Source organism: Salmonella sp. 741265050_HSA (assembly GCF_046569445.1).
Classification (GTDB): Bacteria; Pseudomonadota; Gammaproteobacteria; order Enterobacterales; family Enterobacteriaceae; genus Salmonella; species Salmonella enterica.
In genome coordinates this window covers 460639-518309 of sequence record NZ_JBKFSV010000002.1, presented here as the reverse complement: position 1 = coordinate 518309, position 57671 = coordinate 460639, and the positions used below count along the sequence as shown (strand labels likewise).

The 57671-nt window shown below is 54.7% G+C and carries 44 protein-coding genes and 2 pseudogenes (2 of these 46 only partly in view); 35 read left to right on the top strand and 11 right to left on the bottom strand.

Going from position 1 to position 57671, the window contains the following annotated elements; genetic code table 11:
• Positions 1–625, bottom strand: partial view of a lysine decarboxylation/transport transcriptional activator CadC gene (gene cadC / locus ACLD4F_RS08070; RefSeq protein ID WP_061424907.1) — the beginning only. The gene continues 920 nt to the left of window position 1, outside the view; 625 of the gene's 1545 nt are visible here — the first part of the coding sequence; the start codon lies at positions 623–625; its stop codon lies beyond the left edge, outside the window.
• A gap of 181 nt (positions 626–806) precedes the next feature.
• Positions 807–1997: an NO-inducible flavohemoprotein gene (gene hmpA / locus ACLD4F_RS08065; protein ID WP_411010780.1), complete on the bottom strand. Its 1191-nt coding sequence runs from the start codon at positions 1995–1997 to the stop codon at positions 807–809.
• Between the two features lie 324 nt (positions 1998–2321).
• On the opposite strand from hmpA, the gene glyA reads away from it, so the two are divergent.
• Both glyA and ACLD4F_RS08055 read left to right on the top strand, forming a co-directional pair.
• Positions 2322–3575: a serine hydroxymethyltransferase gene (glyA, locus tag ACLD4F_RS08060; protein WP_000919178.1), complete on the top strand. Its 1254-nt coding sequence runs from the start codon at positions 2322–2324 to the stop codon at positions 3573–3575.
• 195 nt (positions 3576–3770) lie between these two features.
• Complete coding sequence (locus tag ACLD4F_RS08055; RefSeq protein ID WP_001173727.1) at positions 3771–4910, top strand: 3-phenylpropionate MFS transporter; 1140 nt, start codon at positions 3771–3773, stop codon at positions 4908–4910.
• On the opposite strand, the gene csiE is transcribed toward ACLD4F_RS08055, so the two are convergent.
• Positions 4905–6182 (bottom strand): stationary phase inducible protein CsiE, encoded by a 1278-nt coding sequence (gene csiE / locus ACLD4F_RS08050; protein WP_183058983.1) that lies wholly within the window; start codon positions 6180–6182, stop codon positions 4905–4907. The genes ACLD4F_RS08055 and csiE overlap by 6 nt on opposite strands.
• A 125-nt stretch (positions 6183–6307) precedes the next feature.
• Here csiE and ACLD4F_RS08045 point away from each other — a divergent pair, with 125 nt between their 5' ends.
• Both ACLD4F_RS08045 and ACLD4F_RS08040 read left to right on the top strand, forming a co-directional pair.
• Positions 6308–6946, top strand: a complete 639-nt coding sequence (locus tag ACLD4F_RS08045; protein WP_000805728.1) for a DUF1007 family protein — start codon at positions 6308–6310, stop codon at positions 6944–6946.
• A complete protein-coding gene (locus ACLD4F_RS08040) occupies positions 6937–7923 on the top strand; it encodes a nickel/cobalt transporter (RefSeq protein WP_079944027.1) in 987 nt (328 codons plus the stop codon). The genes ACLD4F_RS08045 and ACLD4F_RS08040 overlap by 10 nt, the downstream gene beginning before the upstream one ends.
• On the opposite strand, the gene asrC is transcribed toward ACLD4F_RS08040, so the two are convergent.
• The 5 genes from asrC to suhB all read right to left on the bottom strand — a co-directional run bounded on the left by asrC (position 7924) and on the right by suhB (position 12821).
• On the bottom strand, positions 7924–8937 hold the full coding sequence (gene asrC, locus ACLD4F_RS08035) for a sulfite reductase subunit C (RefSeq protein ID WP_000020685.1): 1014 nt from the start codon (positions 8935–8937) through the stop codon (positions 7924–7926).
• Between the two features lie 10 nt (positions 8938–8947).
• On the bottom strand, positions 8948–9766 hold the full coding sequence (asrB, locus tag ACLD4F_RS08030) for an anaerobic sulfite reductase subunit AsrB (protein ID WP_000017587.1): 819 nt from the start codon (positions 9764–9766) through the stop codon (positions 8948–8950).
• A gap of 3 nt (positions 9767–9769) precedes the next feature.
• Positions 9770–10813 carry an anaerobic sulfite reductase subunit AsrA gene (gene asrA, locus ACLD4F_RS08025; protein ID WP_411010779.1) on the bottom strand — a complete coding sequence of 348 codons (1044 nt, stop codon included), beginning with the start codon at positions 10811–10813 and terminating at the stop codon, positions 9770–9772.
• A 181-nt stretch (positions 10814–10994) separates the two neighbouring features.
• Positions 10995–11873 carry an alpha/beta hydrolase gene (locus ACLD4F_RS08020; RefSeq protein ID WP_411010778.1) on the bottom strand — a complete coding sequence of 293 codons (879 nt, stop codon included), beginning with the start codon at positions 11871–11873 and terminating at the stop codon, positions 10995–10997.
• Positions 11874–12017: 144 nt separating this feature from the next.
• Positions 12018–12821, bottom strand: a complete 804-nt coding sequence (gene suhB / locus ACLD4F_RS08015) for an inositol-1-monophosphatase (RefSeq protein WP_000553467.1) — start codon at positions 12819–12821, stop codon at positions 12018–12020.
• 118 nt (positions 12822–12939) lie between these two features.
• Here suhB and trmJ point away from each other — a divergent pair, with 118 nt between their 5' ends.
• The 11 genes from trmJ to sseB all read left to right on the top strand — a co-directional run bounded on the left by trmJ (position 12940) and on the right by sseB (position 21832).
• A complete protein-coding gene (trmJ, locus tag ACLD4F_RS08010) occupies positions 12940–13671 on the top strand; it encodes a tRNA (cytosine(32)/uridine(32)-2'-O)-methyltransferase TrmJ (protein WP_304988646.1) in 732 nt (243 codons plus the stop codon).
• 159 nt (positions 13672–13830) lie between these two features.
• Positions 13831–14325, top strand: coding sequence for a Fe-S cluster assembly transcriptional regulator IscR (iscR, locus tag ACLD4F_RS08005; protein WP_001241346.1), 495 nt, complete (start codon positions 13831–13833; stop codon positions 14323–14325).
• Positions 14326–14505: 180 nt separating this feature from the next.
• Positions 14506–15720: a cysteine desulfurase gene (gene iscS / locus ACLD4F_RS08000; RefSeq protein WP_000775263.1), complete on the top strand. Its 1215-nt coding sequence runs from the start codon at positions 14506–14508 to the stop codon at positions 15718–15720.
• A 27-nt stretch (positions 15721–15747) separates the two neighbouring features.
• Positions 15748–16134 (top strand): Fe-S cluster assembly scaffold IscU, encoded by a 387-nt coding sequence (gene iscU, locus ACLD4F_RS07995; protein ID WP_000331704.1) that lies wholly within the window; start codon positions 15748–15750, stop codon positions 16132–16134.
• A 28-nt stretch (positions 16135–16162) separates the two neighbouring features.
• Complete coding sequence (iscA, locus tag ACLD4F_RS07990) at positions 16163–16486, top strand: iron-sulfur cluster assembly protein IscA (RefSeq protein WP_000028952.1); 324 nt, start codon at positions 16163–16165, stop codon at positions 16484–16486.
• Positions 16487–16681: 195 nt separating this feature from the next.
• Positions 16682–17197 carry a co-chaperone HscB gene (hscB, locus tag ACLD4F_RS07985; protein ID WP_000384398.1) on the top strand — a complete coding sequence of 172 codons (516 nt, stop codon included), beginning with the start codon at positions 16682–16684 and terminating at the stop codon, positions 17195–17197.
• 12 nt (positions 17198–17209) lie between these two features.
• A complete protein-coding gene (gene hscA, locus ACLD4F_RS07980) occupies positions 17210–19060 on the top strand; it encodes a Fe-S protein assembly chaperone HscA (protein WP_001196651.1) in 1851 nt (616 codons plus the stop codon).
• Between the two features lies 1 nt (position 19061).
• Positions 19062–19397: an ISC system 2Fe-2S type ferredoxin gene (gene fdx, locus ACLD4F_RS07975; protein WP_001124466.1), complete on the top strand. Its 336-nt coding sequence runs from the start codon at positions 19062–19064 to the stop codon at positions 19395–19397.
• An 11-nt stretch (positions 19398–19408) separates the two neighbouring features.
• Positions 19409–19609, top strand: coding sequence for a Fe-S cluster assembly protein IscX (gene iscX / locus ACLD4F_RS07970; protein WP_079806637.1), 201 nt, complete (start codon positions 19409–19411; stop codon positions 19607–19609).
• A 53-nt stretch (positions 19610–19662) separates the two neighbouring features.
• On the top strand, positions 19663–20946 hold the full coding sequence (gene pepB / locus ACLD4F_RS07965) for an aminopeptidase PepB (protein WP_000133541.1): 1284 nt from the start codon (positions 19663–19665) through the stop codon (positions 20944–20946).
• A gap of 109 nt (positions 20947–21055) precedes the next feature.
• A complete protein-coding gene (gene sseB / locus ACLD4F_RS07960; protein WP_411010777.1) occupies positions 21056–21832 on the top strand; it encodes an enhanced serine sensitivity protein SseB in 777 nt (258 codons plus the stop codon).
• A 36-nt stretch (positions 21833–21868) separates the two neighbouring features.
• Here sseB and timP read toward each other — a convergent pair whose 3' ends face one another.
• From timP to sseA, 3 genes are all read right to left on the bottom strand, one after another.
• The gene (gene timP / locus ACLD4F_RS07955; protein ID WP_242618368.1) at positions 21869–21985 is read right to left on the bottom strand and encodes a small toxic inner membrane protein TimP; all 117 of its coding nucleotides are present in this window, start codon (positions 21983–21985) and stop codon (positions 21869–21871) included.
• Between the two features lie 415 nt (positions 21986–22400).
• Positions 22401–23069, bottom strand: a complete 669-nt coding sequence (locus ACLD4F_RS07950; protein ID WP_411010776.1) for a DUF5066 family protein — start codon at positions 23067–23069, stop codon at positions 22401–22403.
• A 247-nt stretch (positions 23070–23316) separates the two neighbouring features.
• Positions 23317–24159, bottom strand: coding sequence for a 3-mercaptopyruvate sulfurtransferase (gene sseA, locus ACLD4F_RS07945; RefSeq protein ID WP_411010775.1), 843 nt, complete (start codon positions 24157–24159; stop codon positions 23317–23319).
• A 208-nt stretch (positions 24160–24367) separates the two neighbouring features.
• On the opposite strand from sseA, the gene ACLD4F_RS07940 reads away from it, so the two are divergent.
• From ACLD4F_RS07940 to shdA, 20 genes and pseudogenes are all read left to right on the top strand, one after another.
• Entirely contained in the window at positions 24368–29302 is a 4935-nt protein-coding gene (locus tag ACLD4F_RS07940; protein WP_411010774.1) for an alpha-2-macroglobulin family protein, read from the top strand.
• Positions 29303–31618, top strand: a complete 2316-nt coding sequence (pbpC, locus tag ACLD4F_RS07935; protein WP_411010773.1) for a peptidoglycan glycosyltransferase PbpC — start codon at positions 29303–29305, stop codon at positions 31616–31618.
• A 155-nt stretch (positions 31619–31773) separates the two neighbouring features.
• On the top strand, positions 31774–34152 hold the full coding sequence (locus ACLD4F_RS07930; RefSeq protein WP_023260370.1) for a DMSO/selenate family reductase complex A subunit: 2379 nt from the start codon (positions 31774–31776) through the stop codon (positions 34150–34152).
• Complete coding sequence (locus ACLD4F_RS07925; protein ID WP_000077436.1) at positions 34149–34778, top strand: DMSO/selenate family reductase complex B subunit; 630 nt, start codon at positions 34149–34151, stop codon at positions 34776–34778. The genes ACLD4F_RS07930 and ACLD4F_RS07925 overlap by 4 nt, the downstream gene beginning before the upstream one ends.
• The gene (locus tag ACLD4F_RS07920) at positions 34771–35580 is read left to right on the top strand and encodes a dimethyl sulfoxide reductase anchor subunit family protein (protein ID WP_411010772.1); all 810 of its coding nucleotides are present in this window, start codon (positions 34771–34773) and stop codon (positions 35578–35580) included. The genes ACLD4F_RS07925 and ACLD4F_RS07920 overlap by 8 nt, the downstream gene beginning before the upstream one ends.
• Positions 35580–36443, top strand: a complete 864-nt coding sequence (locus ACLD4F_RS07915) for a 4Fe-4S binding protein (protein WP_411010771.1) — start codon at positions 35580–35582, stop codon at positions 36441–36443. Before ACLD4F_RS07920 ends, ACLD4F_RS07915 begins: the two co-directional genes overlap by 1 nt.
• 120 nt (positions 36444–36563) lie before the next feature.
• Complete coding sequence (gene ndk / locus ACLD4F_RS07910; protein ID WP_000963846.1) at positions 36564–36995, top strand: nucleoside-diphosphate kinase; 432 nt, start codon at positions 36564–36566, stop codon at positions 36993–36995.
• 206 nt (positions 36996–37201) lie between these two features.
• Positions 37202–38368, top strand: coding sequence for a bifunctional tRNA (adenosine(37)-C2)-methyltransferase TrmG/ribosomal RNA large subunit methyltransferase RlmN (locus tag ACLD4F_RS07905; RefSeq protein ID WP_000003206.1), 1167 nt, complete (start codon positions 37202–37204; stop codon positions 38366–38368).
• Between the two features lie 291 nt (positions 38369–38659).
• Positions 38660–39658: a cytoskeleton protein RodZ gene (gene rodZ / locus ACLD4F_RS07900; protein ID WP_023254115.1), complete on the top strand. Its 999-nt coding sequence runs from the start codon at positions 38660–38662 to the stop codon at positions 39656–39658.
• Between the two features lie 26 nt (positions 39659–39684).
• A complete protein-coding gene (gene ispG / locus ACLD4F_RS07895; RefSeq protein ID WP_000551832.1) occupies positions 39685–40803 on the top strand; it encodes a flavodoxin-dependent (E)-4-hydroxy-3-methylbut-2-enyl-diphosphate synthase in 1119 nt (372 codons plus the stop codon).
• A 110-nt stretch (positions 40804–40913) separates the two neighbouring features.
• Positions 40914–42188 (top strand): histidine--tRNA ligase, encoded by a 1275-nt coding sequence (gene hisS, locus ACLD4F_RS07890; protein ID WP_001107139.1) that lies wholly within the window; start codon positions 40914–40916, stop codon positions 42186–42188.
• Between the two features lie 13 nt (positions 42189–42201).
• A complete protein-coding gene (locus ACLD4F_RS07885) occupies positions 42202–42822 on the top strand; it encodes a YfgM family protein (RefSeq protein WP_000409190.1) in 621 nt (206 codons plus the stop codon).
• A 10-nt stretch (positions 42823–42832) separates the two neighbouring features.
• Positions 42833–44011 (top strand): outer membrane protein assembly factor BamB, encoded by a 1179-nt coding sequence (gene bamB / locus ACLD4F_RS07880; protein WP_001177072.1) that lies wholly within the window; start codon positions 42833–42835, stop codon positions 44009–44011.
• A gap of 116 nt (positions 44012–44127) precedes the next feature.
• Entirely contained in the window at positions 44128–45600 is a 1473-nt protein-coding gene (gene der / locus ACLD4F_RS07875; RefSeq protein WP_000249411.1) for a ribosome biogenesis GTPase Der, read from the top strand.
• 87 nt (positions 45601–45687) lie between these two features.
• Positions 45688–45909 carry a zinc ribbon domain-containing protein gene (locus ACLD4F_RS07870; protein ID WP_024797651.1) on the top strand — a complete coding sequence of 74 codons (222 nt, stop codon included), beginning with the start codon at positions 45688–45690 and terminating at the stop codon, positions 45907–45909.
• Positions 45910–46255: 346 nt separating this feature from the next.
• A complete protein-coding gene (gene sinH, locus ACLD4F_RS07865; protein ID WP_172497013.1) occupies positions 46256–48451 on the top strand; it encodes an intimin-like inverse autotransporter SinH in 2196 nt (731 codons plus the stop codon).
• Between the two features lie 57 nt (positions 48452–48508).
• Entirely contained in the window at positions 48509–49474 is a 966-nt protein-coding gene (locus ACLD4F_RS07860) for a SinI family autotransporter-associated protein (protein WP_411010770.1), read from the top strand.
• Between the two features lie 119 nt (positions 49475–49593).
• The gene (locus ACLD4F_RS07855) at positions 49594–56010 is read left to right on the top strand and encodes an adhesion domain-containing protein (RefSeq protein ID WP_411010769.1); all 6417 of its coding nucleotides are present in this window, start codon (positions 49594–49596) and stop codon (positions 56008–56010) included.
• Positions 56011–56111, top strand: a pseudogene (locus tag ACLD4F_RS07850) (IS1 family transposase); the annotation flags it as partial.
• A gap of 500 nt (positions 56112–56611) precedes the next feature.
• Positions 56612–57671, top strand: a pseudogene (gene shdA / locus ACLD4F_RS07845) (fibronectin-binding autotransporter adhesin ShdA) (it continues 4524 nt past the right edge of the window).

Below are 57671 nucleotides of genomic sequence, written 5' to 3'. Positions count from 1 at the left end.
CGCCTTCAAAACGAACATCTATATCTCGTGGGTTAAGTAATAACCGCGTTTTTGTTACCGCGGCATTATGATCTACCACCGACATCACGATAAACACCACCAGCGTCGCCAGCGAGAGTAGGAACATTACCCACGTCCAGAAAGCGGCGATACGCGGCTTTTTCGCCTTTTTAGTCGGCGTTTGCAAAGAGGCGGGCGGCACAGGCGTAGCGGCAGTAGCCCCCTCTGTCGGTTCTGCATTCATTGCTGCGATCGGCGGCGGCGGCGACGTTGATGAATTATCGATCTCATCGCTATTTTCTTCGCACCAGATAACCGGCGCCGTCAGCTTATAGCCGCGTTTAGGTACGGTAACGATGTATTCAGCATTGCTGTCTCCGCCATCTCTTAATGATTTGCGTAGTTCAGAAATGCTTTGGGTGACAACATGGTTGGTCACGATGGTGCGCATCCAGACATGATCAATAATGTTATCCCGGCTTAACACTTCATCCGGATGATGCGCAAAATACATCAGAAGATCGATCAGCCGTGGTTCAAGAGTAATCTGGCGTCCCTGACGACTGATCTGATTAACAGAAGGTGTAACCAGCCACTCTCCAATGCGTACAACAGGTTGCTGCATAAAAAGATGCCCTAACGAGCTAAGTCAAACGTTAATAATAACACGATTTGCACAGACTTTTTTTATTCCCCTTTTTTGTAAAAGAAAGGCATAAAAAGCAGCGCAATAAGCAGGGGAACGGGGAGGAAAACGGGCGTTCGCCTTAACGATAACGCCCGTTTTTTCAGAGGATTTCTTGCAATTACAGCACCTTATGCGGGCCGAAGCATTCGTAATGAATGTTTTCGTTATTCACGCCAAGTGAAACCAGTTGTTTTGCGGCAAACTGCATAAAGCCTACCGGGCCGCAAAGATAGAACTGCATTGCCGGATCGCTGATCGCGGCTTCCAGTTTGCTTAAATCCATCAGCCCTTCGCTGTCAAAGACGCGTTGGGCGCGATCGGCCTCGGTTGGCTCGCGGTACCAGGTATGGGCAGTGAAACGCGGCAGTGTACGGCCCAGCTCGCTCACTTCGTCGGCAAACGCATGAACGTCGCCGTTCTCCGCCGCGTGGAACCAGTTCACCTGCGCGGTATGCTGTCCTTTCGCCAGCGTATCGAGCATCGCCAACATCGGCGTCTGGCCGACGCCAGCGGAAATCAGCGAAACGGGGGTATCAGCGGCGACATTCATAAAGAAGTCACCTGCCGGCGCAGCCAGATGCACCACATCGCCTACGCTGGCGTGATTGTGTAACCAGCTTGATACCTGGCCGCCGTCTTCACGCTTCACGGCAATACGGTACCCTTTGCCATCGGGTTTACGGGTCAGTGAATATTGGCGGATCTCCTGATGCGCAAAACCTTCCGGCTTCAGCCAGACCCCTAGATACTGCCCGGGACGGTATTCCGCCACCGTACCGCCGTCGACTGGTTCAAACTCAAAGCTGGTGATCAGTGCGCTACGCGGGGTTTTTGCAACGATGCGGAAGGGGCGCGTGCCTTCCCAGCCGCCGTCTTTGCTGGCGTTCTCGTGATAAATCTCGGCTTCCCGATGAATAAAGACGTTAGCCAGTACGCCATAGGCTTTGCCCCACGCGTCCAGCACTTCCTGGCCCGGGTTGAACATTTCGTCCAGCGTCGCCAGCAGATGCGTCCCGACGATGTTGTACTGCTCCGGCTTAATCTGGAAGCTGGTGTGCTTCTGCGCGATTTTTTCTACCGCCGGCAGCAACGCCGGTAAATTTTCGATATTGCTGGCGTAGGCCGCGATAGCATTAAACAGGGCTTCGCGCTGATCGCCGTTACGCTGGTTGCTCATATTGAAGATTTCTTTGAGCTCCGGATTATGCGTAAACATACGGTCGTAGAAGTGGGCGGTCAGTTTCGGTCCTGTTTCAACCAGCAAGGGAATGGTGGCCTTTACTGTAGCGATGGTTTGTGCGTCAAGCATACGTGCTTCCTTTATGTGAAAATCTAATGATGTATATCAAATGCATCTTATAAAAATACCCTTGCATTGTAAATGGATCTTCTCTGCTTTACGTTATGGAGGTAACAACGTGAAAAATCTGCATCACAAAGCTGAAAAGAAATCCGTTGAAATTCGTCAGGCTCTCGTTCAGGAAACCCTTATCTGACGCACAGGTAATCGTTTGCGTAAAAACCTTTGTCAAGGCCTGTTATCGAAGAATGATTCGGTTATACTGTTGGCCGAAGTCCCACGGACTGCCTTTTCAGGCACAAATTTTATTGTTAGCTGAGTCAGGAGATGCGGATGTTAAAGCGTGAAATGAACATTGCCGATTATGATGCCGAATTGTGGCAGGCTATGGAGCAGGAAAAAGTACGTCAGGAAGAGCACATCGAACTGATCGCCTCCGAAAACTACACCAGCCCGCGCGTGATGCAGGCGCAGGGGTCTCAGCTGACCAACAAATACGCTGAAGGATATCCGGGCAAGCGCTACTACGGCGGTTGCGAATACGTTGATGTCGTTGAGCAGCTGGCTATCGACCGCGCGAAAGAACTGTTCGGCGCCGACTACGCTAACGTGCAGCCGCACTCCGGTTCTCAGGCTAACTTCGCTGTTTACACCGCGCTGCTGCAGCCGGGCGATACCGTTCTGGGGATGAACCTGGCGCAGGGCGGCCACCTGACTCACGGCTCCCCGGTTAACTTCTCCGGTAAACTGTACAACATCGTACCTTACGGTATCGATGAGTCCGGTAAAATTGACTATGACGAGATGGCGAAGCTGGCCAAAGAGCACAAGCCGAAGATGATTATCGGTGGCTTCTCTGCCTACTCCGGCGTGGTTGACTGGGCAAAAATGCGTGAAATCGCTGACAGCATCGGCGCATACCTGTTTGTCGACATGGCGCACGTGGCGGGCCTGATTGCCGCAGGCGTTTACCCGAACCCGGTTCCGCACGCTCACGTTGTCACCACCACCACCCACAAAACCCTGGCGGGTCCGCGCGGCGGCCTGATCCTGGCGAAGGGCGGCGATGAAGAGCTGTACAAAAAACTGAACTCCGCCGTGTTCCCAAGCGCGCAGGGCGGCCCGCTGATGCACGTGATCGCGGGTAAAGCGGTAGCGCTGAAAGAAGCGATGGAGCCGGAGTTCAAAGTTTACCAGCAGCAGGTGGCGAAAAACGCCAAAGCGATGGTAGAAGTGTTCCTGAACCGCGGCTACAAAGTGGTGTCTGGCGGCACTGAGAACCACCTGTTCCTGCTGGACCTGGTGGATAAAAACCTGACCGGTAAAGAAGCTGACGCCGCGCTGGGCCGTGCTAACATCACCGTGAACAAAAACAGCGTGCCGAACGATCCGAAGAGCCCGTTCGTGACCTCTGGTATCCGTATTGGTTCTCCGGCGGTTACTCGTCGCGGCTTCAAAGAAGCGGAAGTGAAAGAGCTGGCTGGCTGGATGTGTGACGTGCTGGACAACATCAATGATGAAGCCACCATTGAACGCGTGAAAGCGAAAGTGCTGGATATCTGCGCCCGCTTCCCGGTTTACGCGTAAGCGTTTGTGTTGTGTAAATGTCCCGATGGCGTTGCGTCTGTCGGGCATTACTTATGCGCCATAACGTGACGCCGCCGGAAGTCATTATCCGGCGGCGTTGCCGTTTGAACTTCTCCCTCCGCTTGTTAATCTTATGTTACCCTTGCCAGCGCAACCGTTTACCGCCAGACTATCGCCTCCAAACGGGAGGGAATCATGGCATTGCATTCCACGCGCTGGCTGGCGCTCAGTTATTTCACCTACTTCTTTAGTTACGGTATTTTTCTGCCCTTCTGGAGCGTCTGGCTCAAAGGTCTTGGGCTAACGCCGGAAACCATCGGTCTTCTGCTGGGCGTGGGTCTGGTCGCGCGTTTTCTCGGTAGTCTGCTCATTGCGCCTCGCGTAAGCGATCCTTCGCGGTTGATCTCCGCGCTGCGCGTACTGGCATTGCTGACGCTGGTATTTGCGCTGGCATTTTGGGCAGGAACGCATGTCGCGTGGCTAATGGTGGTGATGGTTGGGTTTAACCTCTTCTTTTCACCACTGGTGCCGCTGACCGATGCGCTGGCCAATACCTGGCAAAAGCAAATTACCCTGGACTATGGTCGGGTGCGGCTGTGGGGGTCCATCGCCTTCGTGATAGGGTCGGCGCTGACCGGTAAGCTGGTGAGTTTATACGATTACCAGGCGATTCTGGCGCTACTGACGCTCGGCGTCGCCTCGATGTTGCTGGGTATGTTGTTACGTCCCAGCGTGCCGCCGCAAGGGGAAAGCCGTCAGCAGGAGAGCGCAGGCTGGCCCGCCTGGCGTACGCTGGTGGCACAAAGTTGGCGTTTTCTCGCCTGCGTCTGCTTGCTGCAAGGGGCGCACGCCGCCTACTATGGTTTTAGCGCCATCTACTGGCAGGGGGCTGGCTATTCAGCATCGGCGGTCGGCTATTTATGGTCGTTGGGCGTGGTGGCGGAAGTGATCATTTTCGCCCTGAGTAAAAAGCTATTCCGTCGGTTTAGCGCCCGCGACTTGCTATTGCTTTCCGCTGTGTGTGGGATGGTACGCTGGGGACTGATGGGCTGGAGTACGGCGTTGCCGTGGCTGATTGTGATACAAATCCTGCACTGTGGCACGTTTACCGTTTGCCATCTGGCCGCCATGCGTTATATCGCTGCGCGTCAGGGAAGCGAGGTGATTCGTTTGCAGGCCGTCTATTCCGCTGTGGCGATGGGCGGCAGCATCGCGATTATGACGGTATTTGCCGGTTTTCTGTATCAACATCTGGGCGGCGGCGTGTTCTGGATTATGGCGCTGGTGGCATTGCCTGCTATCTTCCTTCGGCCCAAAGTGGTTGCCGCGTCATGATTCCAGGATCTTGCGGATCTGCTGCTGTTGGTGCGCTGTGAGGGTGCGATCCGCATGAATTAATGGCGGTGAGAAGAGCGGTAGCGGCGTGGCGTAAGGGGTAACAATCAGCGCTACGCCGCGCGGGCATCCCTCTTTTTGAAACGCCTGGAGCGATACCCGTCTGATATTCAGCGGCAACAGGGTCAGTTCACGCAGTTGCTGCTCAATATGCGTCTCCAGCGCATCATTTTTATCCGCTAACAATACGATCTGTCTTTCATGCAAATCGTTATCCTGCATTAGCCAGGCGCCGAAAATCACTGCCACCAGCCCCGTCTCTTCCTCGGAAAAGTGGATACCATATTCGGCTTCAAACCCGGCGAGCGCCTCACGTGTGGTGCGAACCAGACGCGGATAAAGACGGTTGAACTCTTCCGGAAGCGTATTATCGATGCCAATCGTGAATAAACTTCGGTTCAGCGCCTGGGCGAGATGGACATACAACTGATCGTTAAGCCCTTGTTCGTCGCTGAAGCGTACGTTCCCTTTTTCTCGAAAGCGCAGCACCAGCCGCGCCACCTCCAGCCGCAGTTGCTGCGCCCGTTGATGCGTGTCGCGAATCGGGTCGGGGAGGCGAATCATTGAAAACAGTAACGCCATAAACAGCGCTTCATTGAGCGGTGCGGCCTGCATCACGTGGCGCTGCCAGTGACGACCAATTTCCTGGGCGAGTGGATATTCCGCGCACGACTGCGCCCAAATCTGCTGCACAGGGTTGAATTCCGGGGTGATGCCGGCATGGTGTTGTAGCAGACAATACTGTAAAAAGAGACGCAGGAACTGCACGTCGCGATGTTCAAATGGTTTTTGCAACCGGCGGGCGCACAGATTGATGAGCGCGTGCAGATTAATATCGTCATACAGCGGACGCGCGATACCGCGCTGCTTTAGCGCGTTTTTTAAGGCCGGGGTAAACTGTTGCGTGACGAAGGTCGGGCATAAACGCAGGCCGCGCCTGAGCCAGTGTAAAAGGCAAAGGCGCTGATCGAGTGCTGTACCTTCGATCCGATAGCAACCGTTCTGGCATGTTGTGATGGCAAGGCGATGATAGCGCTGGATCTCCAGGCTTGTCTCAGTGATATCCTCACGGGCAGTATCATCATCAACGCCATTAAGCGCGCTGAAGATTTCCACCGTGGCAATTGGCTCCGGCTGGAAAAGCGTCAGCAATACCTGACAGCGGCGCTGGGGAGCGGAAAGTACAGATGGTGGGGCAATTGTCGGCATCATCTGTCAGGTCTCCCGTTAGTTTGTCTGGTAAGGATAGCTAAAGTTTGCGCGTGAAAAATGTGATAAGCGTGCTTTTAGGCCAGGAATGCTGAGGAACGTCACAGAATTTTTATCGCGAGGAACAGATGAAGCCAGTGAAACGCAGCGCCTTAACACTATTTCTTGCCGTTTTATCTTTCGTGGCGGCGGCGCATCCGCACAGCTTCATCCGTCTGCAAACGCAGGTGGTCAGTGAAAATGAGCAATTTGTGGCGTTAAAAATGCGCTGGACAATGGACGCGCTGACGTCCGCAGATCTGCTGTATGACGCCGGAAACGCGGCACCGGGGTCAGAAATATGGAAAAAGTTGGCGGCGGAAGTGATGGCTAACGTACTTGGGCAGCACTACTTTACAGAAGTGTGGCGCAATGGCGCGAAAGTGAAGTTTAAAAACAGGCCAACAGAATACGGTATGACGCGTGACGCGCATCAGGCGGTATTGACCTTTACGCTACCGCTGGCTGAACCGCAGCCGTTAAGCGGACAGACTTATACCTTTTCAACGTTTGATCCCTCTTATTATGTCGATATGCATTATGACCAGGACAGCGATATCACGATGCCGGAACCGCTGCGCGAAAAGTGTCGGATTCAGGTTTATACTCCTGCGCCCGGCGAAGAGACACTACGTTTCGCCCAGTCGCTGGATAAAGAGGACGCGCCGCCGGAGGATATGGATTTAGGTAAACAGTTTGCCCAAACGGTGACCTTGCAATGTCAGTAATTTTTTCTCAACGCGCTCCGGGGCGGCGCTGGCTCTCGCTGTGGCCATTGGCGTTATTCCTGCTACTGATGCTGGTTGGCGGTCTGTGGATGTGGCAGGCCTGGCCGCAGGTGATGTTGAAAAGCGCTCTTTGGCAGCGGGACGTAAATCAGCAGTTGAGCGCGCTGCTTAACGCGGTGGCGACGCATCCCGAGCGGGCGGGCGGATCGTTGCTTCTGCTGAGTTTTATGTATGGCGTGCTTCATGCGCTGGGGCCGGGACACGGCAAAGTGGTGATCGCGACATGGCTGGCGACGCATCCTTCGAAGCTGAAATCAAGTATCGTGTTAACCCTAGCCGCCGCGTTATTACAGGGGTTCGTGGCTATCGGGTTGGTGGTGGGCGTGCTGACCGTATTGCAACTTCCGGCCAGGCAGCTCCATCTGAGCGGTTTCTGGCTGGAAAAGGGGAGCTATGCGTTAGTTGGCGGGCTGGGCATCTTGCTGTGCTGGCGGGCCATAAAAAGGTTAAGCGCGCTGCTACGTAAACCTGCCTTTATCGCTTTTACGCCGCGCCATGTTCACCATGAAAAATGCGGCTGCGGACATCAGCATTTACCGACGCAGGAACAATTGCATAGCGGCGATGACTGGCGCGCGCGACTCATGATCGTACTGTCTATGGGGATGCGGCCCTGTTCCGGCGCGATAATGGTGCTGTTATTCAGTAAAGTGATTGGCGTTTTTAGCTGGGGAATGGCGTCGGTACTGGCAATGGCGGCGGGAACCTCGCTAACGATTACCTCGCTGGCGCTGCTGGTACACACTTTTCGTGCTCTGGCGGTGAAACTCAGTGGAAACAAAGCGCCGGCGTTATGGCGGCAGGTAGGCTGGTCAACGCTGGCGCTGGCCGGAGGGGTCATACTGCTTGTTGCGGCGTTGGTCATGTGGTTTAGCGTGCCGCAGCCTGTGGGCGGGCTGCGGCCATGGCGTGGTTGATTAGTGCCCGGCGGGTTTGAGATGCATCCGCGCGACGGATTCGTCTTCGGCCCAGTAAATGCGTTCGGCGACCATCGCTTCCGGATTGAGCTGAACGCCGCGCAGTACCCGTTCTTTAAAACGCAGGTAGCCGCCTTTGTCGATCAGATGGCCCATATGTAGATAGATCGGTTTTCCGCCGAGCATCTCTTTTTCAAATTCATACAGGTTAACGATCACCTGCTTTATCACATCTTCAGTCACCCAGTTGAGGAAGAGCTTGCCGACGCGCGGCGTCTTTTTACTGGTGCGTCCGCCCAGACGGACTTGCCAGAGCTGATCCGGCTTACGTTGCCAGGCCAGCGTCGGACAGGCCAGCACGCACTCGCCGCAGCCGATACAGGCGGACTCTTCTTTGACCGCTTTGCCGTTCTTCAGCGCCAGGCAGCCTACCGCGTGGTGACTACAGGCCTTCACGCAGGCGCCGCAACCGATACAGCGATCGGCAGTGAAGCGCATTTTCGCCACGCCAATAATTCCCAGATCGGCCATTGACGCCTTCGCGCAATCATTCGGGCAGCCGACGATGACCGTTTTGAGATGATAAGGGCTGGGATAGACCAGTTTTTCAAGACGACGGGACAGACCGGTCGTGTCAGTGTTGGCTTTCTGGCAAATGCGGTTCCCCTGACAGGCGACAATATTTCGCCCGCCAATAGCGAGATAGCCCGCTTTGGTATCCTCAACCTGGACGTCGCACAGTTCTATTTCAATCTCGCGAAGAAACGGCTCCAGCGCGGCGTTCACGTTGTCGATATCTTCGTAACGGATACCCGGCATCGCCAGCTTCTGGCGGGTAGTGAGGTGAATTTGTCCGTTGCCCCAGGTTTCGGCGATGTCACGCGCCACCGTTAGCAAATGCGCGGGCAAAATACCGCCGGGAATGCGGACGCTGATCATGGCTTCGCCGCGCACTTTTGACAGGCGATATTCGTTTTTCGCACGGGCTTTAATGATATCAATATCAATGCTCATGATGTTCTCCTTAATCGGCAAAACGTTGCGCGACGGCGTAGTTAAATATCGGGCCGTCGGTGCAGACATACACTTCGCCCATACGGCAGTGGCCGCACTTCCCGACGGAGCAGGCCATCCGGCGTTCGTAGTCCACCCAGATTTGCTCCGGCTTGAGCCCTTTTTGCAGCAGCATTTTTACGGTAAAGGTAATCATTATTGGCGGCCCAACGACGATGGCCTGCATGGTGTCGATATCGCTAAGCGTCATGTCGGCAAGCCGATCGGTCACCCGGCCAATCTGGTAACGGTCATCAGCCTCGCCTTCATCCAGCGTGAGCACCAGATTATGTTTGCCGCGCCACGTTGCCATTTCTTCTTTGTACAGCACGCAATCGCGATTTTTATAGCCGAGAATCATATCCAGTTGACCAATTTCCTGCGGATTCTCAACGAAATAGCGCATTAAGCCTTTCACCGGCGCGACGCCCGTGCCGCCTGCGACAACCAGTAAGGGTTTATGGCGCAGCGTATCGACCGGATAGCCATTGCCATAGCAGCCGCGTAGCCACACGTTGTCGCCTTCTTTCAGCGTAAAGAGGGCGCTGGTCACTTTTCCGACATTACGAATCAGCAGATCTATCCAGCCGTCGCCGTAGTCGGAAACGGAGATGGGCGCTTCGCCGACGCGCGGCAGCGACACCTCAACAAATTGCCCCCAGTGCGCGGGAAAATCGACGGCCACGCGGAAATTCCACTCCAGCGGCGTGTGGCGAGTAATACTGAGGATGCGGTACGCCGCAGGCAGCAAACTGTGCTGCGGTTTATCATGACAGGAACAATGTGACATGCGTTATGCCTCCTCTGCCAGCGCCTGCCGAACGGCAGCGGTCATTTTATTGATAATAAAAGAAAATTTGATGTATTGCGGGCAGCGATCGTCGCAGCGGCCGCAGCCGACGCACATATGTTCAATGCCGTTGCGCGCTTTGTAGTCATTGACCTTATGCAGGGCGCGGTAGCGCAGACGCTCGCCGGGTTTTTCGCGAAAACCATGACCGCCGGCCATGTCGCTAAAGCCCGGCACCATGCAGCTTGCCCACTGGCGACGGCGTTCGCCGCGCTGCGGATTTTCATCATAGGCGACGTCAAAGACGCTATAGCAGGTACAGGTTGGGCACCCGGTAGTGCAGCGGCCACAACTGATGCAGCGGCTGTCGTAGGCGTCCCATAGCGGATGGCGGGTGAGAATGTCGCGAATTTTTTGCGGATCGCGGCAAACGCTGTCCGGCGTGACGACGGTTTCCCGGTTTTCGCTGACGAAAGAGGGGGTATAGTCAGTCTCCTGCCCCAGCCCTTGTATCGCCGCCTCGATAAAGGGATCGCGGATGCTGACAAGCGCGCCCTCATCGCTAAAACGCATGGCGGCGCTATAACAGTCAGTTTTATTGGTACCCATTGAGACGCAGAAACAATTTTCGAAGCTTTCTTCACACTCAATAAGGACAAAACGAATATGCTCCCGTAGCAGCTGATAACTGTAATCGGAATTATTCCCATTTGATAAATACATATAATCCAGCCGCGACATGGCGTTAATGTCGCAGGCGCGGGCAAAGATGATTATCGGGGAAGTGTCTGTCTCGGCAATTTGAATGGTGTCTTTATCGAAATAAAAGAGCGTTTCGGTGATAGGGGCAATAATGGTATTCGGCGACATGTGCGATTTCTCGTGCCAGATGAGATCGCGCCAGCCGCTAATTCGTTGATAAATAATGTTGTCAGTGTCGGAAAAACGTCCGCCGCGAAACTCTGCGGACGGGGCAAACACGCGCCATTTTTTGTTTAATCGCTGGATAAGCAGACTAAACTCGTCAGGCGTAATTTTGATAGCCATCACATACTCCACAGTAATATTCAGGAAAAACAAATGAAAATAAATTGTTATAAAAATCAGTTGAATATTACTGTTACGCTAGCGCTAATCCACCGCCTTCGCTAACGGGAAAAAATGGTTTTTACTATCGGTATAATAAATATATTCTTAATCATAAAATATGCATATATACAGCGTCGCGCTATTTAGCGGATAGCGCGGTCTGAATAAATTTAATCATTGCATCACGGTAAAGGTTTGCATAACGTCCGGAAAAAGCATCAATGTGATCGCCGCCAGGAATGAAGATTTTTTGTTTGGGCTCTTGGGCGAGGGCATACAATTTCTCACTGTCCTGCCAGGGAATAACATGGTCTGCCGTGCCATGAAGAATCAATACCGGAATGGGGCTGACGCTGGCGATATTGCGATCCGCGCTATAGCGGTCATCAAGCAAATAGCCGCTGCCCGGGATCATCTGGTTGGCGATGGAGGAATAGGATAAAAACGTTGAGTCGAGAATAATCGCACGTATGCCCGCCTGGTCGGCGTAGCGCATATTTGCGCAGCCTACGCAGTGGCCTACGGCGGCCAGTACATTATTACCGCCCAGGCTCTGCCCCAGCAGTACCAGGCGCTCGGGGTTAACGTCGTCGCGATGCCGCACATAATCTATTGCGCTTTTCGTATCATCCAGTAGCCCTTCTTGTGATGGGGTGCCCTCAGATTCGCCAAAACCACGGTAATCAAACATAAACAGGTTTACGTTGCGTTCTGGCAGCCAGCTGACTAACGGCCAGTACGCCGACATATTTCCGGCGTTGCCATGGACATGAATCACCGTCGCGACGGCGTTTTCCGGCCTGCCGAAAGCAGTGGGAATAAACCAGCCGTGCAGATGCGTGCCATCTTTGGCGGTAAAGGTAATGGATTCAGCTTCGGCAGGGGTTGGTCCATAGACTTTATTGTCCGGGTAATAAAAGGCATTGATCGCTACGCGGGGTAGCAGGTAAATACAGACCACAATAATAAACAGAATAAAAAGGGATTTGACGATGCGTCGGGTATGTTGAAGGGTCATGTTCGCTTCCTTGCCGCTTTATGCCAATAGCGGAGCAGGGAGCGATCGTACAAAAACATGCAGGCAAGTAAAGCGATGAGGCTGTGTTTAGGAAAAACGCCTGAAAAGGCACGGCGGATGAGTGGCCCCATCCGCCGAAGAGACTTAGCGCTTCAGCGCATCGCTCAGTTCGTCGCGCATATTCGCCAGCATGGCTTTAACGACGCGCGGATTCCCCGCCACGATATTACCGGTCATCATGTAGTTATGACCGCCGGTGAAATCGCTGACGATACCGCCCGCTTCACGAACCAGCAGTTCGCCCGCGGCGAAATCCCACGGACGAAGGCCAATTTCAAAGAAACCATCGACACGACCTGCAGCCACATAGGCCAGATCCAGCGCGGCGGAACCGGTGCGGCGGAAATCGGCGCATTCGGTGAACAGCTTGCCGATAATATTAATGTAGGTGGTTGCGTATTGTTTGGCTTTGAACGGGAAGCCGGTAGCGAGGATAGTGCCGTCCAGATCGCGAGCGGTACTGCCGCGCAGACGGTAGCCGTTCAGTTGCGCGCCCTGACCGCGGGTGGCGGTGAACAGTTCGTTACGCATCGGATCGTAAACGACAGCCACTTCAGTACGGCCTTTAATGCGTACAGCAATGGAAACAGCGAAGTGTGGCAGACGTTTGATGAAGTTGGTGGTGCCATCCAGCGGATCGATAACCCATTGAACATCCTGATCTGTGCCAACGTGCTCACCGCTTTCTTCGGTGATAATAGTGTGTTGCGGGTAAGATTTGCGAATGGTGTCGATAATTACCGCTTCAGCGGCCTTATCTACGTTGGTCACAAAATCGTTACTGCCTTTTTGGCTCGCTTCTACAGCGTCCGGAGTTTCATAGTTTTTGGCAATTACATTACCCGCCTTGCGCGCTGCGCGCACGGCGATGGTCAGCATCGGATGCATCGGTCTCTCTCACTGGATGTTAAAGAACGGGAAAACGGCGCAGAGTATAGCAGCGAGATCGGAATCTGTCTTGGTTTTATGGTAAGATGTCAGAATAATCTTTAGCTGAAGAAAGACAATGCTGCAAAACATTCGAATTGTGCTGGTGGAAACCTCCCACACCGGCAATATGGGCTCTGTGGCTCGCGCTATGAAAACCATGGGCTTAACTAACCTGTGGCTGGTAAACCCGTTGGTGAAACCGGACTCCCAGGCCATCGCCCTGGCGGCAGGCGCCAGCGATGTGATCGGTAATGCGCAGATCGTCGATACGCTGGATGAAGCGTTGGTTGGCTGTAGCCTGGTGGTCGGCACCAGCGCCCGCTCCCGCACTCTGCCGTGGCCGATGCTTGATCCGCGCGAGTGCGGCTTAAAAAGCGTGGCGGAAGCGGCAAATACGCCGGTTGCGCTGGTTTTTGGTCGTGAGCGTGTCGGGCTGACTAACGATGAATTGCAAAAATGCCATTATCACGTCGCGATTGCCGCTAACCCGGAGTATAGCTCGTTGAATCTGGCGATGGCGGTACAGGTCATCGCGTATGAAGTCCGTATGGCCTGGCTGGCAACGCAGGAAAACGGCGACGCGGCAGATCATGAAGAGACGCCGTATCCGCTGGTGGACGATCTTGAACGTTTCTACGGCCATCTGGAGCAGACGTTGCTCTCCACTGGCTTTATTCGCGAAAACCATCCGGGGCAGGTGATGAATAAATTGCGCCGTCTGTTTACCCGCGCCCGCCCGGAAAGCCAGGAGTTGAATATTCTGCGTGGGATTCTGGCGTCTATTGAGCAGCAGAATAAAGGCAAGTAACCGCGTTAATACCGCACGGAACGCTAAATACCTGACTAATTTACTCAAGTAAATAGTTGACCAAATTACTCGGGAATGTCAGACTTGTCCCTGCTATGCAATACCCCCATTTTACAATAAAAAACCCCGGGCAGGGGCGAGTTTGAGGTTAAGTAAGACATGAGACTGACATCTAAAGGGCGTTATGCCGTGACCGCAATGTTAGACGTTGCGCTCAACTCCGAAGCGGGCCCGGTACCGTTGGCTGATATTTCTGAGCGTCAGGGGATTTCCCTTTCTTATCTGGAACAGCTATTTTCCCGTTTACGTAAAAACGGTCTGGTTTCCAGCGTACGCGGGCCGGGCGGCGGTTATCTGCTGGGTAAAGATGCTGGCAGTATCGCGGTCGGCGAAGTGATCAGCGCAGTGGACGAGTCCGTTGACGCGACCCGCTGCCAGGGGAAAGGTGGCTGCCAGGGCGGCGATAAATGTTTGACCCACGCTCTGTGGCGCGATCTGAGCGACCGTCTGACCGGTTTCCTGAACAACATCACCCTTGGTGAACTGGTAAACAACCAGGAAGTTCTGGATGTGTCTGGTCGCCAGCACACGCATGACGCGCCGCGCGCCAGTGGTCGTGCGCAGGACGCTATCGACGTTAAATTACGTGCTTAATTAAAATATTACGCCATCTCTTCTGGCGGCCTCATGCGGTGAATGCCGCGGTCGTCTGAAGGATGAAGCGTAAAAAAGAATTCAGAATCAGGCCGGGACGCGGACGTCCCGTCAACACGGTCGTACATCCAGCCGGTTGCCTGATTCCTTGCATTGAGTGATGTACGGAGTTTAAGAGCAATGAAATTACCGATTTATCTCGACTACTCCGCAACCACGCCGGTGGACCCGCGTGTTGCCGAGAAAATGATGCAGTTTCTGACCCTGGACGGAACCTTTGGGAACCCGGCGTCTCGTTCACACCGTTTTGGCTGGCAGGCTGAAGAGGCGGTAGATATCGCCCGTAACCAGATTGCTGAACTGGTCGGAGCCGACCCGCGTGAAATCGTCTTTACCTCAGGGGCGACGGAGTCCGATAACCTGGCGATTAAAGGCGCTGCCAACTTTTATCAGAAAAAAGGCAAGCACATCATCACCAGCAAGACCGAGCACAAAGCGGTGCTGGACACCTGCCGTCAGCTTGAGCGCGAAGGGTTTGAAGTGACCTACCTGGCACCGCAGCGCAACGGCATCATCGATCTCAACGAGCTCGAAGCAGCGATGCGTGACGACACCATTCTGGTTTCCATCATGCACGTGAACAACGAAATCGGCGTGGTGCAGGATATCGCGACCATCGGCGAAATGTGCCGCGCGCGCGGTATCATCTACCACGTTGACGCCACCCAGAGCGTGGGCAAACTGCCTATCGACCTGAGCCAACTGAAAGTGGATCTGATGTCCTTCTCCGGTCATAAAATTTATGGTCCGAAAGGCATTGGCGCGCTGTATGTGCGTCGTAAGCCGCGTATTCGCATTGAAGCGCAGATGCATGGCGGCGGGCACGAACGCGGTATGCGCTCTGGTACTCTGCCTGTCCACCAGATCGTCGGCATGGGCGAAGCTTACCGTATCGCGAAAGAAGAGATGGAGACCGAAATGGCCCGTCTGCGCGGTCTGCGTAACCGTCTGTGGAACGGCATCAAAGATATTGAAGAAGTTTACCTGAACGGCGACCTTGAGCAGGGCGCGCCAAACATTCTCAACGTGAGCTTTAACTACGTTGAAGGCGAGTCGCTGATCATGGCGCTGAAAGACCTGGCGGTCTCTTCCGGTTCCGCCTGCACCTCCGCCAGTCTGGAACCGTCCTACGTGCTGCGCGCGTTGGGCATGAATGACGAACTGGCGCATAGCTCTATCCGTTTCTCTTTAGGTCGTTTTACCACTGAAGAAGAGATCGACTACACCATTGATCTGGTTCGTAAATCCATTGGCCGTCTGCGTGACCTTTCTCCACTGTGGGAAATGTACAAGCAGGGTGTGGATCTGAACAGCATCGAATGGGCACATCATTAATCGGTATCGGAATCAGGAGAATTTATAATGGCTTACAGCGAAAAAGTAATCGATCACTATGAGAACCCGCGTAACGTAGGGTCGTTTGACAACAACGACGATAACGTGGGAAGCGGCATGGTTGGCGCGCCGGCCTGCGGCGACGTCATGAAGTTGCAGATTAAAGTTAACGATGAAGGTATCATTGAAGACGCGCGCTTCAAGACTTACGGCTGCGGTTCCGCTATCGCCTCCAGTTCTCTGGTAACGGAGTGGGTGAAAGGGAAATCCCTGGACGAAGCGCAGGCGATTAAAAACACCGACATTGCAGACGAACTGGAGCTGCCGCCGGTGAAAATTCACTGCTCTATTCTGGCGGAAGACGCGATTAAAGCCGCTATTGCGGATTACAAAAGCAAACGCGAAGCGAAATAAAATAGAACGTTAACATTGAGGTTTTGTTATGTCGATTACACTTAGCGACAGTGCAGCAGCGCGAGTTAATACCTTCCTGGCCAACCGTGGTAAAGGGTTTGGTCTGCGTCTGGGCGTGAGAACCTCCGGCTGCTCAGGTATGGCTTATGTACTGGAATTTGTTGACGAGCCAACGGCGGAAGACACCGTGTTTGAAGACAAAGGCGTTAAGGTAGTGGTTGACGGCAAGAGCCTGCAATTTCTGGACGGTACACAGCTGGACTTCGTAAAAGAAGGTCTGAACGAAGGGTTTAAATTCTCCAACCCGAATGTGAAAGATGAGTGTGGTTGCGGCGAAAGCTTCCACGTGTAACCGTGTTCCGCTGTTATACCGAGCATTCGTGCTGCAGAAAAGCGGCAAGCGAGTGAATCCCCAGGCGCTTACTTGAGTCAGTGACTGGGGGAACCCGCGCAGACAACGCATCTGCGGCGCGAAGTAAGAAGGTATAACCCCACCGTGGTCGCCTGCGTGTGGGGTTTGTTCTGACAGGCTATCCCTGAGAATGTTATGGATTACTTCACCCTCTTTGGCTTACCAGCCCGTTATCAGATTGACACCCAGGCGCTGAGCCTTCGTTTTCAGGATCTGCAACGCCAGTATCACCCTGACAAATTTGCCAACGGCACTCAGGCGCAGCAGCTTGCCGCCGTCCAGCAATCCGCCACGATCAACCAGGCCTGGCAAACGCTGCGTCATCCTTTGACGCGCGCGGAGTATCTGCTTTCCTTACACGGGTTCGATCTGGCCAGTGAGCAGCATACGGTACGCGACACCGCGTTTCTGATGGAACAACTCACGCTTCGCGAAGAGCTGGACGATATCGAGCAATCAAAAGACGACGTGCGGCTGGAAAGCTTCATCAAACGCGTACAAAAGATGTTTGATGCTCGTCTTCAGCAAATGGTGGAACAGTTGGACAACGCCGCGTGGGACGCGGCGGCGGATACGGTGCGCAAACTGCGGTTTCTCGATAAACTGCGAAGCAGCGCAGAACAACTCGAAGAAAAGCTGCTCGATTTTTAACTGGAATCTAACATGGCCTTATTACAAATTAGTGAGCCTGGTCTGAGCGCCGCGCCGCATCAGCGTCGTCTGGCGGCGGGCATCGACTTAGGCACTACCAACTCTCTGGTTGCGACGGTTCGCAGCGGCCAGGCGGAAACTCTGCCTGACCACGAAGGGCGCCACCTGTTGCCTTCAGTGGTTCACTATCAGCAGCAGGGCCATACGGTCGGTTACGCTGCGCGCGACAATGCCGCGCAGGATACGGCCAACACTATCAGCTCTGTGAAACGCATGATGGGACGCTCGCTGGCGGATATCCAGGCGCGCTATCCGCATCTGCCTTACCGGTTTAAGGCAAGCGTTAATGGGCTGCCGATGATTGACACGGCGGCTGGATTGCTCAATCCGGTACGCGTATCGGCTGATATTCTCAAAGCGCTGGCCGCGCGGGCTAGCGAATCGCTCTCCGGCGAGCTGGATGGCGTGGTGATTACCGTTCCCGCCTATTTCGATGATGCCCAACGTCAGGGGACGAAAGACGCCGCGCGGCTGGCAGGCCTGCATGTACTGCGCCTGCTCAACGAACCGACGGCGGCGGCGATTGCCTACGGTCTGGACTCAGGCAAAGAAGGCGTTATTGCTGTTTACGATCTCGGCGGCGGTACCTTCGATATCTCTATTTTACGCCTGAGCCGCGGGGTGTTTGAAGTGCTGGCGACGGGCGGTGATTCTGCGCTCGGCGGCGACGACTTTGACCATCTGCTGGCGGACTATATTCGTGAGCAGGCGGGAATTGCCGATCGTAGCGACAATCGCGTTCAGCGCGAACTGCTTGATGCCGCGATTGCGGCGAAAATCGCCTTAAGCGATGCCGATACCGTTCGCGTTAACGTTGCGGGCTGGCAGGGGGAGATCACTCGCGAGCAGTTTAACGATCTCATTTCCGCGCTGGTTAAGCGCACGCTATTGGCCTGCCGTCGCGCATTGAAAGATGCCGGCGTTGATCCCCAGGACGTTCTGGAAGTGGTCATGGTCGGCGGTTCGACCCGTGTACCGCTGGTGCGTGAGCGGGTGGGCGAATTTTTTGGCCGCACGCCGTTAACCGCTATCGACCCGGATAAAGTGGTCGCTATCGGCGCGGCGATTCAGGCCGATATTCTGGTCGGCAACAAGCCGGACAGCGAAATGCTGCTGCTGGACGTGATTCCACTCTCTCTTGGGCTGGAAACGATGGGCGGCCTGGTGGAAAAAGTCATTCCGCGCAACACCACTATCCCGGTGGCGCGCGCGCAGGATTTCACCACCTTCAAAGACGGCCAGACCGCGATGTCTATCCATGTGATGCAGGGCGAACGCGAACTGGTGCAGGACTGCCGCTCGCTGGCGCGCTTTGCGCTGCGCGGGATTCCGCCGCTGCCGGCGGGCGGGGCGCATATTCGCGTGACCTTCCAGGTAGACGCCGATGGCCTGTTGAGCGTCACCGCAATGGAAAAATCCACCGGCGTCGAGGCCTCCATTCAGGTCAAACCTTCCTATGGTCTGACCGATGGTGAAATCGCCTCGATGATCAAGGATTCCATGAGTTTTGCCGAGCAGGACGTGAAAGCGCGTATGCTGGCGGAGCAAAAAGTCGAAGCCGCGCGCGTGCTGGAAAGTTTGACCGGCGCGCTAACTGCCGACGCCGCGCTGTTAAGCGCCGCAGAACGTCAATGCATTGATGATGCCGCCGCACATTTAAGCGCGGTCGCACAAGGCGATGATGTTGACGCCATAGAACAAGCCATTAAAAACGTAGATAAACAAACCCAGGAATTTGCCGCTCGCCGCATGGACCAGTCGGTTCGTCGCGCGTTGAAAGGCCATTCCGTAGACGAGGTTTAACATGCCGAAGATTGTTATTCTGCCTCATCAGGATCTTTGTCCGGATGGCGCAGTTCTGGAAGCTGAGACCGGTGAAACCATTCTTGACGTTGCGCTGCGCAACGGCATCGAGATTGAACACGCCTGTGAGAAATCGTGCGCCTGCACCACCTGTCACTGTATTGTACGTGAAGGCTTCGACTCCTTGCCGGAAAGTTCGGAAGAAGAAGACGATATGCTGGATAAAGCGTGGGGGCTGGAGCCGGAAAGTCGACTGAGCTGCCAGGCCCGCGTTACCGACGACGATCTGGTTATCGAAATTCCACGTTACACAATCAACCATGCGCGTGAGCATTAACAGAGGGTAGTATGGGACTCAAGTGGACCGATAGCCGCGAGATCGGCGAAGCGTTATACGACGTATATCCTGATGTCGATCCTAAAACCGTTCGTTTCACCGATCTTCATCAGTGGATCTGTGAACTGGACGATTTTGACGACGACCCTAACGCATCCAATGAAAAAATTCTGGAGGCGATTCTGCTAGTCTGGTTGGATGAAGCAGAGTAAGTCAAATAACGGGCTGCCCTACGGCGGCCCGTTTGCTAATAAGGAAAATAACAATGACAGAAGCCATGAAAATTACGCTTTCCACGCAGCCTGCCGATGCGCGCTGGGGCGATAAAGCCACTTACAGTATTAATAACGACGGTATTACCTTGCATCTTAACGGTAAAGACGATCTGGGGTTGATCCAGCGTGCGGCGCGTAAAATCGACGGCCTGGGAATAAAACAGGTCGCGCTGACAGGTGAAGGATGGGATACCGAGCGTTGTTGGGCATTCTGGGCGGGTTACAAAGGACCAAAAGGCGTCCGTACCGTAATGTGGCCGGATTTAGACGATGCCCAACGTCAGGAGCTGGATAACCGCCTGACCATTATTGACTGGGTGCGCGACACCATTAATGCTCCGGCGGAAGAGCTTGGGCCGGAGCAACTGGCGCAGCGCGCGGTGGATCTGCTGTGCAGCGTCGCGTGCGATAGCGTCACTTACCGTATCACCAAAGGCGAAGATCTGCGCGAGCAGAACTATATGGGGTTGCATACCGTAGGCCGTGGTTCTGAGCGTCCGCCGGTACTGCTGGCGCTGGATTACAACCCGACGGGAGACAAAGATGCGCCGGTTTATGCTTGCCTGGTCGGTAAAGGTATCACCTTTGACTCCGGCGGCTACAGTATCAAGCAAAGCGCTTTTATGGACTCAATGAAATCCGATATGGGCGGCGCGGCGACAGTAACGGGCGCGCTGGCGTTCGCCATTACCCGTGGGCTGAATAAACGCGTAAAACTGTTCCTGTGCTGCGCCGATAATCTGATCAGCGGTAATGCGTTTAAACTGGGCGACATTATTCGCTACCGTAATGGCAAGAATGTCGAAGTCATGAATACCGATGCGGAAGGGCGACTGGTACTGGCGGATGGTCTGATTGACGCCAGCGCGCAACACCCGCAGCTAATCATTGATATGGCGACGTTAACCGGCGCGGCGAAAACGGCGCTGGGTAACGACTATCATGCGCTATTCAGTTTTGACGATACGCTGGCGGGGCGCTTGCTGACCAGCGCGGCGCAAGAGAATGAACCGTTCTGGCGTCTGCCGCTGGCGGAGTTCCACCGTAACCAACTGCCGTCTAACTTTGCGGAACTGAACAACACCGGCAGCGCGGCGTATCCCGCTGGGGCAAGCACCGCCGCGGGTTTTCTGTCGCACTTTGTTGAAAATTACCGCGAAGGCTGGCTGCACATTGACTGTTCCGCCACTTATCGCAAAGCACCGGTTGAGCAGTGGGCTGCCGGGGCAACCGGTCTGGGTGTGCGCACCATCGCGAATTTGCTGACCGCCTGAACGGTGTTTTTGTAGGCCGGGTAAGCGAAGCGCCACCCGGCATTTTGCCTGATGGCGACGCCGTGCGTCTTATCAGGCCTACAACCCATATACATAATTTGTGATTCCTATGTCCGAAACTAAAAATGAATTAGAAATCTTGCTGGAGAAAGCGGCGACTGAGCCCGCGCATCGTCCGGCATTTTTCCGTACCTTACTGGAGTCCACCGTCTGGGTGCCGGGCAGCGCTGCCGAAGGCGAGGCGATTGTGGAAGACAGCGCTCTGGATTTGCAGCACTGGGAAAAAGAAGACGGCACGACCGTCATTCCCTTCTTTACTTCTCTGGAGGCGCTGCAGCAGGCCGTGGAAGACGAACAGGCGTTTGTGGTGATGCCGGCGCGCACGCTGTTTGAAATGACGCTTGGCGAAACGCTATTCCTCAACGCTAAATTGCCGACCGGCAAAGAGTTTATGCCGCGTGAAATCAGCCTGCTTCTCGCTGAGGAAGGCAGTCCATTAAGTACGCAGGAAGTGCTGGAAGGCGGCGAGTCGCTTATTTTATCCGAAGTGGCCGAGCCACCGTCGCAGATGATTGATTCCCTCACTACGCTGTTTAAAACCATCAAACCGGTGAAACGCGCGTTTCTCTGCGCGATTAAAGAACATGCGGACGCCCAACCCAATCTGCTGATTGGCATTGAGGCTGACGGCGATATTGAAGAGATCATTCACGCAGCGGGCAATGTGGCGACCGACACGTTACCGGGTGACGAACCGATCGATATTTGTCAGGTGAGAAAGGGCGAGCAGGGTATCAGCCACTTTATGACCGAGCATATCGCACCGTTCTACGAGCGCCGCTGGGGCGGGTTCCTGCGCGATTTTAAACAGAATCGCATCATCTGAAGAAAAGAAAGCCGCCCAACAGGGCGGCCTCCTGGCTTACCTGCTCTGGACGTTGAGCGTTACGGGAACAGAGCTACCTGGGTGGCTTCTGTCTGCGTGAAGACACAACGTGCCAGAAACAAGAAGCACGACACAAAAGCATCGTACCTTCATGTTGCGGTCCTTGCGAAGACCGCATCACGGCAGCACCGCTGGCGATAATGCCGTGATAGCAGGCACTACGGTGTGCCTGCGCTTACGGCCATGGGTTATCCTCTCCTGAAGCCAGCGCCCGTTTGCGAGACGGCGGAAAGGGCCGGGAAAGATAATACCTCAAATGTTGAATAGTTTCCCGATAAATCATATTGACATTTGCTCCCTTAAAAGGGAGTATTAATCCCCTACGGTGTGCCTGCGTTGCTATGGCAACAAAGCCTGCTGGAAAGGCCGCGAACCGGACCAGCACAAAAAAACCGCTCAATTGAGCGGTTTTTTTGTGGCCTGCTTAAACCGAATTTATGTAGATTCGTTTTACATCAGCCTGAACGGTAGGCCGGATAAGCGTGAGCGCCATCCGGCATCATGTCGATTAATCGCCGAGCGCGTCCAGTTTTGCCCAAAGCTCCTCATGATAATTCTCCAGGTCAAGTAAAGCGGCATCGCGTTTTTCATTCATTTTTTGCTGTGCCTGCCATTGCGGAAGATGTAAATCCTCTTCGGTAAAGCCAATGTCTTTAGCGCGCGAAATAATATTATAGAGATATTCCACCAGGGAAGACTCCGCCAGCCAGAATTCATTTCGTTCCATGCGGGCAATAGGGTATTCGCCGTTGGCATCCCGTTCTGTGATATAGATAAAAATGGCCTGATCGCCGACATGATCGATACGAATTAATGCCGGAAGACGGGGATCGTTACTCCAGACAGGCATCAGATCTTCAATATCAATACCTGAGTCATCCATGCCAACGCCGTAATACGCCTCTTCATCAGGGGAGTAAGAATGAATTACTCCCTCTTTATCAATAGATCTTTGTAATGTTTCAATCACAGGCATATTATAATTGCTAAGTAGATCGCGGTCGTAGGCCAGTAGCGCCTTCAGGCTTTCAGGTAACTCAGTGGTTTCCGTATTTTGCGGATCGCGATACTTACGCACTCGCAGACGACTTATTTCCTCAGCAGGCATAGGATTAGGCACCTTATTGCGGTTAACCTTTTTAACCAACTCAATTAAATTAGCGAGTGAAATATCCATTTTCCATCCTTAAAAAATTATATTTACAGGAGTTATTTCCCGGTGAAAACCAAAACAGCGGTGATGATACTCCTTATACCCGGCGTAAAGTATTTACCGATAAAAAATAGGATTTTATTAAGAGAAAATAATGCCCGTTTGCAGGACAGCGGAAAAGAGCTGAATAAAAACAATGTCTGTAGATTCGTTTTACATCAGCCTGAACGGTAGGCCGGATAAGCGTGAGCGCCATCCGGCATGGCAGATATTAAGTGGGTTCAACCGGTAAATCGTTACGCGCGCCCCATTCGCTCCACGCGCCGTCGTAAAGCGTGACGTCAGGCACATCCAGCGTGGCGAGTGCCAGCACCACGACCGCGGCCGTCACGCCGGAACCGCAACTGGCGATAATCGGTCTGTCGAAACTCACGCCGTGGCTGAAAAAAACCTCATTCAGTTCGTCAGTGGTCTTTAATTCACCCTCATACACCAGTTCCGTCCACGGGACGTTTAGCGCGCCAGGAATGTGTCCGCGCCTCAGCCCCGGACGCGGTTCATCAGCCTGAGCGTTAAAACGCGCCGCCGGACGCGCGTCAACGATTTGTGCGGTTTTTTCATGGCTTGCCAGCAATACGTCGGTGAGACGCACCACGGCTTGCGGCGCGAATTTCGCCTCAAACTCGCCTCCTTCATGCGCTTCCTCGCCTTCGCGCAATAGCCATTCGTCGCGCTGCCAGCCCGCCAGTCCGCCCGCCAGAATGGACACTTTCTCGGCACCGAACGTGCGCAGCATCCACCATGCCCGCGGAGCGGAGAACAGATTGCCTTCATCGTATATGACCAGGTGTTTATCCTGGCGAACACCCAGTTCACGCATGGCCACCGCAAACGCTTCCGGGCGCGGCATCATATGCGGCAGCGGCGATGCGCGATCGGAAAGCGCTTCAATATCAAAAAACAGCGCGCCGGGAATATGTCCGGCGCGATATTCGCCCGCCATATCACGATGTTCCTGTCCTGGCGGCGCCATACGGGCGTCAAGAATCTGTATTTCCGGATCATCAATATGTTCGGCAAGCCAGTCGGCGGCGACAAAAAAGGCGGTGGTCATGGGCATCTCCATTGTTACCTGATTATGGACAAATTGTCGGACGTTTCCCGAAAAGGGACAAGTAGAAGAGGCTGTTTTGGCTGGCGAAACCACATTTCTGCGTAAAATTTTCGCATCATCACAGTAATACGGACTTACACAATAAAATTTCTCGCGCATAATATCTCATCAACCGTTGCTGACAGGCCGCTAAGGCCAGGGATGAAAGATGAAACATTTACGCGTGGTGGCCTGCATGATCATGCTGGCGCTGGCGGGATGCGATAACAACGATAAAACCGCCCCGACGACTAAAAGCGAAGCGCCAGCCGTAGCGCAGCCCTCGCCCGCGCAAGACCCGGCACAGCTACAAAAGCTGGCGCAGCAAAGCCAGGGTAAAGCGCTCACGCTATTAGACGCCTCCGAAGCGCAGCTCGACGGCGCGGCGACGCTGGTGCTGACGTTTTCAATTCCTTTAGATCCTGAACAGGATTTCTCCCGTGTGGTTCACGTGGTTGATAAGAAAAGCGGCAGCGTTGACGGCGCATGGGAGCTGGCGCCAAATTTAAAAGAGCTAAGGTTACGTCATCTGGAACCTGAACGCGTGCTGGTGGTCACGGTTGATCCCGCCGTTAAAGCGCTGAATAACGCCACCTTCGGCAAGTCTTATGAAAAAACGATTACCACGCGTGATGTCCAGCCCAGCGTCGGCTTTGCCAGCCGGGGATCGCTGCTACCGGGGAAAATAGCGGAAGGACTGCCGGTCATGGCGCTTAACGTCAACCATGTTGATGTGAACTTTTTCCGCGTTAAGCCCGGATCGCTGGCGTCATTTGTCAGCCAGTGGGAGTACCGTAGTTCTCTCTCTAACTGGGAGTCCGACAATCTGCTGAAAATGGCGGATCTGGTTTATACCGGTCGTTTTGATCTTAATCCGGCGCGCAATACGCGTGAGAAACTGCTGCTGCCATTAAGCGATATTAAGCCGCTGCAACAGGCGGGCGTATATGTGGCGGTAATGAATCAGGCTGGACACTACAACTATAGTAATGCCGCTACGTTGTTTACCCTTAGCGATATCGGCGTGTCCGCGCACCGTTACCATAATCGGCTGGATATCTTTACGCAAAGCCTGGAAAACGGCGCGGCGCAGTCGGGAATTGAGATTGTTCTTCTGAATGATAAAGGTCAGACGCTGGCGCAGGCGACGAGCGACGCGCAGGGACATGTGCAACTGGAAGCTGATAAAGCGGCGGCGCTATTACTGGCGCGTAAAGAGGAGCAGACCACGCTGCTCGATCTCACGCTTCCGGCTCTGGATCTGTCGGAATTTAATGTCGCTGGCGCGCCCGGCTACAGCAAGCAGTTCTTTATGTTCGGCCCGCGCGATCTCTACCGACCGGGCGAAACGGTTATCCTCAACGGATTACTGCGCGATAGCGACGGTAAAACGCTGCCCGATCAACCCGTTAAGCTGGAAGTGGTAAAACCAGACGGACAGGTGATGCGTACCGTCGTCAGCCAGCCGGAAAACGGGCTATACCGTTTGAATTATCCGCTGGATATCAACGCGCCGACCGGCTTGTGGCATGTCCGCGCCAACACCGGCGATAATTTGCTGCGGAGTTGGGATTTCCACGTGGAAGACTTTATGCCGGAGCGGATGGCGCTCAACCTGACGGCGCAAAAAACACCTCTGGCGCCTGCGGATGAGGTGAAATTCTCCGTTGTCGGCTATTACTTGTATGGCGCGCCTGCTAACGGCAATACCCTGCAAGGGCAACTTTTCCTGCGTCCGCTGCGCGACGCTGTCGCGGCCTTGCCTGGCTTCCAGTTCGGCAATATTGCTGAAGAGAATCTTTCGCGCAGCCTGGACGAAGTTCAACTGACGTTGGATAAAGGCGGACGTGGTGAAGTGAGTGCTGCCAGCCAGTGGCAAGAAGCGCATTCGCCGCTGCAGGTAATTCTACAGGCCAGCCTGCTGGAGTCTGGCGGTCGTCCGGTCACTCGTCGCGTAGAGCAGGCGATTTGGCCTGCCGATACGTTACCGGGAATTCGTCCACAGTTCGCCGCCAAAGCGGTATACGACTACCGTACGGATACCACCGTTAATCAACCGATTGTCGACGAAGACAGCAACGCCGCATTCGATATTGTTTACGCCAACGCGCAGGGCGAGAAAAAAGCGGTGTCTGGTTTACAGGTGCGGCTCATCCGCGAGCGTCGCGACTATTACTGGAACTGGTCGGAAAGCGAAGGCTGGCAGTCGCAGTTTGATCAAAAAGATCTGGTGGAGGGCGAGCAGACGCTGGATCTTAACGCGGATGAAACCGGAAAAGTCAGCTTCCCGGTGGAATGGGGCGCGTACCGTCTGGAGGTCAAAGCGCCGAATGAGACGGTCAGCAGCGTTCGTTTCTGGGCCGGCTATAGCTGGCAGGATAACAGCGACGGTAGCGGCGCGGCGCGTCCGGATCGCGTCACCCTCAAACTGGATAAAGCGAATTATCGTCCAGGCGACACCATTAAATTGCATATCGCCGCGCCGGTCGCCGGTAAAGGTTATGCCATGGTGGAGTCCAGCGACGGTCCGCTGTGGTGGCAGGCGATCGATGTGCCGGCACAAGGTCTGGAGCTCACGATTCCGGTGGATAAAACCTGGAATCGCCACGATCTCTATCTCAGTACGCTGGTGGTGCGTCCCGGCGATAAATCTCGTTCCGCGACGCCAAAACGCGCCGTGGGGTTACTACACCTACCGCTGGGGGATGAAAACCGTCGCCTCGATCTGGCGCTGGAAAGCCCGGCTAAAATGCGCCCGAATCAGCCGCTCACCGTCAGGGTGAAAGCCAGCGTTAAACACGGCGAAATGCCAAAACAGATCAACGTGCTGGTCTCCGCGGTCGATAGCGGCGTATTGAATATCACCGATTACGCGACGCCGGACCCGTGGCAGGCGTTCTTCGGTCAAAAACGCTACGGTGCGGATATCTACGATATTTACGGCCAGGTCATTGAAGGGCAGGGGCGGCTGGCGGCGTTGCGTTTTGGCGGCGATGGCGACGACCTTAAGCGCGGCGGAAAACCGCCGGTAAACCATGTCAATATCATCGCGCAGCAGGCGCAGCCGATCACGCTCAATGAGCAGGGCGAAGGGGTCGTAACGCTGCCGATTGGCGACTTTAACGGCGAACTGCGGGTTATGGCGCAGGCATGGACAGCGGACGATTTTGGTCGCAGCGAAAGCAAAGTCGTTGTCGCCGCGCCAGTGATTGCCGAGCTGAATATGCCGCGTTTTCTGGCGGGAGGGGATGTTTCGCGACTGGTGCTGGACGTCACCAATCTGACCGACCGCCCGCAGACGCTGAATATTGCGCTCGCCGCCAGTGGGTTACTGGAACTGCTTAGTCAACAGCCGCAACCGGTCAACCTGGCGCCGGGCGTGCGCACCACCTTATTCGTTCCGGTACGCGCGCTGGAAGGTTTTGGCGAAGGCGAAATCCAGGCGACCATTAGCGGTCTGAATCTGCCGGGAGAAACCCTCGGCGCGCAGCATAAGCAGTGGCAAATCGGCGTGCGTCCGGCCTGGCCTGCCCAAACGGTAAATAGCGGCATTGCGCTGGCGCCGGGAGAGAGCTGGCATGTACCAGAGCAGCATCTGGCAAACGTCTCGCCAGCCACGTTACAGGGACAACTGCTATTAAGCGGAAAACCGCCGCTCAATCTGGCGCGCTACATTCGCGAGCTGAAAGCATATCCGTACGGGTGCCTGGAACAAACCACCAGCGGGTTATTCCCGGCGCTGTATACCAATGCCGCTCAATTGCAGTCGCTCGGTATTACCGGCGATAGCGATGAAAAACGGCGCGCCGCGGTGGATATCGGCATCTCCCGCATACTACAGATGCAGCGTGATAACGGCGGTTTTGCGCTATGGGATGAAAATGGGGCGGAAGAGCCCTGGCTAACGGCCTACGCGATGGATTTCCTCATTCGCGCGGGCGAGCAGGGATATAGCGTCCCGCCGGAGGCCATTAACCGGGGCAATGAGCGACTGCTGCGCTATCTGCAGGATCCCGGCACGATGCTGATTCGTTATAGCGATAATACCCAGGCCAGTACTTTTGCCGCTCAGGCTTACGCCGCGCTGGTACTGGCGCGTCAGCAGAAAGCGCCGCTCGGCGCGCTGCGCGAAATCTGGGAGCGCCGTAGTCAGGCGGCTTCAGGACTGCCGCTGATGCAATTGGGCATCGCGTTAAACACGATGGGTGATGCCAGACGCGGCGAAGAGGCCATTACGCTGGCTCTGAATACGCCGCGTCAGGACGAACGGCAATGGATAGCGGATTACGGCAGTTCTCTGCGCGATAACGCTCTGATGTTGTCGTTACTGGAAGAGAACAACCTCAGACCGGACGCGCAAAACGCGCTATTAAGCTCGCTTTCTGAGCAGGCCTTCGGTCAGCGCTGGCTCTCTACCCAGGAGAACAATGCCTTGTTCCTCGCCGCGCATTCGCGACAGGCCAGCGCGGGCGCCTGGCAGGCGCAGACCTCGTTAGAGGCGCAGCCGCTGTCGGGCGACAAGGCGCTGACCCGTAATCTGGATGCTGACCAGTTGGCCGCCCTTGAGGTGACGAACACCGGTAGCCAGCCGCTATGGCTGCGTCTGGATAGCAGCGGCTATCCCTCATCTGCGCCTGAGCCTGCCAGCAACGTTTTGCAGATTGAACGACAAATACTGGGGACCGATGGTCAGCGCAAATCGCTGTCCTCGTTGCGTAGCGGCGAACTGGTGCTGGTCTGGTTAACGGTAGTGGCCGATCGCAATGTGCCGGATGCGCTGGTGGTGGACCTGCTCCCGGCCGGGCTGGAGCTGGAAAACCAGAATCTGGCTGACAGCAGCGCCAGCCTGCCGGAGAGCGGTAGCGAAGTGCAAAATCTGCTTAATCAGATGCAGCAGGCGGATATTCAGTATATGGAATTCCGCGACGATCGGTTTGTGGCTGCCGTCGTTGTCAATGAGGGCCAGCCCGTGACGCTGGTCTACCTGGCGCGCGCGGTAACGCCGGGGACGTACCAGCTTGCGCAACCGCAGGTGGAATCGATGTACGCGCCTCAGTGGCGGGCAACCGGCGCGAGCGAGGGGCTGCTGATTGTGACGCCTTAAATGAACGGTTGGCGTGGTAAACGTGGCCGCTGGCTGTGGCTGGCGGGCGCGCCGCTTTTTATTTTCCTGGCGTTATGGGCGGCGGATAAACTCTGGCCGCTGCCGCTCAATGAGGTCTATCCTGCGCGGGTCGTGGTAGCCCATGACGGTACGCCGCTGTGGCGCTTTGCCGACGCCGGGGGGATCTGGCGTTATCCGGTGACGATTGAAGAGGTCTCTCCCCGTTACCTGGAGGCCCTAATCAATTACGAAGATCGCTGGTTCTGGCAGCACCCTGGCGTTAACCCTTTCTCCGTCGCGCGCGCGGCATGGCAGGATCTTACCGCCGGGCGCGTTATTTCCGGCGGCAGTACGCTGACTATGCAGGTGGCGAGACTGCTGGACCCGCATTCGCGCACGTTCGGCGGTAAAATCCGCCAGCTTTGGCGTGCCCTCCAGCTTGAATGGCATTTGTCCAAGCGCGATATCCTGACGCTGTACCTGAACCGCGCGCCGTTCGGCGGCACGCTACAGGGTATTGGCGCTGCAAGCTGGGCCTACTTCGGCAAGCCGCCCGCGCGCCTGAGCTACGCTGACGCGGCGCTGCTGGCCGTATTGCCGCAGGCGCCGAGCCGGTTACGCCCCGACCGCTGGCCTGCGAGAGCCGAAGCGGCACGAAATAAAGTGCTGGATCGGATGGCGGCGCAGGGCGTCTGGCCTGCCGAAACGGTACGCGAGTCGCGTGAAGAGCCGGTCTGGCTGGCGCCGCGTCAAATGCCGCAACTGGCGCCGCTTTTTGCCCGAATGATGTTGAGTAAAAGCCAGAACGACAAAATTGTGACCACGCTGGACGCCGGATTGCAGCGGCAACTGGAAGATCTGGCGCGGGCATGGAAAGGGCGGCTGCCTGCACGCAGTTCGTTGGCGATGATCGTTGTCGATCATACCGATATGAGCGTGCGCGGCTGGGTCGGATCGGTAGACCTTAATGACGACAGCCGTTTTGGTCATGTCGACATGGTAACGGCGATCCGATCGCCGGGATCGGTACTCAAACCCTTTGTGTATGGTCTGGCGCTGGATGACGGCTTGATCCATCCCGCATCATTATTACAGGACGTTCCGCGCCGCACCGGAGATTACCGCCCGGGAAACTTCGACAGCGGATTTCACGGCCCGGTCAGCATGAGCGACGCGCTGGTACGCTCGCTGAATCTGCCTGCCGTTCAGGTACTTGAAGCCTATGGGCCGAAACGATTTGCGGCAAAACTGCGTAACGTCGGCCTGCCGCTATATTTGCCTGCTGGCGCGGCGCCCAATCTTTCGCTGATTCTGGGCGGCGCGGGCGCGCGGCTTGACGAGATGGCGGCGGCATACAGCGCGTTCGCTCGTCATGGGAAAGCGGCGAAACTACGGTTACAGCCGGACGATCCGCTGTCGGAAAGACCATTAATGTCGCCGGGAGCGGCGTGGATCATTCGACGGATTATGGCGGATGAAGCGCAACCCTTGCCGGATAACGCGCTGCCGCGCATTGTGCCGTTGGCGTGGAAAACCGGCACCAGCTACGGCTATCGCGATGCGTGGGCTATTGGCGTTAACGCGCGCTATATCATCGGCATCTGGACAGGCAGACCCGACGGCACGCCTGTGGTGGGGCAATTTGGTTTTGCCAGCGCGGTGCCATTGCTTAATCAGGTCAATAATCTGTTACTGGCGCATACGGGACGCCTGCCGGAAGATCCGCGTCCGCAGGCGGTAAGCCGCGGCGTCATTTGCTGGCCGGGCGGACAGACTCTGCCTGCCGGAGACAGCAACTGTCGCCGCCGACTGGCGACATGGCTGCTCGATGACAGCCAGCCGCCCACGCTGCTGTTACCTGAGCAGGAAGACATCAACGGTATTCGTTTCCCGGTCTGGCTGGATGATACGGGGCGGCGTGTCGCTGCCGACTGTCCGCAGGCGCGTGCGCATACGTTTATCGTCTGGCCGCGGCCGCTGGAGCCGTGGCTGCCGCCTGCGGAAAGACGTAGCGCTCGCTTGCCCGCGGCGTCCGACCACTGTCCGCCGCTACAGGGCAATGATGCCGCGCCGTTAATGCTGTCAGGAGTGAGGGATGGCGCGGTGATCAGGCAATTGCCAGGCCAGGAAAACGTCACGCTGCCCGTCTCGACTACCGGCGGCAAAGGGCGTCGCTGGTGGTTTTTAAATGGCGAACCTGTTAATGGTGAAAATAATCGCCTTTCTTTATTACTCAATATCGCTGGACGTTATCAACTTGTCGTAATGGATGAGTCCGGTCAGGTTGCAGCGGTTAATTTTGAATTAATACGTTAACAACTCTTCAGAATAAATTATGAATTTCATTTAATTTAAAGTTAATGAGAATTATTAATTTTTCCGGAATTACCCTTAATGAGGGAGCTTGATAAATATCAAGAGATCTAACACTTAAAAACGTGAGAATGGGTTTTTATTTGACGAGTCGGATCATGAAAAATATAAAAAGCCAGGGAAATGGCGAACAGCCCGCTATTTCTCGCCGCCACTTTATCCAGGCCAGCTCCGCGCTTATTGCGTTACCCTTTGTCTCCTCGCCAGCTACCGCTCAGGCGCGCGCTGTGACGGCAACTGAAAACAGGCCTGCGGAAAAAGTCGTTCAGACATGCAGCACTTTTGACTGCGGGGGCAAATGCGATATTCGGGCGCATGTTAGTGACGGTATCGTGACGCGAATTTCAACGCGACCGGATAATGCGCTGGATGCGCAAATGCCGGTGATGCGTGCCTGTGTTCGTGGACGCGCATACCGTAAATTTGTTTATCATCCTGACAGACTTAAATATCCCATGAAGCGCGTAGGAAAACGCGGTGAAGGAAAGTTCGAGCGAATTTCCTGGGATGAAGCGACAACCTTAATCGCCGATAATTTAAAATCGATTACTGAAAAATATGGCCCGGCTTCGCGTTATGTTCATGTTGGTACCGCCGTTTCCGGCGGCACCTTTTCCGGCGATAAAATGGCGCGTCGCCTGTTGAATCTGACCGGCGGCTATCTCGAAAGCTACCATTCTGTGAGTATGGGCAACACGGCGGCCGCGACGCCTTATACTTACGGCATTGCCGCCAGCGGCAGTTCGCTGGATACGCTTTTGGAGACCAAACTGGTGATTCTGTGGGGCCATAACCCGACGGAGACCATTTTTGGCCATACCAACTATTTCTTGCAGAAGATGAAGCAGAACGGTACGCGGTTTATCGTGGTCGATCCGCGCTATTCCGACACCGTTTCGTCGCTGGCGGATCAGTGGATCCCGCTGCTGCCCACCACCGACAATGCGCTGATGGACGCGATGATGTACGTCATCATCAGCGAGAATCTGCACGATCGCGCATTTATTGCGCGCTACGCTATCGGTTTTGATGAAGACTCAATGCCGGAAGGCGTACCGGCTAACGAATCGCTGGTGGCATATCTGACCGGCGCCAAAGACGGTGTCGTTAAGTCTCCCGAGTGGGCGGAAAAGATCACCCATGTGCCGGCGCAAACCATTCGCCAGTTAGCGCGTGATTACGCGAATACCAAACCCGCCGCGTTGATTCAGGGGTGGGGACCACAGCGCCACAACTGCGGCGAGCGCACCGCGCGCGGCTCGACCCTACTGGCGACCATTACCGGTAATGTCGGCATCAAAGGCGGTTGGGCTGCGGGTTACGGCGGCTGCGCTAACCGTAAATTCGCCGCGGGTCCGGAGATGCCGGATAACCCGGTAAAAGCCAAAATTTCGGTGATGAACTGGGTGCAGGCCGCAGACGACGCCAGCAAAGTGACGCCGGATATTGGGCTGAAAGATGCCGATAAGCTGGACAGTAACATCCGTATTCTGTTCTCGCTGGCCGGAAACTATCTGGCGAATCAGAACCCCGATCTGCACCAGGCGGTACGCGTACTGGAGGATGAATCAAAGATCCAGTTTATTGTCGCCAGCGATCTGTTTATGACGCCGAGCGCGAAATACGCTGATCTACTGCTGCCGGAAACCAGCTTCATGGAACGCTGGAACATCGGTGAAACCTGGGGCACGGCAAGCTACCTGATACTCTCTGAAAAACTGATTGAGCCTGAATTTGAGCGTCGCTCCGACTACGACTGGCTACGTGAGGTGGCGGCGAAATTAGGCATTGAGAATGAATTTAGCCAGGGGCGCGATGAGAAAGCGTGGATTGAACACATCTGGGAACAGACGCGCCTGGCGATGCCGGACGAAAATCTACCGGATTTCGCCACGCTGCAAAAGACCCGTCAGCATCTGTTCAAAAGCGCGCCATTTATCGCCTTTGAAGACAATATTCGCGATCCGGAAAATCATCCGTTCCCGACGCCGTCAGGGAAAATAGAGATCTTCTCGAAGCGCCTGTACGACATGCAGCATCCGGAAATCCCGGCGTTATCGCACTACGTTCCTGCGCATGAAGGCCCGGAGGATGCGCTGGCGAAAGATTTTCCGCTCCAGTTAATTACGTGGAAAGGAAAAAACCGCGCCAACTCAACGCAATACGCTAACCCGTGGCTGATTGAAGTGCAGCAGCAGACATTGTGGATCAACCCGCAGGATGCGCAAAAGCGCGGCATTACGCATGGCGACATGGTGCGTATTCATAACTCACGCGGGATTTGCGAAATCCCGGCGGAAGTGACGCCGCGCATTATTCCCGGCGTTGTCGCAATGCAGGCTGGCGCCTGGTGGCAGCCGGATGAAAACGGCGTTGATAAAGGCGGCTGTGCGAACGTCCTCAGCTCGGCCCGTATTACCGCGCTGGCGAAGGGAAATTCACATCAAACCATGCTGGTGGAGGTGGCTAAAGCATGAGTCAGTTTACACATTACCCGCCGGTGAGCGATAAACAACTGGGGTTTTTCATCGACTCCTCACGCTGCTCCGGTTGTAAAGCCTGCCAGGTGGCCTGCAAAGACAAAAACAATCTGGAAGTAGGCCGTCGTTTCCGCCGCGTCTATGAAGTCAAGGGCGGAAGTTTCATCCCGACCGGGCAGGGCGGGGTCAGCAATAACGTATTTGCTTATACGCTTTCCATTTCCTGCAACCACTGTGCGGACCCTGTCTGCACTAAAAATTGCCCGACTACCGCTATGCATAAACGCCCGGGCGACGGCATCGTGCGCGTTGATACCGACAAATGCGTCGGCTGTGGCTATTGCGCCTGGTCCTGCCCTTACGGCGCGCCGCAGCTTAACGAGCAGACCGGCCAAATGTCCAAGTGCGACATGTGCGTTGATTTACTGGCGAAAGGTGAACCGCCCGTCTGTGTTGCGACCTGTCCGCTGGAGGCCATCAAGTTTGGCCCGATTGATGAACTGCGCGCGAAGTACGGTAGCGTATGCGACGTTAACGGGCTGCCAGACTCATCCATAACCAAACCTAATCTGGTTGTCAAAGCGCATCAGGGCGCAGAAAAAGAGGGTAAACGCCATGCATGAGTTACCGCTGCTGATTTTTACGCTCTGTTTGCAAGGGGCTGTGGGTGTGACTCTGTGGCTGGCGTTGGGCCGCCAGTACGCCGTAGAGGGACGCGTGCCTGCACGCGGCGCGCTTCCCGCGATGGCGGGGGCGTTTGTACTGGCCTGCGTAGGGCTGCTTGCTTCAGCGCTGCACATGGGCTATCCCCTGAATGCGCTAAATGCGTTACGTCATGTCGCCAGTTCGTGGCTGAGTCGCGAAATCGTCTTTGCCAGCCTTTATCTGGCGGCGCTGGGGCTAGGGGTTGTGCTGCTGTTTTTCCGAAAGCCAGGCTGGCAGCCGCTACTGGCGCTGGCGGCAGCGTTCGGGCTGGTGGATGTATTCTGCATGGCGCAGGTTTATATCCATGCCTCGGTGGCGACCTGGCAGCATAGCAACACGCTGGCGCTGTTTTTTGGCACGTCAGGCATTATCGGCTCGGTAGTCATTGCGCTGGCTTATCTGCGCAACGCTGGCGCCGCAATGCGCTGCGCTGTGGTGGTGGTCGCACTGATGGTGCTGATTCGCCTGATCATGCAGCCGCTATGGCTGGCGGATATTAATGCGGTGGATACGACGGTCGTCACTTTCCCGCATCATCCGCTACAGGCGCTGGCGCAGTTGCGCGACATCTATCTTCTCGGCTGGTGTGTCTCAGCGGCGGGAATGCTCTGCTTTGCCGCAGGCGGTCTGCGAAACGCCAGAGGGACGCTGGTGGCGGGCAGCGTATTGCTGCTTATCGGCGAGATTATGCTGCGCTACGTCTTCTTTAGTATTGGCTGATGGTTAACCTGACGATCGATCCGGCGGTAGACGTGACGCAGGCTTGCGTCCGTCGTCGCTTTCGTTTTTCTTCCTGCCGCGCTTGCGCCGATGTTTGTCCGGCGCAGGCGTTTTCGCTGGCGCAGGGGCAGGTCAGCATAGATACGACGCGCTGCATAGCCTGTGGCGACTGTCTGTTTGTCTGTCCTGTTGACGCCATTACCGGTATCAAACCGGTTAAACGCTTTGTGCAGGGGGATACGTTGGTGGGGCCGTTTTCGCTACAGGCGCCAACGGTCGATGAACTGCTTCTCTGGCACAGCCAGTATGGTATTCGCTTTATTGATATTGCGGTGGAGCGATCGGCGCAGTGGCTGATGGCGCTGGCGAGGCTAAATTTAGCGCTGCGCCGCTACGGCGAGCCGGGCTGGTCTTTCAAACACGTTGTCGGCGCGGAGATTAACGCCTCGCGGCGCACTCTGTTTCATGTTCCGCGCGACGCCATTACCCCGTGCGCCGTCGAGCCGGGGAAACGGCGTCTCAGACAGGCGTTTTCCGCGTTCAGCGAATGCGTACCCGAAATCAGTCCGCAAGAGTGCAGGATGTGCGGCGCCTGCTGGCGAAGCTGCCCGGAAAACGTTATCCAGTTTGACGACAATACCCTGACGATAGTGGCGGCGCGTTGTACGGGATGCGGCGGCTGTGCGGCGGTATGTCCGCATCAGGCGCTGCGGCTGCGGTTTGACGTGGAACCCGCCTTAACGCGGCATAGTGCGGTGCATACGCTCATCTGCGAAAGCTGCAAACGTACTTTCCATGCTCTCACGCCTGAACACACGCACTGCGTGCTGTGTCAGTCCCCTGAGTTTGCTGTGCGCCTTTAACTTTTGTTGCTAATGCTCATTTTATTTTAAAAAAATGTTACCTGCATCCATAGGCAATTGATGGGATGCTCTTTATAATCCGCGCCTGACATAACAACAGAACATATTTCAGAGGTAAACATGGCTATTGAACGGACTTTTTCCATCATTAAACCCAACGCGGTGGCAAAAAACGTTATTGGCAGCATCTTTGCGCGCTTTGAAGCTGCAGGGTTCAAAATTGTTGGCACTAAAATGCTGCACCTGACCGTTGAGCAGGCGCGCGGCTTCTATGCTGAGCACGACGGCAAGCCGTTCTTTGACGGTCTGGTGGAGTTCATGACCTCTGGCCCTATCGTGGTATCCGTGCTGGAAAGCGAAAATGCGGTGCAGCGTCACCGCGATCTGCTTGGCGCCACCAATCCGGCGAACGCGTTGGCGGGTACGCTGCGTGCCGACTACGCTGATAGCTTAACTGAAAACGGCACCCACGGTTCGGATTCGCTGGAATCCGCGCAGCGCGAAATCGCCTTTTTCTTCGGTGAAGGCGAAGTGTGCCCGCGCACCCGTTAATCTCCTTCGTCTTTCACGCTGTAAATGCGTTGGCGATAAATTATCGGTTCAAATATTATTTTTGCTAATGCCGCGTGCAGACGTGGCATCCTTACGCCAGAATTTGTACAATGCAGCGCCCCCGGACGAGCAGTAAGCTTACCGGGGCGTTTCTTTTTTCAACCCTCCAGGGGCCATAACGTGTAATAACGAGGCCGGAATAGCATATGTCTGAACAAATTGTCACACCTGAAAGCAGTACCCCGGTAGTTCTTAACAACGAAACGAAAATCAACCTGCTGGATCTCAACCGTCAGCAGATGCGCGAGTTTTTTAAAAACTTAGGTGAAAAGCCTTTCCGCGCCGATCAGGTGATGAAATGGATGTATCACTATTGCTGCGATAATTTTGATGAGATGACCGACATCAACAAAGTGTTGCGCGGCAAATTAAAAGAGGTCGCGGAAATCCGCGCGCCGGAGGTCGTTGAAGAGCAGCGTTCCTCAGACGGCACCATTAAGTGGGCGATTGCTGTCGGCGATCAGCGCGTTGAAACGGTCTACATCCCGGAGGACGACCGCGCTACGCTGTGTGTCTCTTCACAGGTAGGATGCGCGCTGGAGTGCAAGTTTTGTTCAACTGCGCAGCAGGGCTTTAACCGCAACCTGCGCGTATCGGAAATTATCGGTCAGGTCTGGCGTGCGGCGAAAATCGTCGGCGCGGCCAAAGTCACCGGCCAGCGTCCGATCACCAATGTGGTCATGATGGGGATGGGCGAGCCATTGCTTAACCTGACCAATGTCGTACCGGCAATGGAAATTATGCTCGATGACTTTGGTTTCGGCCTGTCCAAACGCCGCGTCACGCTCTCAACGTCCGGCGTGGTGCCTGCTCTGGATAAACTGGGCGATATGATAGATGTCGCGCTGGCTATCTCCTTACATGCGCCGAATGACACTATTCGCGACGAAATCGTCCCGATCAACAAAAAATACAATATCGAAACGTTCCTGGGCGCGGTTCGCCGCTATCTGGAGAAATCCAACGCCAATCAGGGGCGCGTGACGATTGAATACGTAATGCTTGACCACGTTAACGACGGCACTGAACACGCGCATCAACTGGCGGAGCTACTAAAAGAGACGCCTTGTAAGATTAATCTGATTCCGTGGAACCCGTTCCCTGGCGCGCCGTATGGCCGCAGCTCTAACAGCCGTATCGATCGCTTTTCTAAAGTTTTGATGAGTTATGGTTTCACGACCATCGTACGCAAGACGCGTGGCGATGACATTGATGCGGCATGCGGACAGTTGGCAGGCGATGTGATTGACCGTACTAAACGTACTCTGCGTAAGCGTATGCAGGGAGAGGTGATTGACATCAAGGCTATTTGATAGCAGTTGCGCCACGGGGCATTCATTATACCGTGGCGCAATGTCAGTTGAATAATGTCTGGCGTTGTACTTGTCTGGTCAATAATAACGGTGCGTTTTTGTCGACTTTAAGGCAGTATGTAATGGTGCAACAAGAGTTTAGCCTTGTGTCTTAGCGGTTTTGTCATCTGCGGCCTGACAGGCTTATACTGTCTGACTAAGGTTAACTAACCTGATGTTTCGCGGTGTGGGCGGGCATTACGGCTCGTCGGCGCCTGAATCCTAATTTACACGTACCTGTAGCTGTAGCGAATGAATACTGAAGCCACGCACGACCAAAATGAAGCACAAACCACCGGCGTTCGTCTGCGCAATGCCCGTGAACAACTCGGACTCAGCCAGCAGGCTGTCGCTGAGCGACTTTGCCTGAAGGTTTCTACGGTACGCGATATTGAAGAAGATAAGGCGCCGTCCGATCTTGCTTCAACCTTCCTGCGCGGATATATCCGCTCATATGCGCGTCTGGTGCATGTTCCAGAAGAGGAACTGCTGCCGGGGCTGGAAAAGCAGGCCCCGCTGCGCGCAGCCAAAGTCGCTCCGATGCAGAGTTTCTCATTAGGAAAGCGTCGCAAAAAACGCGACGGCTGGTTAATGTCTTTTACCTGGCTGGTACTGTTTGTGGTCGTAGGGCTGACCGGCGCCTGGTGGTGGCAGAACCATAAGGCGCAGCAGGAAGAGATCACGACAATGGCCGATCAAAGCACGGCTGAACTGAACGCAGATAAAGACAGCGGCCAAAGCGTACCGCTGGACACCCGTGACGCGACAAGTCAGGATACGACGCCAGCGCAAACGGCTCCGGCTCCTGCGACGCCGGTTGATTCGACAGCGGCGACGCAAACGCCAGCGTCAACGGCAACGCAAAATACGGTAGTCGCGCCTTCGCAGGCGAATGTCGATACGGCTGCGACATCTGCCGCGCCAGCGGCAACGGAAACGCCGTCCGCGCTGCCGACCAGTCAGGCTGGCGTAGCGGCGCCTGCTGCCGATCCGAACGCGCTGGTGATGAATTTTACCGCTGACTGCTGGCTCGAAGTCACTGACGCCACGGGTAAGAAGCTGTTTAGCGGTATGCAGCGTAAAGATGGTAATTTAAACCTAACAGGCCAGGCGCCTTATAAACTTAAAATTGGCGCGCCGGCCGCGGTGCAGATCCAGTATCAAGGAAAACCTGTCGATCTGAGCCGCTTTATCAGAACTAATCAGGTTGCGCGTCTGACCCTTAATGCCGAACCGACACCGGCGCAGTAACAGACGGGTAACGCGGGAGATTTTTCATGCATAACCAGGCTCCGATTCAACGTAGAAAATCGACACGTATTTACGTTGGTAATGTGCCGATTGGCGATGGCGCCCCCATCACCGTCCAGTCGATGACTAACACGCGTACCACTGACGTGGAAGCGACGGTTAATCAGATCAAAGCGCTGGAACGCGTTGGCGCAGATATTGTTCGTGTTTCTGTACCGACCATGGACGCCGCCGAAGCGTTCAAGCTTATCAAACAGCAGGTTAACGTCCCGCTGGTTGCCGATATTCACTTCGACTACCGCATTGCGCTGAAGGTGGCGGAATACGGCGTTGACTGCTTGCGTATCAACCCCGGCAATATCGGTAACGAAGAACGCATTCGCATGGTGGTGGACTGCGCGCGCGACAAAAACATCCCTATTCGTATCGGCGTAAATGCCGGATCGCTGGAAAAAGATCTGCAGGAAAAATACGGTGAGCCGACGCCGCAGGCGCTGCTGGAATCAGCCATGCGCCATGTCGATCATCTCGATCGTCTCAACTTTGATCAGTTCAAAGTGAGCGTAAAAGCGTCCGATGTATTCCTTGCCGTTGAGTCTTATCGTTTGTTGGCTAAACAGATCGATCAGCCGCTGCATCTGGGGATCACCGAAGCGGGCGGCGCGCGTAGCGGGGCGGTTAAGTCGGCGATCGGTTTAGGTCTGCTGTTATCGGAAGGTATCGGCGACACGCTGCGCGTATCGTTGGCGGCCGACCCGGTGGAAGAGATCAAAGTCGGTTTCGATATTCTGAAGTCGCTGCGCATTCGCGCGCGCGGCATCAATTTCATCGCTTGCCCGACCTGTTCTCGCCAGGAGTTCGACGTTATCGGCACGGTGAACGCGCTGGAGCAGCGTCTGGAAGATATCATCACCCCGATGGACGTCTCGATCATCGGTTGCGTAGTGAACGGGCCGGGCGAAGCGCTGGTATCGACGCTGGGCGTGACGGGCGGCAATAAGAAAAGCGGCCTGTATGAAGACGGCGTGCGTAAGGACAGACTCGATAACGACGATATGATCGCGCAGCTTGAATCCCGTATTCGCGCGAAAGCAAGTCAACTTGATGAAGCGCGTCGGATTGACGTGCTGCAGGTTGAAAAATAAGAACGTGATGGGAAGCGGCGCGCTTCCCGTGTATGATTGAACCCGCATGGCTCCCGGTTCGTTCGGGGAAGCGCTGAGGGTTCATTTTTATATTCAGAAAGAGAATAAACGTGGCAAAAAACATTCAAGCCATTCGCGGCATGAACGATTATCTGCCTGGCGAAACCGCCATCTGGCAGCGCATTGAAGGCACACTCAAAAACGTGCTCGGCAGCTACGGTTACAGTGAAATCCGCTTGCCGATTGTAGAGCAGACCCCGTTATTCAAACGCGCGATCGGTGAAGTTACTGACGTGGTTGAAAAAGAGATGTACACCTTTGAGGATCGCAACGGCGATAGCCTGACATTGCGCCCTGAAGGTACGGCGGGCTGTGTACGCGCCGGCATCGAACATGGTCTCCTGTACAATCAGGAACAGCGTTTGTGGTATATCGGCCCGATGTTCCGTCATGAGCGTCCGCAAAAAGGCCGCTACCGTCAGTTCCATCAGCTAGGCGCCGAAGTCTTCGGCTTACAAGGCCCGGATATTGACGCGGAGCTGATTATGCTGACTGCACGCTGGTGGCGCGCGCTGGGCATCGCTGACCACGTTAGCCTGGAGCTGAACTCTATTGGTTCATTAGAGGCGCGTGCGAACTATCGCGATGCGCTGGTCGCGTTCCTCGAACAGCATCAAGAGACGCTGGACGAAGACTGCAAACGCCGTATGTATACCAATCCGCTGCGCGTGCTGGATTCAAAAAATCCGGACGTGCAGGCGCTGCTCAACGACGCGCCCGCTCTCGGCGACTATCTCGATGACGATTCACGCGAGCACTTTGCCGGCCTGTGTAAATTGCTGGACGCGGCGGGGATTGCCTACACCGTCAACCAGCGTCTGGTACGCGGTCTGGATTACTACAACCGCACCGTATTTGAATGGGTAACAAACAGTCTGGGGTCACAAGGCACCGTCTGTGCGGGTGGTCGTTATGACGGTCTGGTGGAACAACTGGGCGGTCGCGCTACCCCGGCAGTGGGCTTTGCGATGGGCCTGGAACGACTTGTTTTGTTAGTTCAGGCAGTTAATCCGGAATTTATTGCCTCTCCTGTTGTCGATATATACCTGGTAGCTGCCGGCGCACAAACGCAGTCTGCGGCAATGACGCTGGCGGAGCGGCTGCGCGATGAAATGCCAGGCGTGAAGCTAATGACAAACCACGGCGGCGGCAACTTTAAGAAACAGTTTGCCCGCGCCGATAAGTGGGGCGCCCGTATTGCACTGGTTCTTGGCGAATCTGAAGTCGCCGATGGGACTGTTGTAGTGAAGGATTTGCGCTCCGGTGAGCAAACGGCAGTGGCGCAGGACAGCGTCGCCGCGCATTTGCGCACTTTATTGGGCTAAGGAGAAGGACAGCGTGGAAATTTACGAGAACGAACACGACCAGGTGGATGCGATTAAACGCTTCTTTGCCGAAAACGGCAAAGCGCTGGCTGTCGGAGTGATTTTAGGGGTTGGCGCGCTGGTTGGCTGGCGTTACTGGAGCAGCCATCAGACGGAGTCCGCGCGTGCTGCTTCTCTGGCGTATCAAAATGCGGTGACGGCGGTAAGCGCCGATAAGCCGGATAGCATTCCCGCCGCAGAAAAATTCGCGGCTGAGAATAAAAATACCTATGGTGCGCTGGCGTCTATGGAACTGGCGCAGCAGTTTGTGGATAAGAATGAACTTAAAAAAGCCGAAGCCCAGTTGCAGCAGGGGTTGGCGGCCACCAGCGATGAAAATCTCAAAGCGGTGATTAATCTGCGTCTCGCTCGCGTTCAGTTACAGCTTAAGCAAGCTGATGCCGCGCTGAAAACTCTGGATGCCGTTAAAGGCGAAGGATGGACGGCCATTGTCGCTGATTTGCGCGGCGAAGCGTTGCTGAGTAAGGGTGATAAAAAAGGCGCGCGCAGCGCATGGGAAGCGGGCGTCAATAGCGATGCTTCTCCGGCGTTGAGCGAAATGATGCAGATGAAAATCAATAATTTGTCCATCTGAGAGGGACCCGATGCAATTGCGTAAATTACTTCTGCCAGGGTTGCTTTCCGTTACCCTGCTCAGCGGCTGTTCACTGTTTAGCGGCGAAGAAGATGTCGTCAAGATGTCTCCATTACCGCAGGTTGAAAACCAGTTTACCCCGACCACTGTCTGGAGTACCTCTGTCGGTAACGGAATTGGCGAATTTTATTCTAACCTTCATCCGGTAATGGCAGATAACGTGGTCTATGCAGCCGATCGCGCGGGCGTGGTAAAAGCGCTCAATGCGGATGATGGCAAAGAGATCTGGTCTGTGAATCTGGGCGAAAAAGACGGCTGGTTCTCTCGTTCGTCCGCGCTGTTGTCCGGCGGCGTCACGGTCGCGGGCGGTCACGTCTATATCGGCAGTGAAAAGGCCGAGGTTTATGCGCTGAATACCAGCGACGGCACTACAGCATGGCAGACGAAGGTCGCAGGCGAAGCGTTGTCTCGCCCGGTTGTCAGTGATGGAATCGTCCTTATCCATACCAGCAACGGTCAGTTGCAGGCGCTAAATCAGGCGGATGGCGCCATTAAATGGACGGTGAACCTGGATATGCCTTCGCTGTCGCTGCGCGGGGAATCTGCGCCGGCAACCGCGTTCGGCGCGGCTATCGTTGGTGGTGATAATGGTCGCGTCAGCGCCGTGTTGATGCAACAAGGCCAGATGATTTGGCAACAGCGTATCTCCCAGGCCACTGGCCCAACGGAAATTGACCGTCTGAGCGACGTTGATACCACGCCGGTTGTGGTAAACGGCGTTGTTTACGCGTTGGCGTATAATGGTAACTTAACGGCGCTGGATCTGCGCAGTGGTCAGATTATGTGGAAACGCGAGCTGGGTTCGGTCAATGACTTTATCGTCGACGGCGACCGTATCTACCTGGTCGATCAGAACGATCGCGTGCTGGCGCTGACCACTGACGGCGGCGTAACGCTGTGGACGCAAAGCGATCTGCTGCACCGTTTGCTGACCTCCCCGGTGCTGTATAATGGTGATTTAGTCGTCGGCGATAGCGAAGGTTATCTGCACTGGATTAATGTTGATGACGGGCGTTTTGTGGCCCAACAAAAAGTAGACAGTTCCGGTTTTCTGACCGAACCGACGGTGGCGGATGGTAAACTGCTTATCCAGGCCAAAGACGGTACGGTCTACGCAATTACGCGTTAATCGTCACGGTTGTGCGTTTTAAAAAACGGCTCCTGGTGTAGGGGCCGTTTTCCTGTTTTTAACAATGGCGCAAAATGCGCGCGTTGTCTGATGATTTTTTTAATGAGGCTTTAAACATGGTACCTGTGGTCGCGCTTGTCGGGCGCCCTAACGTCGGAAAATCCACGCTATTTAACCGTCTGACCCGCACCCGAGATGCGCTGGTTGCGGATTTCCCGGGTCTGACTCGTGACCGTAAGTACGGTCGTGCGGAAGTTGAAGGCCGCGAGTTTATCTGTATCGACACCGGTGGTATTGACGGCACTGAAGATGGCGTCGAAACGCGGATGGCGGAACAGTCGCTGCTGGCGATTGAAGAAGCGGATGTGGTGTTATTCATGGTAGATGCGCGCGCTGGCCTGATGCCGGCGGATGAAGCGATTGCCAAACATCTGCGTTCCCGTGAAAAACCGACCTTCCTGGTGGCGAATAAAACGGATGGTCTCGATCCCGATCAGGCGGTTGTCGATTTTTACTCGCTGGGATTAGGCGAAATTTACCCTATCGCCGCCTCACATGGTCGCGGCGTATTGAGCCTGCTGGAACATGTGCTTCTGCCGTGGATGGATGATGTCGCGCCGCAGGAAGAGGTGGATGAAGACGCGGAATACTGGGCGCAGTTCGAGGCGGAACAAAATGGCGAAGAAGCGCCGGAAGATGATTTTGACCCGCAAAGCCTGCCGATAAAGCTGGCGATTGTTGGTCGCCCGAACGTAGGTAAGTCCACACTCACTAACCGTATTCTCGGCGAAGAGCGCGTGGTGGTATACGACATGCCAGGCACTACTCGCGACAGCATTTATATCCCGATGGAACGCGACGAACGGGAATATGTGCTGATTGACACGGCGGGGGTGCGTAAGCGCGGAAAAATCACCGATGCGGTAGAAAAGTTCTCGGTGATTAAAACGTTGCAGGCGATTGAAGACGCTAACGTCGTACTGTTGGTCATCGATGCGCGCGAGGGGATCTCCGACCAGGATTTGTCTCTGCTGGGCTTTATCCTCAATAGTGGGCGCTCACTCGTTATCGTAGTCAACAAATGGGATGGCCTGAGCCAGGAAGTCAAAGAGCAGGTGAAAGAGACGCTGGATTTCCGTCTGGGCTTTATTGATTTTGCCCGCGTTCATTTTATCTCTGCGTTACACGGCAGCGGCGTCGGCAACCTGTTTGAGTCCGTACGCGAGGCTTACGACAGTTCCACTCGCCGGGTGAGCACTGCGATGCTGACCCGTATCATGACGATGGCGGTTGAAGATCATCAGCCGCCGCTGGTGCGCGGTCGTCGTGTAAAACTGAAATATGCCCACGCTGGCGGCTATAATCCGCCGATTGTGGTCATTCACGGCAACCAGGTAAAAGATCTGCCAGACTCCTATAAGCGCTATCTGATGAACTACTTCCGCAAGTCGTTGGAAGTGATGGGAACGCCGATTCGCATTCAGTTTAAAGAAGGGGAGAACCCGTATGCGAACAAGCGTAACACACTGACGCCAACGCAAATGCGCAAACGTAAGCGTCTGATGAAACATATCAAGAAAAGCAAGTAATGTTTTTTCAGTAATATTCCAGGCCTGACAAGCTCGCGCTATCAGGCCTTTCGAGTAAAAGTGAGTCACGCGCCTGAGGAGAATGTTATGGAAATAACCTGCCCCGTTTGCCATCACGCGCTGGAGCGCAATGGCGATACTGCGCATTGCGAGACATGCGCTAAAGATTTCTCGTTACAGGCAATTTGTCCTGACTGCCGCCAGCCGTTACAGGTTTTGAAAGCTTGCGGCGCAATGGACTATTTTTGCCAGAACGGTCACGGTTTAATTTCAAAAAAACGGGTTAATTTCGTCATTTCCGATCAATAAAACCGCTGTCGACGTTGCGCCGCAGAGCAGAGGCGCCGACGTCTTATCCGGCTAAAGGCAAAATAGTTATTCGATACTCCCGTAATATCAGCATAGTATTCTGCCCGGCGGCTATTTAATTCTTTTTATTTATTCAACTATTTATAGGGAATATTATTCCCTAAAATTAATATTATAAATAAATAGCAGCTTTCTTTTTTATTTATTATATCAATATTATTAGTCTGTTTCATATTAAACATTTCTTTTTAGGAATATATTTAGGCCTGTTGGTTATGATTCCGTGTGAATCATCCATATAATATCGTTTTATAGAGGCGTATTTATTTAACGACAGGGATATCATATGGTGCGAAGGATTCGCATTCTGGTTCTGCTATTAGTGTCTGGAGTATCAGTAGCGGCTTCCGGCGCAGATAACCCTGTATCTGCAAATAATGATGAAAGCCACTCCTCCCTGCCTGATTTAGCCAGCGAATCCGCGAAAAAAGAAGAACAGGAAAATAAAGGAAAGACCTTTAAAGAACGGGGCGCTGACTACTTTATTAATTCCGCCACCCAGGGCTTTGATAATCTCACCCCGCAAGCGTTGGAATCCCAGGCGCGCGGTTATATTCAAGGGCAAGTCACGTCTTCTGCGCAATCCTATCTCGAAGGTATGCTTTCGCCTTATGGTAAAGTTCGTACCAGTTTATCTATTGGCGAAGGCGGCGATCTGGACGGCAGTTCGCTGGATTATTTTATTCCCTGGTATGATAACCAGAGCACGCTTTTCTTTAGCCAGATTTCGGCTCAGCGTAAGGAAGACCGCACCATTGGTAACGTTGGGCTTGGCGTTCGCCAGAACGTCGGCAACTGGCTGCTTGGCGGCAACGCATTCTATGACTACGATTTTACGCGCGGTCACCGTCGATTAGGCCTGGGAACCGAAGCCTGGACGGATTACCTGAAATTCTCCGGCAACTATTACCATCCTCTTTCTGACTGGAAAGATTCCAAAGATTTCGACTTTTATGAAGAACGACCCGCGCGCGGCTGGGATATCCGCATGGAAAGCTGGCTGCCGTTTTATCCGCAGCTTGGCGCTAAATTAGTTTATGAACAGTACTACGGCGATGAAGTGGCGCTGTTTGGCACCGATAACCTGCAAAAAGATCCTCATGCCGTTACCGTCGGACTAAATTACACGCCGGTACCGCTGGTCACGGTTGGTACGGATTACAAAGCCGGTACTGGCGATAGTAACGATTTTAGCGTTAACGCGACCGTGAACTATCAGATAGGCACGCCGCTGGCGGCGCAGCTCGATCCGGAAAACGTTAAAATTCAGCACTCCTTAATGGGCAGCCGCACCGATTTTGTCGATCGTAACAATTTCATCGTTCTCGAATATCGCGAGAAAGATCCGCTGGACGTCACGTTGTGGCTGAAGGCCGACGCCACCAACGAACACCCGGAATGCGTGATTGAAGATACGCCTGAGGCCGCGGTGGGTCTGGAAAAATGCAAATGGACTGTCAACGCGCTGATTAACCACCATTACAAAATTATTTCTGCTTCCTGGCAGGCGAAAAACAACGCCGCCCGTACGCTGGTGATGCCGGTGGTGAAAGCGGATGCGTTAACCGAAGGTAACAACAACCGCTGGAATCTGGTGCTTCCTGCCTGGGTTAACGCCGATACCGAAGAGCAGCGCACCGCGTTGAACACCTGGAAAGTACGCATGACGCTGGAAGACGAAAAGGGCAATAAGCAGAATTCCGGCGTGGTGGAAATCACCGTCCAGCAGGATCGCAAAATTGAGCTGATCGTCGACAACATTGCCGATACCGATCGCAGCGATCACAGCCATGAAGCCAGCGCGCTGGCTGATGGCGAAGACGGCGTGGTGATGGATCTGCTGATCACCGATTCCTTTGGCGACTCCACGGATCGCAATGGTAACGAACTGGTGGACGATGCCATGACGCCCGTGTTGTACGACAGCAATGATAAAAAAGTCACCCTGGCCCAGACGCCCTGCACCACGGAAACCCCCTGCGTGTTTATTGCCAGCCGTGATAAAGAAGCGGGGACGGTGACGCTTTCCAGCACCCTGCCGGGCACTTTCCGCTGGAAGGCGAAAGCAGACGCCTATGGTGACAGTAACTACGTTGACGTCACTTTTATCGGCGACGACCTGAGCGCGCTGAATGCGGTGATTTATCAGGTCAAAGCCGCCAACCCTGTCAACCTTATCGGCAAAGAAGATAAGCACCCTACGGTCAATAATGCTTACCGTTTCCTGCTGTGGCGCGACAAGAATAAAGACGGCGTATTCCAGATGTCCGAGCAGCTCACGGAAGAAGAGATGGCGCTGTACGACTACCAGTGGGAGTTTACCGGGCAGAGTACAAACGGACATACCGGCGCGCTGGCCAACACCATGAATGAAGATCTTGTCCTGCCAGTAACCAATAAAGAGGCGGCGCAGAAGTTTGCCGCCAATGAGGAAGATGGCGTTCAGGGTTACGGCATACGCGTTACGTATAGCCAGAAATAGCGTCAGCGTTATGGCTGACCAGCCAGCCGCTGAATTTTGAGAAAAAGGAGAGTCTGAATGCAAGCAACAGTAAAACGGCGGCTGACGAAGGTCGCTTTAGCATTAGTAGTTGCCGGGTATTGCGCCGCGCCAGCGGTGGCGGCAAACGGTAATCTGAAATCGGGGCAGTGGCAGATTGTCTCTGAACAGACGGGCACCATTCAGGGTACGGTGCCGTGGATTACCCGTGCGGCGGATAAAACCGCGGATACCGACAAAGATCACGTAACGGTAACTATCGATCGCGGCGCTCGTACCGTTGTGACCGAAGGCGATAAGCAGTTCCACGTTGGCGATAAGGTCACGGTGAACTGGGCGATTGGCGATACGGAAGGCGACCTGGATACCGACAACGCCGCCACGAAACTGACGGTACAGTGGATGAGATACAGCGACCAGAATGGTAGCAATCCCGAAGAGATTGGCACCAAAGGTAGCGATACCTATGAAATTCAGGCGGGTGACGCCGACCACTATATCGGTATCAAAATCACGCCAACCACCACCACCGGTGATCCTGCCGTGGCAACCGAACTGCTGTTGAAAGACCTGTCGACCGATGCGGGCGGTGGTGCGGATGGTGACGATATTCCGGAAGGTCCGGTGGTGGATGAAAACGTCCATGTGGTTATTCATGAGAAAGATTCGAATACCAACCTGTTGAAGAATACAGGGACGAAACTCAAAACGAATACCACCTATCAGGTATTGCTGTGGAGCGATAAGAACGGCAACGGCACCTATGATGCCGGTGAAAACGTTACCGACCAGTATGACTACCGTTGGAAATTCGTTGGCACCAGCGCAATTGCAGGTACTGGTACCGGCGGTATCGTTAACGAAAGCTGGAACGATAAAGACCTTGTCATCCCGCTTACCAACGCCGAAGCGAAAACGGCGTTCGAGGGCGCGGAAGGCGGCGTTACCGTGGGTAGCGACGGTGTCCAGGGCTTTGCTTTGTCCATCGACTACAAACGCAAATAAGTTGTCCTCAACATACCACTCCCTGCGGGGAGTGGTATTTTCCGCGCACTTTGCTTAGCCGCGCGCTAAGCAAAGTGGGTTGAATCACGACAGAAAATGAAAACGGGTAGCTATCGCTCATGGACGGGAATCGGCAAGTGAATAAAGTTGTACATTTCTTACTGACATTACTGATCATGTTTGCAGCGTCGATCGCGCCTGCGCAGGCGCTATTGAAGGGCGGAACCTGGCAAGAGCTGAACTCAGTCACCGGCGCGGTTAACGGCACCGCGCCGCTGGCCGACGGCGCGATTATTCCCCTGTATCAGGGCAGTACGCTGCTTGACCCTACCAAAACCCACGATATTGAATTCAGCGCCATGCCGCGCGATTTTAGCGCGGATGCTGCCTCAACTTCGATGCAGGCGGTCAATTCCACCGATACCGAAGGCGATCTCTTTAGCGATCCGCCCACCATCGCCTGGGAAAACCGCCAGCCGCCCGCCATGGGTCTGGTATGGGCCGATGCCGCCACGCCCGATACGCCGCTCTCGCCGCAGCCGGTTCCGAACCTGACCTTTTGCGCCCAAAACCTCGCCGGGCGACAGCTGGTGGCCTGGGCGCAGGTGGAAGATGAAACCAACGTTCCCGCGCTGTGGCTCTTTACGAATACCGGGGTGCCGAATTATGCGACCATTCCGCTGTTAAGCCCGAAAGTGACGCTGAATATCAAACCAGCGGTGAGCGACCCTGTTTCTGTGAGCGGCGATCATGTCGATGCCAGTTTTGAAGCATCGAAAGTTAAGGTCGGAGAAAGTATTACTCTTACTGTCACCACCAAAGCGTGTGATGGCAAACCTGCGATCAATGCGCCGTTTGTGATCCGTCGCGAGGATGCAATAAATCGCCAGGGTGTGGTCAATAACGCTAACCCGGTGCGCGTTGGCAATACCGAGTTAACGACTGCGCAAACAGAATATCATGGTGTAACGGACGGGCAGGGCAACGCCACGGTGGTGGTAACGCAAGAGAACGGTCCGGGGGTAAAAACGCGACTTATCGTCTCTTCGCAAAACTATCCCACGCTGACCGACAATGTCGACGTCATTTTCACCACCATCACCAGTCCGGACAGCGATAAGGCCAGTATGTACGGCCACATGATAGAGAGCGCTACCGCGACGCTGAACGGTATAACCTACACCTTCACCCGCCCGAAGCTGGCGGCGGAAGCGAGCGGCGCTGACAAAAGCGTCGTCGATACCAACGAAACCTGGGCGCTGTTCGACTGGAACGGCGCCGATAACCATTGCAATATTCTGCCGGACGCCGAACAACTGGTGCAGATGCGACATGAGCACAGCACGCTGGAAACCTGGACCGGCTGGCCGGTGTCGGGCGATGCAGAATACTGGTCGTCAACCAAAGATCAGATGAGCAATTACCACGCTGCCGTGCATATGAACAGCGCGTCGGTCATCAGGGCCGCCAACAGCGACACGCTGCTGGTCAGTTGTGTGGATAAGGCCCAGCCTGCGGCACACCCGCAGATTACCCTCTCCCCGCAAGGGCCTTATAAAGCACAGGTGGGGGAATCGATTGATTTAGTGATGAGCGTTGTAGATCGGGACACGCAAAAACCGCTGCCTTATCGCTATATGGAGCTGTTTATTGACCCAGCGAAAAACCGCAAAGGAGAGCATCAGGACGCGTGGGATAACCAACGGGTTACCATCAATTCCGAAGATATGCGCGCCTCGTCGCCGGAGCACTATACCGGCGTGACTGACGTTAACGGCCAGGCGCATCTGACGTTAAAACACGACAGCGGCATGGGCGTCGAAACGCCCATCCGCATCGTGATGCCGGATGATGAAGGTGGCAACGTTGAGCTGCCCTTTAGCGTGATTTTCACCGTGATCACTAGCCCGGACGTGGACGGCGCCAGCATGTGGGGCCATATGCAGGGCGTGGTGGATGCAGGCAACCTGTATAAGCGCCCGCAGCTGGCGGTTGAGGCCAGTCATAAAGACGGTCAGTTCAGTGAAAATAATGAAGAATGGGCGACGTTTAATTCAGTCGATAAGGCCACCGCGCAGTGCGGCACTGGCCAGGTGCCAGATCAATCATCGCTTGAACATCTGTACAGTGAGAATGCCAGCGGCAAGATGGAAAGTGAGCACGGCTGGCCGACCAGTGACTTCTTTATTGCGGCGGATAATGACGAGTCGGGAACGGTGCATGTCAACCTGGAAAACGGCAATAGCGGCAAATTTACCAATCAGCCTAACTATCTGACCTGCTCGGCCAATGAAATGGTGGCGGTGCTGGACGTTTACTTCAATGACGACCCGGCGACCAAAAACGCCGATATGACCGCCAAAGTGGGTGAACAGATTAAGCTCAACATCCATTCGCGCAACGCTCTTAACGGCATGGCGATCGCCAATACCGACTTCACCATCACCATGGCGAACGGCAGGCGGCGCGACGGGCTGACGACCGGCTTTACCGATACCAGCAACGGCGAGATACAGTTTGACGGCGTCGGCTACGTTGCCGGGCAGGTTTATCACGGGATCACCGACGCCAACGGCGATGCGGCCATTATTCTCACCCAGAACAAGGGCGTGGGGCTGCTGACACCGTTAAGCATCGTGCCCATCGATTCATTAATCAGTACGCCGGTTTCCCGCAGCGTGAAGTTTACCGTCGCCACCAGCCCGGATACGCCAAAAGCCAAAATGTGGGGCCATATGACCGACACAATTACCGTGGGTGACTGGACCTTTGAGCGGCCCAAACTGGCGGGTGAAGTGAGCAACCCGCTGCGTACCCAGGACGAGAGCAATGAGACCTGGACGCGTGTGGCCCACACCGACGCGGCGAGCAACCCGGATGCGGGCGGCTGCGCGGCGAACCGCCTGCCGCGCATCGACCAGCTTGAGGCGCTGTACAACGCCAACAGCGGCGGCAAGATTCACAGCATCCAGGGCTGGCCAATCTACCTTAACTACTGGTCGTCCACCTACCAGAGCGCCACCACCTGGAAACTGATCGCGCTGGCGAACGGCAGTGAATTTGCCAACAGCAACGTCTCGATTTACACCAGCTGCCTGGCCAGCGACAACCCGGTACCAGCCGCCATCACCATTGAACCGGTCGATCCATCGCTGTGGTACGACGGCAGCGACGTGCATGCAGTCAAAGTGAAAAAGGGCGATACCCTACAGCTCAAGGTGACGGTGAAGGACGCCAGCGGCAACCCGATCCCGGAAGCGCCATTTGTGCTCACCCGCGGCGACGGTTACGATCGCCGGGGCGAAAAGTATACCGCTCAGGACGGCGACGATATGCAAGGCATCGTGACGCCCGTGGTGATCGACGGCGAATCGCTGGCCTGGACCACCACTAAAATGGGGTCGCAGACCGGCCCTGACGGCACCCGCATTATTAGTGTTACCCGCCCGGACACCCACGGCACCCGCACCGCGATTAACGCGACGCTGTATGAAAATGCCGCCGTGAGCGCCAGCATTGACACCATCTTTACCGTCGTCACCAGCCCGGATGTCAGCGTCGCCCGCATGTGGGGGCATATGGCGCCGTCGCTGACGGCGGCAGATGGCGCGGTGTACCAGCGTCCGCTGTTGTACGCTGAGCTGGCCAGTACGGACAATACTACGTCTAAGCAAGAAACCAACGAAACCTGGGCGATTTTTCATGGGCCAGCCAATACAGGGGCAAATTCGGCCCGCTGCGCGGCGGGCTATTACCCTGCCGTTGAGGCGCTGGATTCGCTCTACAGCAAATACCCGAACCGAACGATAAATACTGCCCAGGGCTGGCCGGTCTACTATTCTTACTGGAGCGGATCGAACTCGACGTCACTCTCCAGCGGGGCAAAAGTTGACTTCTATTACGTAGTCGATCTGGCTGATGGTTCGCGTCGGTCAGAAAACAGCTCGCCCAACTCTGTCTGGCAGTACCAAATTTGCGCCAGGACGCCGATACCGCAGGCCACGCAGATCACCCTCACCTCCCCGCAGGCGATGGATGACGCTATTCAGGCGGTGAAGGCGAAAAACAGCGAGTCGATCCCTCTGGTTATTAAGACCACCGATGCTGCGGGAAATCCGATGCCTTATACGCCTTTTTCGCTTAAACGCGACGCCGGGACGGCGCGCAACGCCGACTATAAATTTAGCGCCACCAACGCCACCAACATGACGGTAACGCCGCTCGCCGGTGCGCAGCAACAGTTTTACTATGCCTCGTCGGTTCTGAACGGCGTCACCGGCGCGGACGGTACGCTGGCCCTGACGCTTGCCGAACCCGGCGGCATAGGGGTGAAAAACGTGCTGACCGCGAATCTGTACGACACACCGACGGCGACCTCATCGCTGCCGGTGGCGTTCACCGTCCTCACCAGCCCGGACAGCGACAAGGCCAATATGTACGGCCATATGCCGGAAACCTTCACTGCCAGCAACGGCGCGGAGTTTAAACGCCCGCTACTTTATAGCGAGCTGTCGTCGACGACGAATACGTCTAGCTACAAAGAAACAAATGAAACCTGGTCCACGGTGAATAATTTTAATACCGGTAATTATGGCGCGTGTTCAATGAATCAGATGGCCGCGCTGGCGGATTACCAGTCTCTCTATGGCGATCACCCTGGCGGCAAGGTGACGACCGACATTGGGTTACCCGTTAAAAAGAAATGGTGGGCTGGCGATAGTCTGCTAAAAGATCAATATGTTAACTGGCAGTATATCGATCTCAGTACAGGTATAGGCGGCACCGCGCAGGAGACTCCTGGTAATTACTATTACCAGCTCTGTCTGACTGAACCGCGTCAGATGAAGATCGCGCTCTCTTCGGAAGCATGGAACGCGGACAAATCAGCGGCCGTGGCGAAAAAAGGCGAAACGATACCGATGACGATAACGGTAACGAACACCAGCGGGCAGCCGGTGAGCAACGCGACGGTGAAAATCATGCGCGGCGATGCGCTGTCGCGGGCCGGGAGTGTGTACACCGCCAGCAGCGCGGACGATATTACCTTAAGTAACGTTCAGCCTTCCGGTACGGCCACGTACCTGATGGGGACGACAGGCAAATATCTATACGCGCAAACGGATGTGCAGGGGCGGATAACGTTTACCGTGTCGCAAAATAATAGCGTGGGTCTTAAAACGCCCCTTAGCGTTACCCTTGCCGATGACCGTTCAGCAACGGACAGTAAGGACGTGATATTTACCGTACTGACCAGCCCCGATACCAACAAGGCGAAATATTGGGGCCACATGCCGGAAACGGTGACCAACAGCGCCGGCGTTACGTTCCAACGCCCATTGCTAGCGGTGGAAGCACCGTCAGGCAACACCAGTTACGATATCAATAACGAAACGTGGTCGTCGGTGAAGATGGACAGTCTGTCGAACGTTGGAGCGACGGGATGTGATGAGGATCGTCAACCGCTATATGACGATCTGCAAATGCTGTATAACGATAAGCCAAACGGCGCTATTGGTACGGCGTACGGCTGGCCTATTGGAGGAAATGAAAACTACTGGTGGGCGATGGATGTGGATACGAGTAGCCATAAACGTCAGACGATTAACTTGAGTACCGGCCAGAAACACACGACCACCTCACCATCATCGACTTATCGTCAGGTGTGCCTGGTGGAATCACATACGGTGACGTCCGCCAGTATTACGCTGACCTCAACGGCGATGGACAGCGCGAAAAACGCGGCGGTAGTGGAGAAGGGAGGCGCGATGCCGTTAACGGTGACGGTAAAAGATAGCAGCGGTAACCCGGTCGCCAACGTCGGTTTTACGTTGTCACGTGGCGATTCGAAAAATCGGGCAGGTACGGTGGTAACGGATGGCGACGTGGCAGCGGATGCCGGAGCAGACGATCTCATGCTTAAAGCGCTGACACCCGCAAGCGCCAGCCAAAGTATGACCAGCACCGGGATTGTCTTTACCGGTACTACCGGCAGCGACGGTACGGCAACGTTTACGCTTAATCAGGATAAAAGCCTGGGGTTGAAAACGCCACTCACGGTGAAACTGACGGACAATACGGCTCTTCACGCATCACTGGATGTGATTTTTATGGTACCTACCAGCCCGGATACGGATAAAGCGTTGTTCTGGGGAAATATGTCAGATACGACATCCGTCAATGGAAAAACGCTGTATCGTCCGTGGCTTCAGGCTGAGATGTTGTCAGGCGTGACGCCAGTATTCACCAACGGAGTGCATGCAAATAACGAGTACTGGGCGATGGCGCATACGGTGGACAACACTAAATGGGATATTGCCAAACAGTGTGGTAGCCTTAGCAAAGCACCGGATAATAACGACCTGCTGACGCTGTATCATTCTATTAGCTCGTTAGGCTGGCCGACGCAGGGCTATCCCTATTTATCTAAATCAACCTCGAGCGGCGGCATGTATTGCGGCGTGGATGAGAATACTAAGCAACAAAACTGCGCCATTCAGCCGGCAAGTTCAGCAGGTTATGTGACGTGTGGGGATTAACGTATTAAGCGTCTGACACGAAAAAAATCTGCTTTTCACGTTCAATTGAGCTTCACGAAAAAGTGATCGAAGCATTCATTGAAAAGTATATGTTCTGCTAATTGGAGTCACCACCGTTTGCCGCGAGTGTGTAAAAGCGCTGTCTCCCTTCTGCAACCCGGCATCTGGCGCTACCCATATACTCTAAATAATTCGAGTTGCAGGAACGCAGCCGCAGCACATGCAACTTGAAGTAGGACGAATATATTTACAATAACACCAGGTGTCGCATGATAAACACACCTTTTTGCCTCGCGAATCTATTTATTCCAATATATGTAATCATTAAATGTTATTTACAGTGTGAATGCTTATAGAATGGATAAATATATTTATATAAATTATAAATCAAACAGAAATTGACCTGCCATTGAAATAATCCTTGAAATTGGTTAATAATTTGGCTTTGATAATATATTGTAACAGGTGGTTGCAATCATTCGTAGCGCCATGTTTTTGTTATTTATTATTTAACTCATTGATATACACCATTTAAACGTTATTTACAGCCCAATCAAAATCAAGCTTGCTTCGTGAACGTTATTAAAAGGAAATTTAAAAATTGAACAGGACCTACAGTATTGTCTGGAGCGCCGTGCGAAATATGTATATCGTGGCTTCAGAACTGGCGCGAGGCCACAGCAAAGTTAAAATACAGGCGCACGCTAATGAAGTCTCCCCTTTTATTAAAAAGCCTGAGTCAGGATGGACAATTAGTGCAAAACACAATGCGCTGACCTTTGCAATTGTTGCCGCGCTTGGGCTCGCCAGCCCGCTGGCCATGGCCGATAATTCGGTGTCCTACATTGACGGAGTTGACCACGACCTGAACGCAGAAACGTCGCCGATGTTCTATTCTGGCGCCGATGTTCTATTCTGGCGCCGATGAAGGCGCCGCGCTGTACCTCGAAGGCTTACCTACTCAAGGCCAGGGCTGGCAGCCCACTTCAGCCACGGGCACGAATATCGAGATTGGAACGGACGGCGGTGGAGCCCCCCTTTCAAGTGGCGGTGATGCGGTGGCTACAGCGATTTCGCTCTATCGGGGAGCAACACTTGAACTGACCGAGGCAAAAATTTATACGAAGGGAAGATATACCCAAGGTATCAACCTCGACGAGCAAAGCAACCTGACGTTGAATGGAGGAAGCCTTGAGGTTGAAGGCAATTACGGCATTTTGACGCTCTATAAAAATTCACAAGCCACCCTGATTGGCACCGAGGTCACCGCAACGGCGGACACAAGCAGCGACATATCGTTACAGCAAGGCAGCACGCTGAACATCAAGGACGGGAGTAAAATCACGCTCACGAGGGGGCAATTGAGTGTGGTTGGCGACACGAACGGCAACGCCTTCCTGAATGTGAGCGATAGTACGGTGAGTTCTACGGGCGCGGATAGTACGGTTGTTGCCGCCAACCGGGGTATTCTCAATATCAAGAACTCTTCCGTCACGCACAATAACGCCACAGGTGCCGCCATTGAGGCATCAAGCGCGTCGACGCTGAACGTTTCCGGTGATGATAAGAGTCAGATGATCGTCAACTCCAAAGGCGTTGGCGTGAAAGGCATTGCTTCAAGCGTAGAGATTGACGGAGCAACCATCACCGCCGACGACGAC

Coding starts and splice junctions, on each gene's coding strand:
- csiE (WP_183058983.1), bottom strand. CDS start 6,182: ATGATGCCGACAATTGCCCCACCATCTGTACTTTCCGCTCCCCAGCGC.
- ACLD4F_RS08045 (WP_000805728.1), top strand. CDS start 6,308: ATGAAGCCAGTGAAACGCAGCGCCTTAACACTATTTCTTGCCGTTTTA.
- rodZ (WP_023254115.1), top strand. CDS start 38,660: ATGAATACTGAAGCCACGCACGACCAAAATGAAGCACAAACCACCGGC.
- ACLD4F_RS07860 (WP_411010770.1), top strand. CDS start 48,509: ATGCAAGCAACAGTAAAACGGCGGCTGACGAAGGTCGCTTTAGCATTA.
- hscB (WP_000384398.1), top strand. CDS start 16,682: ATGGATTACTTCACCCTCTTTGGCTTACCAGCCCGTTATCAGATTGAC.
- ACLD4F_RS07930 (WP_023260370.1), top strand. CDS start 31,774: ATGAAAAATATAAAAAGCCAGGGAAATGGCGAACAGCCCGCTATTTCT.
- ACLD4F_RS07870 (WP_024797651.1), top strand. CDS start 45,688: ATGGAAATAACCTGCCCCGTTTGCCATCACGCGCTGGAGCGCAATGGC.
- pepB (WP_000133541.1), top strand. CDS start 19,663: ATGACAGAAGCCATGAAAATTACGCTTTCCACGCAGCCTGCCGATGCG.
- hmpA (WP_411010780.1), bottom strand. CDS start 1,997: ATGCTTGACGCACAAACCATCGCTACAGTAAAGGCCACCATTCCCTTG.
- sseB (WP_411010777.1), top strand. CDS start 21,056: ATGTCCGAAACTAAAAATGAATTAGAAATCTTGCTGGAGAAAGCGGCG.
- iscA (WP_000028952.1), top strand. CDS start 16,163: ATGTCGATTACACTTAGCGACAGTGCAGCAGCGCGAGTTAATACCTTC.
- ACLD4F_RS07855 (WP_411010769.1), top strand. CDS start 49,594: ATGGACGGGAATCGGCAAGTGAATAAAGTTGTACATTTCTTACTGACA.
- iscX (WP_079806637.1), top strand. CDS start 19,409: ATGGGACTCAAGTGGACCGATAGCCGCGAGATCGGCGAAGCGTTATAC.
- iscS (WP_000775263.1), top strand. CDS start 14,506: ATGAAATTACCGATTTATCTCGACTACTCCGCAACCACGCCGGTGGAC.
- ACLD4F_RS07925 (WP_000077436.1), top strand. CDS start 34,149: ATGAGTCAGTTTACACATTACCCGCCGGTGAGCGATAAACAACTGGGG.
- sseA (WP_411010775.1), bottom strand. CDS start 24,159: ATGACCACCGCCTTTTTTGTCGCCGCCGACTGGCTTGCCGAACATATT.
- ACLD4F_RS07905 (WP_000003206.1), top strand. CDS start 37,202: ATGTCTGAACAAATTGTCACACCTGAAAGCAGTACCCCGGTAGTTCTT.
- ACLD4F_RS08020 (WP_411010778.1), bottom strand. CDS start 11,873: ATGACCCTTCAACATACCCGACGCATCGTCAAATCCCTTTTTATTCTG.
- glyA (WP_000919178.1), top strand. CDS start 2,322: ATGTTAAAGCGTGAAATGAACATTGCCGATTATGATGCCGAATTGTGG.
- ACLD4F_RS08055 (WP_001173727.1), top strand. CDS start 3,771: ATGGCATTGCATTCCACGCGCTGGCTGGCGCTCAGTTATTTCACCTAC.
- asrC (WP_000020685.1), bottom strand. CDS start 8,937: ATGAGCATTGATATTGATATCATTAAAGCCCGTGCGAAAAACGAATAT.
- fdx (WP_001124466.1), top strand. CDS start 19,062: ATGCCGAAGATTGTTATTCTGCCTCATCAGGATCTTTGTCCGGATGGC.
- ndk (WP_000963846.1), top strand. CDS start 36,564: ATGGCTATTGAACGGACTTTTTCCATCATTAAACCCAACGCGGTGGCA.
- iscU (WP_000331704.1), top strand. CDS start 15,748: ATGGCTTACAGCGAAAAAGTAATCGATCACTATGAGAACCCGCGTAAC.
- hscA (WP_001196651.1), top strand. CDS start 17,210: ATGGCCTTATTACAAATTAGTGAGCCTGGTCTGAGCGCCGCGCCGCAT.
- der (WP_000249411.1), top strand. CDS start 44,128: ATGGTACCTGTGGTCGCGCTTGTCGGGCGCCCTAACGTCGGAAAATCC.
- asrA (WP_411010779.1), bottom strand. CDS start 10,813: ATGGCTATCAAAATTACGCCTGACGAGTTTAGTCTGCTTATCCAGCGA.
- timP (WP_242618368.1), bottom strand. CDS start 21,985: ATGAAGGTACGATGCTTTTGTGTCGTGCTTCTTGTTTCTGGCACGTTG.
- pbpC (WP_411010773.1), top strand. CDS start 29,303: ATGAACGGTTGGCGTGGTAAACGTGGCCGCTGGCTGTGGCTGGCGGGC.
- ACLD4F_RS07920 (WP_411010772.1), top strand. CDS start 34,771: ATGCATGAGTTACCGCTGCTGATTTTTACGCTCTGTTTGCAAGGGGCT.
- ACLD4F_RS07950 (WP_411010776.1), bottom strand. CDS start 23,069: ATGGATATTTCACTCGCTAATTTAATTGAGTTGGTTAAAAAGGTTAAC.
- trmJ (WP_304988646.1), top strand. CDS start 12,940: ATGCTGCAAAACATTCGAATTGTGCTGGTGGAAACCTCCCACACCGGC.
- bamB (WP_001177072.1), top strand. CDS start 42,833: ATGCAATTGCGTAAATTACTTCTGCCAGGGTTGCTTTCCGTTACCCTG.
- ACLD4F_RS07915 (WP_411010771.1), top strand. CDS start 35,580: ATGGTTAACCTGACGATCGATCCGGCGGTAGACGTGACGCAGGCTTGC.
- ACLD4F_RS07940 (WP_411010774.1), top strand. CDS start 24,368: ATGAAACATTTACGCGTGGTGGCCTGCATGATCATGCTGGCGCTGGCG.
- asrB (WP_000017587.1), bottom strand. CDS start 9,766: ATGTCACATTGTTCCTGTCATGATAAACCGCAGCACAGTTTGCTGCCT.
- sinH (WP_172497013.1), top strand. CDS start 46,256: ATGGTGCGAAGGATTCGCATTCTGGTTCTGCTATTAGTGTCTGGAGTA.
- suhB (WP_000553467.1), bottom strand. CDS start 12,821: ATGCATCCGATGCTGACCATCGCCGTGCGCGCAGCGCGCAAGGCGGGT.
- ACLD4F_RS08040 (WP_079944027.1), top strand. CDS start 6,937: ATGTCAGTAATTTTTTCTCAACGCGCTCCGGGGCGGCGCTGGCTCTCG.
- iscR (WP_001241346.1), top strand. CDS start 13,831: ATGAGACTGACATCTAAAGGGCGTTATGCCGTGACCGCAATGTTAGAC.
- ispG (WP_000551832.1), top strand. CDS start 39,685: ATGCATAACCAGGCTCCGATTCAACGTAGAAAATCGACACGTATTTAC.